General features: G+C 45.0%; 47 protein-coding genes and 1 tRNA gene (1 of these 48 running past the window's edge). 16 read left to right on the forward strand and 32 right to left on the reverse strand.

Annotated elements, in window-relative coordinates:
* Positions 1–185: 185 nt before the first annotated feature.
* Positions 186–1,334, forward strand: coding sequence for an iron-containing alcohol dehydrogenase (locus GVO63_RS17655; RefSeq protein ID WP_159581594.1), 1,149 nt, complete (start codon positions 186–188; stop codon positions 1,332–1,334).
* Here GVO63_RS17655 and GVO63_RS17660 read toward each other — a convergent pair.
* From GVO63_RS17660 to GVO63_RS17690, 7 genes are all read right to left on the reverse strand, one after another.
* Positions 1,331–2,098: a DUF1080 domain-containing protein gene (locus GVO63_RS17660; protein WP_159581596.1), complete on the reverse strand. Its 768-nt coding sequence runs from the start codon at positions 2,096–2,098 to the stop codon at positions 1,331–1,333. The genes GVO63_RS17655 and GVO63_RS17660 overlap by 4 nt on opposite strands.
* Before the next feature lie 65 nt (positions 2,099–2,163).
* Complete coding sequence (locus GVO63_RS17665; RefSeq protein ID WP_159581598.1) at positions 2,164–2,781, reverse strand: gluconate 2-dehydrogenase subunit 3 family protein; 618 nt, start codon at positions 2,779–2,781, stop codon at positions 2,164–2,166.
* Positions 2,781–4,466: a GMC oxidoreductase gene (locus GVO63_RS17670; RefSeq protein ID WP_159581600.1), complete on the reverse strand. Its 1,686-nt coding sequence runs from the start codon at positions 4,464–4,466 to the stop codon at positions 2,781–2,783. The genes GVO63_RS17665 and GVO63_RS17670 overlap by 1 nt, the downstream gene beginning before the upstream one ends.
* Before the next feature lie 44 nt (positions 4,467–4,510).
* The gene (locus tag GVO63_RS17675) at positions 4,511–5,440 is read right to left on the reverse strand and encodes a hydroxypyruvate isomerase family protein (protein WP_159581689.1); all 930 of its coding nucleotides are present in this window, start codon (positions 5,438–5,440) and stop codon (positions 4,511–4,513) included.
* A complete protein-coding gene (locus GVO63_RS17680) occupies positions 5,433–6,650 on the reverse strand; it encodes a nucleoside permease (protein WP_201281929.1) in 1,218 nt (405 codons plus the stop codon). The genes GVO63_RS17675 and GVO63_RS17680 overlap by 8 nt, the downstream gene beginning before the upstream one ends.
* A 26-nt stretch (positions 6,651–6,676) precedes the next feature.
* Complete coding sequence (locus tag GVO63_RS17685) at positions 6,677–7,744, reverse strand: sugar phosphate isomerase/epimerase (protein ID WP_159581602.1); 1,068 nt, start codon at positions 7,742–7,744, stop codon at positions 6,677–6,679.
* A 36-nt stretch (positions 7,745–7,780) separates the two neighbouring features.
* A complete protein-coding gene (locus GVO63_RS17690; protein ID WP_159581604.1) occupies positions 7,781–8,935 on the reverse strand; it encodes a Gfo/Idh/MocA family protein in 1,155 nt (384 codons plus the stop codon).
* A 374-nt stretch (positions 8,936–9,309) separates the two neighbouring features.
* Here GVO63_RS17690 and GVO63_RS17695 point away from each other — a divergent pair, with 374 nt between their 5' ends.
* From GVO63_RS17695 to GVO63_RS17705, 3 genes are all read left to right on the forward strand, one after another.
* Positions 9,310–10,308 carry a LacI family DNA-binding transcriptional regulator gene (locus GVO63_RS17695; protein ID WP_159581606.1) on the forward strand — a complete coding sequence of 333 codons (999 nt, stop codon included), beginning with the start codon at positions 9,310–9,312 and terminating at the stop codon, positions 10,306–10,308.
* A 60-nt stretch (positions 10,309–10,368) separates the two neighbouring features.
* Complete coding sequence (locus tag GVO63_RS17700) at positions 10,369–11,322, forward strand: sugar phosphate isomerase/epimerase (RefSeq protein WP_159581608.1); 954 nt, start codon at positions 10,369–10,371, stop codon at positions 11,320–11,322.
* Positions 11,323–11,386: 64 nt separating this feature from the next.
* Positions 11,387–11,710, forward strand: coding sequence for a DUF3392 family protein (locus tag GVO63_RS17705; RefSeq protein ID WP_014947959.1), 324 nt, complete (start codon positions 11,387–11,389; stop codon positions 11,708–11,710).
* A gap of 25 nt (positions 11,711–11,735) precedes the next feature.
* On the opposite strand, the gene GVO63_RS17710 is transcribed toward GVO63_RS17705, so the two are convergent.
* Positions 11,736–15,620 carry an ATP-binding protein gene (locus tag GVO63_RS17710; RefSeq protein WP_159581610.1) on the reverse strand — a complete coding sequence of 1,295 codons (3,885 nt, stop codon included), beginning with the start codon at positions 15,618–15,620 and terminating at the stop codon, positions 11,736–11,738.
* A 69-nt stretch (positions 15,621–15,689) separates the two neighbouring features.
* Here GVO63_RS17710 and GVO63_RS19545 point away from each other — a divergent pair, with 69 nt between their 5' ends.
* Positions 15,690–15,848 carry a hypothetical protein gene (locus tag GVO63_RS19545; protein ID WP_201281930.1) on the forward strand — a complete coding sequence of 53 codons (159 nt, stop codon included), beginning with the start codon at positions 15,690–15,692 and terminating at the stop codon, positions 15,846–15,848.
* Here GVO63_RS19545 and GVO63_RS17715 read toward each other — a convergent pair.
* Positions 15,845–16,363 carry an HAD family hydrolase gene (locus GVO63_RS17715; RefSeq protein ID WP_159581612.1) on the reverse strand — a complete coding sequence of 173 codons (519 nt, stop codon included), beginning with the start codon at positions 16,361–16,363 and terminating at the stop codon, positions 15,845–15,847. The two genes, GVO63_RS19545 and GVO63_RS17715, sit on opposite strands and share 4 nt — an antisense overlap.
* 224 nt (positions 16,364–16,587) lie before the next feature.
* Here GVO63_RS17715 and GVO63_RS17720 point away from each other — a divergent pair, with 224 nt between their 5' ends.
* The 3 genes from GVO63_RS17720 (at position 16,588) to GVO63_RS17730 (ending at position 20,304) form a co-directional block, all read left to right on the forward strand.
* Positions 16,588–17,481, forward strand: coding sequence for a DMT family transporter (locus GVO63_RS17720; RefSeq protein WP_159581614.1), 894 nt, complete (start codon positions 16,588–16,590; stop codon positions 17,479–17,481).
* A gap of 136 nt (positions 17,482–17,617) precedes the next feature.
* Positions 17,618–19,417: a diguanylate cyclase gene (locus tag GVO63_RS17725; RefSeq protein WP_159581616.1), complete on the forward strand. Its 1,800-nt coding sequence runs from the start codon at positions 17,618–17,620 to the stop codon at positions 19,415–19,417.
* Between the two features lie 215 nt (positions 19,418–19,632).
* A complete protein-coding gene (locus GVO63_RS17730) occupies positions 19,633–20,304 on the forward strand; it encodes a haloacid dehalogenase type II (protein WP_159581618.1) in 672 nt (223 codons plus the stop codon).
* Positions 20,305–20,464: 160 nt separating this feature from the next.
* Here the strand turns inward: GVO63_RS17730 and GVO63_RS17735 are convergent, their stop codons facing one another.
* From GVO63_RS17735 to mutY, 21 genes are all read right to left on the reverse strand, one after another.
* Positions 20,465–20,725, reverse strand: coding sequence for a hypothetical protein (locus GVO63_RS17735; protein ID WP_159495115.1), 261 nt, complete (start codon positions 20,723–20,725; stop codon positions 20,465–20,467).
* A 428-nt stretch (positions 20,726–21,153) separates the two neighbouring features.
* A complete protein-coding gene (locus GVO63_RS17740) occupies positions 21,154–22,200 on the reverse strand; it encodes a chemotaxis response regulator protein-glutamate methylesterase (RefSeq protein WP_159495114.1) in 1,047 nt (348 codons plus the stop codon).
* Positions 22,197–22,820 (reverse strand): chemoreceptor glutamine deamidase CheD, encoded by a 624-nt coding sequence (gene cheD, locus GVO63_RS17745; protein ID WP_159495113.1) that lies wholly within the window; start codon positions 22,818–22,820, stop codon positions 22,197–22,199. Before cheD (GVO63_RS17745) ends, GVO63_RS17740 begins: the two co-directional genes overlap by 4 nt.
* An 8-nt stretch (positions 22,821–22,828) precedes the next feature.
* Positions 22,829–23,659, reverse strand: a complete 831-nt coding sequence (locus GVO63_RS17750; RefSeq protein WP_159495131.1) for a CheR family methyltransferase — start codon at positions 23,657–23,659, stop codon at positions 22,829–22,831.
* A gap of 2 nt (positions 23,660–23,661) precedes the next feature.
* Positions 23,662–26,568 (reverse strand): methyl-accepting chemotaxis protein, encoded by a 2,907-nt coding sequence (locus GVO63_RS17755; protein ID WP_159581620.1) that lies wholly within the window; start codon positions 26,566–26,568, stop codon positions 23,662–23,664.
* A 94-nt stretch (positions 26,569–26,662) separates the two neighbouring features.
* Positions 26,663–28,969, reverse strand: coding sequence for a methyl-accepting chemotaxis protein (locus GVO63_RS17760; RefSeq protein ID WP_159581622.1), 2,307 nt, complete (start codon positions 28,967–28,969; stop codon positions 26,663–26,665).
* Between the two features lie 3 nt (positions 28,970–28,972).
* The gene (locus GVO63_RS17765) at positions 28,973–29,476 is read right to left on the reverse strand and encodes a chemotaxis protein CheW (RefSeq protein WP_159495110.1); all 504 of its coding nucleotides are present in this window, start codon (positions 29,474–29,476) and stop codon (positions 28,973–28,975) included.
* Positions 29,473–31,395: a chemotaxis protein CheA gene (locus GVO63_RS17770; RefSeq protein WP_159581624.1), complete on the reverse strand. Its 1,923-nt coding sequence runs from the start codon at positions 31,393–31,395 to the stop codon at positions 29,473–29,475. Before GVO63_RS17770 ends, GVO63_RS17765 begins: the two co-directional genes overlap by 4 nt.
* Before the next feature lie 38 nt (positions 31,396–31,433).
* Positions 31,434–31,799 carry a response regulator gene (locus GVO63_RS17775; protein WP_039217225.1) on the reverse strand — a complete coding sequence of 122 codons (366 nt, stop codon included), beginning with the start codon at positions 31,797–31,799 and terminating at the stop codon, positions 31,434–31,436.
* 60 nt (positions 31,800–31,859) lie between these two features.
* On the reverse strand, positions 31,860–33,059 hold the full coding sequence (locus GVO63_RS19790) for a methyl-accepting chemotaxis protein (RefSeq protein ID WP_159495130.1): 1,200 nt from the start codon (positions 33,057–33,059) through the stop codon (positions 31,860–31,862).
* Positions 33,060–33,210: 151 nt separating this feature from the next.
* Positions 33,211–34,257, reverse strand: a complete 1,047-nt coding sequence (locus tag GVO63_RS17785) for a chemotaxis response regulator protein-glutamate methylesterase (RefSeq protein WP_159495108.1) — start codon at positions 34,255–34,257, stop codon at positions 33,211–33,213.
* Positions 34,232–34,861 carry a chemoreceptor glutamine deamidase CheD gene (gene cheD / locus GVO63_RS17790; protein ID WP_159581626.1) on the reverse strand — a complete coding sequence of 210 codons (630 nt, stop codon included), beginning with the start codon at positions 34,859–34,861 and terminating at the stop codon, positions 34,232–34,234. The genes GVO63_RS17785 and cheD (GVO63_RS17790) overlap by 26 nt, the downstream gene beginning before the upstream one ends.
* 14 nt (positions 34,862–34,875) lie before the next feature.
* Positions 34,876–35,706, reverse strand: coding sequence for a CheR family methyltransferase (locus GVO63_RS17795; protein ID WP_159581628.1), 831 nt, complete (start codon positions 35,704–35,706; stop codon positions 34,876–34,878).
* A gap of 3 nt (positions 35,707–35,709) precedes the next feature.
* Positions 35,710–38,613, reverse strand: a complete 2,904-nt coding sequence (locus GVO63_RS17800; protein ID WP_159581630.1) for a methyl-accepting chemotaxis protein — start codon at positions 38,611–38,613, stop codon at positions 35,710–35,712.
* Between the two features lie 51 nt (positions 38,614–38,664).
* Positions 38,665–39,168 carry a chemotaxis protein CheW gene (locus GVO63_RS17805; protein WP_159581632.1) on the reverse strand — a complete coding sequence of 168 codons (504 nt, stop codon included), beginning with the start codon at positions 39,166–39,168 and terminating at the stop codon, positions 38,665–38,667.
* Positions 39,165–41,168: a chemotaxis protein CheA gene (locus GVO63_RS17810; protein ID WP_159581634.1), complete on the reverse strand. Its 2,004-nt coding sequence runs from the start codon at positions 41,166–41,168 to the stop codon at positions 39,165–39,167. The genes GVO63_RS17805 and GVO63_RS17810 overlap by 4 nt, the downstream gene beginning before the upstream one ends.
* 37 nt (positions 41,169–41,205) lie before the next feature.
* Entirely contained in the window at positions 41,206–41,571 is a 366-nt protein-coding gene (locus tag GVO63_RS17815; protein WP_159495102.1) for a response regulator, read from the reverse strand.
* A gap of 57 nt (positions 41,572–41,628) precedes the next feature.
* Entirely contained in the window at positions 41,629–42,813 is a 1,185-nt protein-coding gene (locus GVO63_RS17820; protein WP_159581636.1) for a methyl-accepting chemotaxis protein, read from the reverse strand.
* Positions 42,814–43,412: 599 nt separating this feature from the next.
* Positions 43,413–43,488 (reverse strand) — tRNA-Phe (locus GVO63_RS17825).
* A 150-nt stretch (positions 43,489–43,638) separates the two neighbouring features.
* Positions 43,639–43,911 (reverse strand): oxidative damage protection protein, encoded by a 273-nt coding sequence (locus GVO63_RS17830; RefSeq protein WP_025256893.1) that lies wholly within the window; start codon positions 43,909–43,911, stop codon positions 43,639–43,641.
* A 59-nt stretch (positions 43,912–43,970) separates the two neighbouring features.
* The gene (gene mutY, locus GVO63_RS17835) at positions 43,971–45,038 is read right to left on the reverse strand and encodes an A/G-specific adenine glycosylase (protein ID WP_159581638.1); all 1,068 of its coding nucleotides are present in this window, start codon (positions 45,036–45,038) and stop codon (positions 43,971–43,973) included.
* Between the two features lie 134 nt (positions 45,039–45,172).
* Here mutY and GVO63_RS17840 point away from each other — a divergent pair, with 134 nt between their 5' ends.
* From GVO63_RS17840 to arcA, 6 genes are all read left to right on the forward strand, one after another.
* Entirely contained in the window at positions 45,173–45,877 is a 705-nt protein-coding gene (locus GVO63_RS17840; protein ID WP_159581640.1) for an alpha/beta fold hydrolase, read from the forward strand.
* Between the two features lie 91 nt (positions 45,878–45,968).
* Complete coding sequence (gene trmB / locus GVO63_RS17845; RefSeq protein ID WP_159581642.1) at positions 45,969–46,688, forward strand: tRNA (guanosine(46)-N7)-methyltransferase TrmB; 720 nt, start codon at positions 45,969–45,971, stop codon at positions 46,686–46,688.
* Positions 46,688–47,770, forward strand: a complete 1,083-nt coding sequence (locus GVO63_RS17850) for a methyltransferase (protein WP_159581644.1) — start codon at positions 46,688–46,690, stop codon at positions 47,768–47,770. Before trmB ends, GVO63_RS17850 begins: the two co-directional genes overlap by 1 nt.
* A gap of 147 nt (positions 47,771–47,917) precedes the next feature.
* On the forward strand, positions 47,918–49,336 hold the full coding sequence (gene glgA, locus GVO63_RS17855) for a glycogen synthase GlgA (protein ID WP_159581646.1): 1,419 nt from the start codon (positions 47,918–47,920) through the stop codon (positions 49,334–49,336).
* A gap of 111 nt (positions 49,337–49,447) precedes the next feature.
* Positions 49,448–51,094 (forward strand): sensor histidine kinase, encoded by a 1,647-nt coding sequence (locus tag GVO63_RS17860; RefSeq protein ID WP_159581648.1) that lies wholly within the window; start codon positions 49,448–49,450, stop codon positions 51,092–51,094.
* Between the two features lie 154 nt (positions 51,095–51,248).
* Entirely contained in the window at positions 51,249–51,956 is a 708-nt protein-coding gene (arcA, locus tag GVO63_RS17865) for a two-component system response regulator ArcA (protein ID WP_159492297.1), read from the forward strand.
* Positions 51,957–52,094: 138 nt separating this feature from the next.
* Here arcA and GVO63_RS17870 read toward each other — a convergent pair whose 3' ends face one another.
* Positions 52,095–55,199, reverse strand: a complete 3,105-nt coding sequence (locus GVO63_RS17870; protein ID WP_159581650.1) for a beta-galactosidase — start codon at positions 55,197–55,199, stop codon at positions 52,095–52,097.
* A 104-nt stretch (positions 55,200–55,303) separates the two neighbouring features.
* Here GVO63_RS17870 and GVO63_RS17875 point away from each other — a divergent pair, with 104 nt between their 5' ends.
* Positions 55,304–56,158 carry an AraC family transcriptional regulator gene (locus tag GVO63_RS17875; protein ID WP_159581652.1) on the forward strand — a complete coding sequence of 285 codons (855 nt, stop codon included), beginning with the start codon at positions 55,304–55,306 and terminating at the stop codon, positions 56,156–56,158.
* 99 nt (positions 56,159–56,257) lie between these two features.
* On the opposite strand, the gene pmbA is transcribed toward GVO63_RS17875, so the two are convergent.
* Positions 56,258–57,589, reverse strand: coding sequence for a metalloprotease PmbA (pmbA, locus tag GVO63_RS17880; protein WP_159492291.1), 1,332 nt, complete (start codon positions 57,587–57,589; stop codon positions 56,258–56,260).
* Between the two features lie 72 nt (positions 57,590–57,661).
* Here pmbA and yjgA point away from each other — a divergent pair, with 72 nt between their 5' ends.
* A protein-coding gene (yjgA, locus tag GVO63_RS17885; RefSeq protein WP_159492289.1) for a ribosome biogenesis factor YjgA crosses the window boundary here: on the forward strand, positions 57,662–57,671 show its 5' end (the start). 551 nt of this gene lie beyond the right edge of the window; 10 of the gene's 561 nt are visible here — the first part of the coding sequence; its start codon is at positions 57,662–57,664; its stop codon lies beyond the right edge, outside the window.

Consider the following 57,671-nt stretch of genomic DNA (forward strand, 5'->3'; position numbering starts at 1 on the left):
AAGTATTTTAAAAAAAACCTTATTTTTCGATCGTTTGCGCAAACAATGTGCAATACGTTCAGAAAAACCACTAATTCACGGTGCTTTTCATGAACTATAAGGTTAGTTAATTGGTAAGTCCCACATTGTACTATAAATTAATAGGGTAATATTTGAACGTGTACATGGAATAACGAGGGGTTTGCATGAAGGTTTCAGAATTTAAAACCGCGGGAAAACTCATTACGGGCCTTGGCGCTATAAAAGCCCTCCCCGATGAAATGTCGAGATTATCTATAAAGGAATGTGCCATTGTTACTGACAAGGGCGTTTCTTCATCAGGTCTTCTTGATCAAATACTCACACTATTGCCCTCATCACCATTACTCGTTATTGATGACATTCCACCAGAGCCTGAAGTAAATATCATAGAGGAAAAATTAGCGGAGCTTCGCGAGGAGCAGGTAGACGGAATTATTGCCCTTGGTGGAGGTAGTGCTATTGATAGTGCGAAAGTACTTGCAGCTACATACGATCATACTGGCCCCCTCAGTGAACTCTTCGGTGAAAATACGCTTTCGAAACGACGTCTGCCCCTAATTGTTATTCCAACTACCGCAGGTACAGGTTCTGAGGTCACCAATATTGCCATATTATCTGATCCTGTAGCGCAAATGAAAAAAGGCATAGTAAGTCACTGCTTATTACCCGATGTTGCTATTGTTGCACCGGAGATGACAAAAACATGCCCACAGTCTATTACAGCAGCGAGCGGTATAGATGCATTTGTTCACGCGCTTGAAGCATATATAAGTGTTAATGCCAGCCCGATAACCGATGCCCTAGCAGAGAAGGCACTTAAGCTTATCTTTGCTTCATTACTTCACGCTTATAACAATGGTGAGAACTTGTCAGCACGTGAAGATATGGCCACCGGCAGCTTAATGGCAGGTCTTGCGTTTGGAAACGCAGGCGTAGGGGCAGTACATGCACTGGCTTATCCTTTAGGTGGTCGATTTCATTTGTCACATGGCATGAGTAACGCAGTCATGCTACCGCATGTGTTGAAAGTAAATGCGCCGTTTTGCCAAGACAAACTTTATAGTGTGGCTAAACTTCTAAAAGTCTGTGAGCGTCATCACTCAAAAGAAGAGGCAATTAAGCTGTTGTTAAGTGCCATAGAAAAACTCTGTCGAGATGTAGGCATACCCGCTTCACTTACTCACTTTAATATTTCGCCTTCATGTGTGGGTGAATTAGCAGAAGAAGCGAGTAAAGTAACTCGCCTTCTTCGCAATAATCCCAAGCAATTGAGCATTGAAGAGATTGAAGATATCTATCGACTTGCCTTTTAAAGCGGTCTTACCCACATATTTCTAAAGCTTACTAAATTGCCGTGGTCTTGTAATTGAAGTGGCGCGCATCCGTGGGCTTTATACTTAGGTGCTCCAATCCATTCTGTTGTCCCTTGGATTTCAGTGTGGTTCTGAACGACTACGCCGTTATGTATTACGGTGACATAGCCTTTCGTTACTAGCGCTTCACCGTTAAAGGTGGGGGCTTTGTATATAATGTCGTAAGTTTGCCATTCGCCAGGCGCTTTCATAGCATTAACCAAGGGAATGGTTTGCTTATAAACACTTGCCGCTTGACCATTGGGATAGGTCTTATTGTGATATGAGTCCAAGACTTGAATTTCATATCGCTGCTGTAGGAATATACCGCTGTTATTACGCTGTTGTCCTTGCATACCCACTTCTGGCTGCGGCACTTTCCACTCTACGTGCAACTGAACGTCACAAAACTCCGCTTTTGTTTTGATATCGCCCGTTCCCGGCTTCACCGTTAATACACCATTTTCTAGCGTCCACTTAGCATCACCTTCCTTAACTGAAGTCCAGTTAGATAGGTCATCACCAATTAAAGAGATGGCATCAGAGGGAAGGCCTGCCTTATCAAAAGAAACCACTTCAGGAACAGGTTCCCAAACTTCTGTTTTAGCGGCCTGTTGTTCGCGGGTTAACCGCGATTCGCTTTTCTCAGTATCTGCATCTGTCGTTGCGCATGCAGAAAGTGGCATAAGCAAAGCCACTGTTGAAGCGACGCGTGTTTTATTCATTGTGTCAGTACCTTGTGTTATCCGTTATATCACTGCGTTGTGTTTGGCAACTACGATGCGCTAACTTAGGTTGCCCACGCTTTGTCGCCCTTCTTATAAGGGAATGCACCGTCGTAACGCCCCGGAATTGCGACATATCGAAGTACTTTAGTCGCGCCAACTTGAGACGTGAAAAAGCAATAAAGCGTTAGCTGTTTGAGTAACGTAAAGTAGTGAGGAGTTGGCTCATCAGTACCTGGCTCCCACTGACTTGGCTTACCGGTTTCAACGCCTTGATAAACACCGTTAGCCAAGTTCGCCGCCTTAGCTTCTACATCTAGATCGTTAAATAGTGCCTCTCGCTCTTGTTTGTTAAGCTGGACAAACTGCTTATTGAAGCGAGTCTGACTCAAAGAAGATATTTTTTTTATGCCATCAAGAAAGGTCTTTTGAAGCAAAGGTGTGTAACAATCGCTTACTAAAACAGCCATCGTTGCGCCTACGTTGGCCGCTTTTGCTCCAGGTGTGTCGGTTTGCGGAATAATCACCTCACCCATTTCGTTAAGTAATGCCACATCTTTTTCATTGAACAAGGTATTGCTGAGTGGCACCGCAGGAATGTCGTTATAGGCAAACACATTTCCAGCAAACAATGCCGTGCCCGTGGCGGTTGCAATGAGTTTAAGTAGTTCTCTACGCTCCATTATAGATTTCCTCGCTTTAACTCTTCTACGGCAAAGTCTGCAGCTCTAGCCGTTAACGCCATATAAGTCAGTGAAGGGTTAACACAGCTGGCCGATGTCATTGCCGCACCATCGGTCACAAATACATTGGGTGCATCCCAAACTTGGTTGTGCGCATTTAGCACGGAAGTTTTAGGATCTCTCCCCATTCGCGCGGTGCCCATTTCATGAATGCCCATGCCGGGCGCGTAGTCTGCATCCCAGCCTTGAACATTTTTAAGGCCTGCCGCCTCAAACATCTCAATGGCGTCTTGCTGCATGTCCTTACGCATCTTGAGCTCGTTTTCTTTAATCTCTACGTCCATCGCGAGTACCGGCAAGCCCCATTTGTCTGTGACTTTTTTGTTCAAGTACACTTTGTTCTCGTGATACGGAAGAATTTCACCGAACGCTGTCATGCCTATTGTCCAAGGGCCAGGCTCGGTTATCGCGTCTTTAAGTCCGGCACCTATACCAAGCTCAGCTATGTCTTTGCGCCAACCTGAACGGCTTGCGCCGCCTTGATAACCAAATCCACGCAAGTAGTCTCGTTTATCACGTCCCCAGTTTCTAAACCTTGGCACATAGAAGCCACTCGGTCTGCGACCGTAGGTATATTTGTCGTCAAAACCTTCAACTTCAGCTGAAGCACCTACTCTAAAGTGATGATCCATAACGTTGTGACCCAACTCGCCGCTGCTGCTTCCTAAGCCACCGTCCCATACGTCTGTGGCAGAGTTCATCAGTACCCACGCCGAGTTAAGTGCTGACGCATTTACAAAGATGATCTTGCTTTTAAATACATAGGTCTCGTTGGTTTCTGCATCGATAATTTCAACGCCAGTCGCGCGTTTCTTGTCTTTGTCGAACAAGATTTCTTTTACAATCGAGAAAGGTCGAAGGGTTAAGTTACCTGTTTTAACCGCAGCAGGAAGCGTAGACGCTTGCGTACTGAAATAGCCACCGAAAGGACAACCCAGCCAGCACTTGTTACGGTATTGGCAATGAACACGCCCTTCTTCGGGTTTGCTCTGCGTCATGTTAGACGTGCGGCCATTGATAATGTGGCGCGCCCCTTCATAGGCCTTTCTTACCCGCGCCGCAACACTTTCCTCTACAATGTTCATAGGCATTGGCGGCTGGAAGACACCATCTGGCAATACATCCAAGCCATCGCGATTACCACTGATACCCGCGAATTTTTCTACATAGTCGTACCATGGCGCCAAATCTTCATAGCGAATGGGCCAATCGACCGCGATACCTTCTTTAGCATTGGCTTCGAAATCTTCTTTATTAAAACGGTAGCTTTGACGTCCCCACAGGAGTGAGCGTCCACCTACGTGGTAGCCTCTATACCAGTCAAACCGCTTGTCTTCGGTATAAGGATTTTCTTTTTCATTTGCCCACATACCGTACGTTTTTTCATTCAGCGGGTAATCGCGTTTAAGCACTGGATAATCCGCTTTCATTGCCTGAGTAGGCAAATCACGGTGAGGATAATCCCAGTCTTCTTTATGTGCGTTTTTATAGTCTTTGATGTGTTCTATATTTTGGCCACGCTCCAGCATAAGTACTTTTAAGCCCTTCTCTGTCAGCTCTTTAGCCGCCCAACCACCACTGATACCAGATCCAATCACAATTGCATCGTATTCGTTACTCGCCATAACACGTCCTTAAAACTTTATTCGTCGCGGTGCTTGCTTGCACGTTACACATCACAGATTTCAATCGCTTGCTGTAGCGACGCTATTCTGTTTGCTTTGGTTTTCGGTGTGGGTATAAATTCTTGTGCTAAATAGCCCTTAAATCCGGTCTGCACTATGGCCTTAGCAATGGCTTTGTAGTTGAGTTCTTGTGAAGCATCTATTTCATGACGCCCTGGCACGCCAGCCGTATGGTAGTGCCCAAAGTATTGATGGTTATCTTGGATTGTACGAATGATATCTCCCTCGTTAATCTGCATATGGTAGATATCGTAGAGCAATGAGAAGTGTTTAGAGTCAAGGCGTTTGCACAGCTCTATTCCCCACGCAGAATTGTCGGCCATGTAATCAGGGTGGTCGACTTTGCTATTGAACAGCTCCATGAAAATCACTACATTGCGTTTTTCAGCATAGGGTAAAATGCGCTTTAATCCTTTCACCGCATTTTCAAGCCCATCTTCTCGTGACATGCCTCTGGCATTTCCGCTAAAGCAGATTAGATTTGTGTACCCTGCATCAGCGACCAAGTCGATGTGCTTTAAATAGCGCGCTTCTAGTTCATCGTGCAGTTCAGCGTGAATAAAACCATCTTTAAGGCTAATTTCAGCGCCGTTACACATAGAAGAGTCGATGCCGTATTGCTTTAGTACTGGCCAATCTTCTGGGCCTACCAAGTCAATGGCACCAAAACCTAATTGTGTGACGGTTTGGCACAGCTCCTCGATGCTTAAATCGCCATACGTCCATCGGCTTACAGAATGATTCACATTGCCTTTAAGCGATGTTTTCTTCACATGGCTACCTTTTGTACTGTGAGTGCTCGTTAAGGCTGGCGTGGCAGCGACTAAACCAGAACCTGCCAAACCCGAGCCGACTATTCCAGCGCCTGTCATTGCCATGCTCTGAAGTAATTTCCTGCGCGTAATGCTATGCATCGACATCTACCCTCTCCTTTTTGAACAGAACAGCAAATAGCACTAATACAAGGGCGGCGAATGCTGCTGGGAATAACCAAATCTGTTGCCAACTATGTGTACCTGACTCTAACGTGTAGGTGTCAGTAATTGCGCCAGCTACAGCGAAACCCACCAGCATACCCACACCATAAGTAGCCAGCGTAATTAGCCCTTGCGCTGCACTTTTTATGTTTTCTCCTGCTTTTGCATTGGTATAAATTTGTCCTGACACAAAGAAGAAGTCGTAACAAATACCGTGCAGTGCAATACCAATAATAAGCATGAACAAGCCTTCGTCAGCGTTACCGAATGCAAACAGTGCATAACGAACAACCCATGCGCCCATACCAATCACCAACGTGGCTTTGATGCCGAAACGGTTCAAAAATACTGGCAGGGCCAACATAAACAATACTTCGGATACTTGACCCAATGTCATCTTGCCCGTGGCATTTTCAACACCTATTTCGGTTAGGAAAGGGTTTGCATTCTGGTAGTAAAACGCCAGTGGAATACAAATAAGTACTGAGGATATAAAGAACACAAAGAAATTTTTGTCTTTTAACAGTGCCAACGCATCTACACCGAGAATATCCGAAATGGTTACTGCTTTACCGCTAGATTGAGGCGGCGTGTTTGGCAATGTAAAACTGAACATGCCCAACATTAGCGAGGCAACACTGCACAATAAGAATGTGTTTTTGAGCATACCATCGGCAATAGATTGGGCAGAATCCCATGAGAAGACATAGCTAATCATAAGGCCTGCCACAATCCAGCCGATAGTGCCCCACACACGAACTTTTCCGAACTCTTTTGATGGGTCGACCATTTGCCCGAATGACACTGAGTTGACCAAAGCTAGTGTAGGCATGTATGCAATCATGTACGCCAACACATAAGGGTAGAAGCTGGCAAAATCGCTCGCTTGGTACATTAAGTACATAAGCACGGCACCAACAATATGCAAAACACCAAGGATCTTTTCTGCATTAAAGAATCTGTCGGCAATAAGGCCCACGATGAAGGGAGCAATAATGGCCCCCCAACTCTGGGTTGAGAAGGCCATGCCGATTTGCCCGCCATTGGCAGACAGGGTATTCGATAAATACGTGCCTAATGTTACAAACCAGCCTCCCCAAATGAAGAACTGAAGAAACATCATCAAACTAAGGCGTAGGGTTATCATAGTTATTGTTATCCTGTTGATGGCGCTTAACGCTCAAGCCCTAAAATACGATTATTCTTCGCTTCACTCACTTCACCACCAGCAAAATCGTCGAACGCGTATTTGCTTGGCTCTATAATATGTGAAGCAATGAAAGGCGCGCCTTCAGCAGCGCCTTGCCCACTGTCTTTCAAGCAGCATTCCCACTCTAGTACTGCCCAGCCGGTGAAGCCGTACTGGGTAAGCTTGCTGAAAATACCTTTGAAATCGACTTGACCATCGCCAAGGGAACGGAAACGTCCCGCGCGGTCTTGCCAGTTTTGATAGCCGCCGTACACACCGTTTCTGCCGTTCGGATTAAACTCGGCGTCTTTGACGTGAAACATTTTGATCCGGCTGTGGTAGCGGTCGATGAAGTCAAGGTAGTCAAGCTGCTGTAAAACAAAGTGACTTGGATCGAAAAGAATGTTTGCGCGTGGGTGGTTATCTACTGCTTCTAAAAACTGTTCGAACGAAGCGCCATCGTGCAAGTCTTCCCCTGGGTGAATTTCGTAGCATACGTCAACACCCGCATTGTCGAATGCATCGAGAATGGGTTTCCAACGCTTAGCCAATTCAGCAAAGCCTTGCTCAACCAAGCCAGCCGGACGCTGAGGCCACGGGTAAACCAAGTGCCACATTAATGCACCAGAAAAGGTGGCGTGAGCTTTCAATCCCAAACGCTTGCTGGCAATAGCCGCACATTTCAGCTGATTAATTGCCCACTCGGTTCGCTCTTGTGGCTTGCCGTGCAAGTGCGCCGGCGCAAAGTTATCGAATAACTCGTCGTAGGCGGGGTGAACCGCCACTAGCTGACCTTGTAAGTGCGTAGAAAGCTCAGTAATTTCTACGCCAGCGTCTTTACACATTTTAGCGATGTTGTCGCAATACTCTTGGCTCTCAGCCGCTTTTTCTAAGTCAAACAGACTAGGATCGGTTGGTACCTGTATGCCCTTGTAACCAAGCGACGCTGCCCACTTCGCCATATTCTCGAGCGTATCGAATGGCGCATCTTTTCCCATAAACTGGGCAAGGAAGATAGCAGGCCCTTTTATTGGTTGTTGGTTAGTAGCCATAAGCGCTCACCTTTTTCATTGTATGTTGTAATTGCATTACTGCGTTCCTTCCTGACTAACCGACTCCCATTTGGTGTCGCTGTCAGTACTGGCAAGCATGGCATCTATAAATACCATTCCGCGTATGCCTGAATTTATTCCCGGAACACCTTCAGCTTTGCCTTTTTGATTCGCCCGTACCGCCTTAGCAAAATCGGTATACAAGTTTGCCATTGCTTCTAAGTAGCCTTCAGGGTGACCAGCTGGAACACGACAACGTGCAGATGCCTCGTCGCATAAGCCCACTTGCCCCTGGCCTGCTCTGAACACTTGATAAGGCGCATCAATAGGGCGATAGATGACGGAGTTTGGCTCCATTTGACGCCATTCCAAGCCACCTTTGTCACCGTAGACGCGGATCTTCAATGCGTTTTCTTCACCGGCGCATACCTGTGAAGCAATGAGCACGCCCGACGCGCCCTTCTGAGTTTTAATAAGCGCGGCGCCATCATCATCTAAACGACGCCCTTCGACGTGCGTATTCAACTCGCCACATAGCGAAGTAATACTGTCGTTCAGTACAAACTCAACCAACCCAAAGGCATGAGTGCCGATGTCGCCCATCGCCCCTGTTGCCCCGGAAATGGCAGGGTCGGTACGCCACTGTGCTTGCTTATTGTGCGTTTCTTCTTCGCCAGACAACCAGCCCTGCGGATACTCCACATATACTTTTCGAATGTTGCCCAGCTTACCGCTTTCAACAAGATGACGTGCTTGCCATACCATAGGGTATCCAAGGTAGGTATGGGCCAAGCCATATAACGATTCACCAGCGTGAATAGCATCCTGAAGCTCTTTTACTTCTGCAAAGCTAACGCCTGCTGGTTTTTCACAGAACACGTGAAAGCCTGCCTTAATTGCGGCAAGTGAAATAGGGACGTGAAGATGATTAGGCGTTACGATAACGACAACCTGCATGCGCTGCTGCTCAGGCAACTTAGCTTCTTCTTCTACCATTGCCTGCCAACTGTGGTACGTGCGCGATGCGGGTACATTCAACGTCGAAGCAGTACGTGTATTATTGTCTTCATTGCGGCTAAAAGCGCCACACACCAACTGATAGTGCCCATCTAACCCTGCAGCATGACGATGCACCGCACCGATAAACGCGCCTTCTCCGCCCCCGATCATACCCATTCGAATTGGTTGCATTGAAAATCCCCTGTGTGTAAACGCACTCTTGGTGTTACTGATGCAACAAAATGTAACCCGTTACATTTTAATGGTCAACACAAAAAATATCATTTCATTAATCTTAGGTTTACATTTGAGGCGAAAAGAGGAGTTTGAAAGAGGAAAAGCGAATGAATTTCAACCAAATCTTATTTTTATACCTATGAGAATTTACACAAACCCTTCAAATAACCTTTGAAGTTTTAATGAAAATGGGTATTCTCTCATCTTAAATGAAAACGGTTACATGCTTTTTTCGCGCAAAAGTTGAATTTCCTACCTACGTATACAACACGCAGTTGGCGAGTTGGGTTTACAATGCGCGTGCGAACTCACAAACAATAATGACGTAAATGGCAAATATTAGAGATGTAGCAGACAGTGCCGGTGTATCGGTCGCTACCGTGTCAAGAACATTGCAACAACCTGAGCGTGTTTCTCCTAAAACGCGCAACAAGGTGATGGCTGCGGTTCAGGCTGTTGGATACAAACCTAACTTAATGGCGGTTAAGTTTCGCTCGGGCAAAACGCATAATTTGGTGGTGCTGGTTCCCACCGTCGCGAACGTATTCTTTGCTCGTGTTATAAGCGGCATGCAGGAAGCAGCGGCTGAATTAGGCTATTCCATTTTACTCGCCAATACCCTTGGTAACAGTGAAATTGAAAGCCATTACGCCAAGATGGTAAGTACTTCACAAGCTGATGGACTTATTCAGCTGCGTGCGTTTAACCCTTTTGATACCTCGATGATTAACGATAACGGCCTACTTCCCATGGTTAATGCCTGTGAGGTAATTGATGATGGCCAATACCCCGTTGTTTCCCTAGACAACCGCGCTGCGGCCAAAGCCATGACCGAGCATCTTATTTCTTTAGGGCACACGCGCATTGCCATGATCAAAGGGCCTAATTCTAGCCCGCTGACCCAAGAACGCTTGGCGGGATACAAAGATGCCCTAGAACAGGCCAATATTACCTTTGATGAAGGCATGTTATTCCCAGGCGACTTTACTTTACAGGCTGGGTACAACGCTGGTGAAACCATCAGTCGTCTTCAAAAGAGACCCAGCGCCGTGTTCTGTGAGAACGATGAAACCGCTATCGGTGCCATGCAGGCTTTTAAGCAAGCTAACCTACACGTACCGAACGATATTTCGGTGGCAGGCTTCGACGACATTGCATTCTCGGCATTTGTCGACCCGCCGTTAACAACCATTGCCCAACCGGCAGAAGAGTTTGGAAGAACGGCGGTTACGCTACTGGTGGACTTACTTAACGGAAAAGTTCGCAAGGCCCCAAAAGTGATTATGCCGTTTGAACTTATTGTGCGAGAGAGTACGGGCAAAGCTTAGGGATAACTGATAAGAGCAATACGCCATCAACTATGCACTACGACAGACAAGGAGCAAGCAGTGAATTTAAGCAAGAACAACTTAAATAACGACGCGATACGAAATGCGACCAGTAAACTTGATTCGGACGTTTCAAGACGACAGTTCATGAAATATGCGTCTGGTTTATTGGCGGCTATGAGTGCTCCTGCTGTTTTGGCAGATACTAGTTTGGCTCAGGGGCATGGTGGCGATAAAGGAGCTATGATGAAGAGCATGCATAAGAGTGCTGTTGGTCTGCAGCTTTATACCCTTAGAGATATTATGAAGGTAAGTGTGCCGGCTACGCTGAAATTGGTTGCTGATGTTGGTTATTCTGAAATGGAATTTGCTGGCTATTTTGACCACAGTGCGAAAGAGATTAAGCAACTTCTTGATGAAAATGGCCTTACTGCACCTTCGGCACATATTCAGTTAGACGCGTTCGATACTAACCTGTCACAAATTTTAGATGACGCACAAACCGTTGGTCACAAGTACCTGGTGGTGCCCTGGCTAAGCGAGGCCCAGCGTGGCACGGGCATTGCGCCTTACCAAGCCCTTGCCGATAAACTAAACACCATTGGTGAAGCCTGTAAGAAAGCCGGTATTACCCTTGCCTACCACAACCACGATTTCGAGTTTGAGGTACGCGACGGCACCACACCCTTAGATGTGCTTATAACCCAGACCGACCCTGACCTTGTTGCCATGGAACTTGATTTGTATTGGACGGTTAAAGCGGGCAAAAACCCCATTGATTACTTTAAGCAGTACCCTGGCCGTTTTAAGCTTTGGCATGTAAAAGATATGGCCGAAGACGGCAGCTTTGCTGATGTGGGCACAGGCACGATTAACTTTAAAGAGATATTCGCGCACGGCAAGTTAGCCGGTATTGAACACAAATTTGTAGAGCGGGATCAAACCACCGACCGCATTGCCACCATTGAGCAAGGTTTTAAAGCAGTAAGTGCACTTAATAAAGGCGTTAGCTAACGCTTTTGACCTTGCCGTGGTTATAATGGGCACACAGTAACAACATCATAATAGTAGTAATTTTATGAGTGAACTTTTCAGTGCCCTTTCTCGCGCATTAAGCCCCTATTACACCGAAATGAGCATTATGCTTATGGCCACCATTTTAGTGGTGTACGGCGACCTGATTAACGGCCATGTAAAACGCATACTGGCACCTTACCATTTCACCATTCGCGTTAGCTTGTTTGTAGTGCTGTGCGCCTTCGGCTATGGCGCACTAACCTTATACGGCGCCCCCTTTTTGAAACACACCCTAGCCTACCTACCCTGGCAGTACCAAGGCGCAGGCTATGTGGCATCATTTCTATTGATTGGTTTTTTGGCGGAAAGACGTAGGTATATTTGATACTGCTTTTCCCTAGCCTGTAAGATTACGCCGCCGTTTCATTGTATTGCTCAACGTACTTTTTAGGAGGCAAATGCATAACCTTTTTAAAAGAAGTGGAAAAATAAGCGGCTGTACCAAAACCTACATCCAAGCATGTATCTAGGATACTATTCCCTTCTAACAGTAGTGGTATAGACTTTTCGATCCTAAAGCGCGATAGAAATTCACTAAAATTATATTCAAAAAGTTCAGACATTCTTCGATTTAAACTTCGTGCGCTTATGAGCAATTCAGCGGCGGCCTGCTCTCTATTGAAAGACTCATCGTGATAATTCTTTTCAAGTACCGCTATAAAATTGAGGTAAAACGCCATATCTTTTTCATTGTCAAACTCTGGAATGTTCAAGCAACCAAATTTAAATACAGGTTGGTTATGCTCCTCTTCTTCTTTTTCATTGGCTTCCCTAATCGCCAGTAAATGTTCCACCCGCAGCACGATCTCTTCGTTAGAAGCAGGTTTAGCCAAGAAATAATCTACTTTTTCTGCCAGTGCTGACTTTTCAAGACTCGCGTCTGTGTTTGCAGCAAGCATTAAAACGGGGATATTTGCGTAGCTTTTGTTATCGCGAATGGCCTTGGTTAAGCCTAACCCATCCAATTCATGCATCATTTGATCAGTGATCACTAAATCAACCAAGTAGTGCTGCATTACTTCTAAAGCCTGAACTCCATTTCTAGCGACCAAACACCGGTAATCTTTAGAGAAGAGATCGAAAAGATAAGTACGAAAGGCTCTACTATCGTCGACGATCAAAAGCGACTTTTTATTTACTTTAACGTTCGCTGGAGCCAAGTCTTCTGCGTGTGAGTTTACAAACGCTATATCGTCTACAGGCAGCTTTACTATTACTTTGGTACCGATGCCTTTCTGACTCTCAAGAGAAATCTCCCCCTGATTCAACTCTACCAAGGATTTAGTCATAGCCAGTCCCATGCCGCTGCCGTCTTTATCAGTATTTCCTTTTACAAATTTTTCAAACACCTTTTGCTGAAGATGATCTTCGATGCCATCCCCGTCGTCAGTGACGGTAATTCTTAATTCTTTACTATCTTGGATGGCAGAGACTTTGATCGTTCCAAGCTCAGGCGTAAATTTGATGGCATTTTGTATCAAGTTGACGAGAATTTTTTCTAGACTATCACTAATGAGCGATACCTCTTTTTTGCCCTTAACTCGAACCTCTAAATTCTGCCTCTTTTGCTTAGCTAAAGGCTCAAGCGATAGAACGATAAAACGGATATTTTCTAACGAATATAACTTGTAGTAATCCGAGGCGCTTATAGCAGTGGGAACATCTTGGCTCATTTGATTGATTAAATACCCAACCCTTTTCATATTGTCCTGAACACAGATTAATTCTTTACTCGTACCGGTAGCGGTATCAGAAAGTTTCTCTAACGAACCGTTTATAACTTGGAGGGGCGTTCGAAGCTCGTGAGTAATTTCGTTAATAAAACGTTCTTTACTACGCAGCATTTTCTCAAATTTAGAATGACCATCGGTAATTTCATACCGCGTCAGGTGGGTGTATAAAGCGGTAGTTTTGAAATGACTCCAAAGCGCAGCAAAATATTTAAGCTTGTATGCAACTAAAAGACATAAAACAAAAAAGAAATAGCACCAAAACGCATACATTTGGAGGTAATAAGGTGGTTTTACTTCGAAATTTAATGAGGTTATTGGATTTTCATTACCAACTACCCTCGCTTGAAACTCATAATGACCATATTCCAAATCTGTCATGGTAAGAAAGGCTTGTGACAAAGGATGTAAATTCCAGTCTTCCTCCATACCTAAAATTCTAAACTCTAACTTTTCAGTATCATGACCCGAAAAACTGCTGGTCCTGAAATCTAGAGAAAACTCATCAAAATCACTTTCCAAGCTCATGGAGTCTGGGAATGCTTGCGACTGCGGAGACATTCTATGAACTTGCATATCACTATCTTTCCACTCTGCTCTGGTAACCACCACCTTACTCTTAGAGTTCTTCTTTGCATTCATTGCGGAAATCGCTTTTTTTCCATCAATAAGATACGAGTACTTATCGCCCTGAATAATTAATCGCTCACCTACTTGATAAATGCCTTGATACTCGAAATCCGTATCAAATAATCCATCGCTTTCAGTAAAAGAAATCAGGTCATTATTTGAAGTTACAACGAACAGTCCCATATTGGTTAGAAGCCATAAATTACCGTTCTTGCTTTGAAGTGCTCCTCTGAGAAACCTAGCATCAGTTCCAGCTAATAAATCGGAACTATTTATTTCACCAGAACGCTTGTTTATCGTCTTGAGGCCTTGCCCTGAAGTGCAAACTAAAAAAACCTCCTTCAATTCAACCAAACAGGTTAACCCAACCCAGTTCCCATCATCGGGCGAAATAGACTTCCAGTTAAACTTCGACATTTGAATGTGAAAGTTACTATCACTATCAAATCCAGCGATTTCGCCCGAAGTTGTTAAAAATGAATTGAGCATTTTTCGGGGTGCCGGAATTTTATCAACAACTACACCACCATCTAGTACATTGAAGAAAGCTTCACCGCCCTCATCATGATATAAATAAAGGAGTGAATCCGATTGGTGAATGGAGTGGGAAAAACTAGAGCTGCAATAATCGTAGTTTTGACTATTACTTGAAGAATATTGATTATATTTAAATAGAGTTTCATCTATACAACGGTTTCCTTCCCAAAAACCAAACAGCGTCAACTCCCCTGTTTTCAAGTCAATAAGGTAATCTCTGTTTTTTGTACTGACTCCATATCCAAATTCATCGCTATAACCAAACGATTTTATATTTTGCCTGAGTACCTGTTCATTTTCATGGAGAAGATTTATAGCTTCGTGAGATCTAGTAATCGAGAGCAAACCTAGTTGAGAAGAGGCCATCAATAATTCACCTGACGGTAACTCTGCTAGTTTAACAATGCTTCTAATACCATCAGAAGAGACGAGCGGCATCATAAAATCAGGTTTGTTGATTTGCTCACCATTTACTTCAAATAGTCCACCTGCTGCGACAAATACTTTTGAAGAATTTGTGACAAAGATATCTGAAACTGGCCCAACAGGATAATCAGGGCTTCTAAATGGAAAGAAGGACTTTTTGTTGGTCAAGGTATCCCAATGATAAATCCCCTCTTTTCCTCCAAGGTAGAGGGTTTTGCCACGCACTGAAACGGCATCTACGGACGTAAGGTTAGTAAATAAGCTATCAAGTGCTATTACTTTACTAACTTCTCTTTCGGAATCAATTATGACTAGACCATCTTTAGATCCGAGATAGACCAAACCATCAACCGAAACAGCTAAAGAAAGCACATTATTTACGTAGCCTACTCCAACATTTGATGCCCAGTCCTGCAGCGCACCAGACTCTTTGTCGACCACAATAATTCCTGTAATTAGAGAGACGACTACATACCGGTCTAAGACTCCGATTTTCCATGCATATCGAGCCCATTTGTCATCGGGTCGAAATTTTTCTGTAACACCGGTGTCTATCCTATACTTAAATACACCTACCCCAAACTCAACTATCCAAAGGCTCCCGCTTTGATCAAAATATAGGTCCGAAACCGTCCCCCGTTCATCAAACTTGGTATTATATTCCAACTTCTCTGAACGACCGCCTAAGTATCTAAACACACCATTTTCTGAAGCGATAAAGACAGCATCGCCAACAACTTCAATATCTCTAATTATTCCTGCGGGGATACCAGCAAACTTAGTTTCTCCATTTAATGCAATGCCAAAAGCGCTGGCACTTTTTGTAATGGTGAGACAACAAAATATTAATATCGCGCCAACAATGGCAATTTTTTGAACGAGCCCAACTTTTGTCCCAAAATGCAAATCCATATGTCTTTTAGCCTTGTTATTTTTTTAATGCTTTTTAAGCGATATCAACTAATTGAAAGGGAATTAACTATGAATATCGAACAAAATATAAACATTCAAGAGCTAGCAGAGGAAGACTATACTAAAGTATATGCAGGGATTAGAGATCACTGCGTACTAGAAGAAGACTTAATGACAATATTACCAGAACTGCCAACCCTTCCTTCGGGTCATAAAGTCGACATCTAAACCAAAAACCACTTCATCCCTGCATTCTCGGCGGCTTGCTGATCATAAATAAAGTCGCCTACATACAGGCAGTCTTCAGGTTGAAGCTGCCACGTATTTGCCACCATTAATAAAGCGGTTGGGTCGGGTTTGGCTGGGGCATCTTCGCGGGTCAGCACGTAATCAATAGGAATGTTGTTATTGGCTAGCTTAATTGCAGTGGCTTGACGACAGTTTCGGGTAACGATTGCCATAGGTAAATTGTGGGCCTGTACCTTTTCTACCATAGCTTTGCCTATGCTTAGCCATTGGGCGTTTTGCGCATCGTCGAGTTCATGCTGCAAAATAGTACGGTGAGCATTGGCTTTGGTTTCGGCGCAGCTAAGCGCATCAACAAAGGAAAGAATATCTTCGTGCTGCGGGCAGCCTACATCAGCACGTATTTGTGTGAAGTTAAGGCTAGACTCTACCAAGGTGCCGTCTAAATCGAATATTACACCTTTAACGCCGGTTAAGTTCATCTGCTCAATACTCACGCTTTTTTAGTCCTTTTACTTCACTATTATTGCCTTTGTCTAAATATAATGCCACGAATGCCCTTCGCCTTCTGTTACGTTTGCTTAAGGCTTTGATGCATGCGTTAAAAGCCCCCTAATGATTTAAGTTTACCCCGCTCACACCTTGCATTAGCATAGCCGCTCTTTTTGGCAGGCTACATATTTGCCCTTTCTATACTGGGCAAACTTTTAACGGATAATTTATGGGTGTTTTCGCTGCGCTAGGTACAGCGCTTTGTTGGGCAATTGCGGCACGTCTATTCCGAGGAACAGGCAACGCGTTTTCACCGCTTACCATGAACTTTTGGAAGGGGCTTATTTCTATTGCCATTTTGGCAGTGGTTTTAGTAGTGGTTCAGCCAACGGGGCTTAGTACTCATGCTGTTTTGTGGTTATTGCTTAGCGGGCTTATTGGTATTGGCATTGGCGACACCTGTTTCTTTAAAGCCCTACAAAGTATTGGCGATAGCCAAGCGGTTCTGGTCGCCGAAACCCTTGCGCCTTTATTCACAGCTCTTTTTGCTATGGCGTTTATTGGCGAATGGATTACCTGGCAGCAGTGGGTTGGCGTTGCAGTGGTATTATTCTCAGTGGATATGGTGATAAAGGTACGTAAACGCAATACCACGCATGTGTTTGCTACTAGTGGTTACTTGTATGGTGTAGGCGCCGCGTTATGTCAGGCAGTTGGCGCCGTAGTCAGCCGCGACATTTTAAGTGCCGGTGAAATTGACGCTGCCAGCGCTGCGTTCTTGCGCTTAGTTGGTGGTATGATCTTTGTTGTGCCCTTCATAGCCTTAACCAAAACACGCTATATGCCTGTTATCGACTATCAAAGCGACAGCGGAAAACGGGTGTGGCCCGCGTTTGTGTTAGCCACGCTACTTGGCACTACTGCTGCTATTTACTTACAAATGTTTGCATTCGCCTATGCGAAAGCGGCCGTGGTTCAAACCCTTATTGCGACGAGCGCGTTAATGTCGCTAGGGGTTGCTTGGGTACTTGGAGAACGCGCGACAAAAGCAACCATTGCGTGGTCTGTGGTTGCCTTGGTAGGCGTAGCGATACTGGTTAGCTTTGGCTCTTCGGCCCATTAACAGGCTGAAAAATTTACGCTGGGGCTACCGTCTATTTTTACTTAAACCAGATATAGGTTAGGATAGAAAACATCGTGACCTCACGCTGCTACAGCGCTAAATAAAGATTGTAAATAAGAAGAAAAAACTCATTCTCATGGTTCAAAAAACACGTTTAGCCTTATTTTCGTTTGCATCCGTTTTGTTTGCCTCCTTTGCTTCAATAGCAAATGAAAGTATTGACGCTGTTATAGAAAAAGTACGCTCTCCTTCTTACGATTGCCCCAGCCAGTCTTTGCTTCCTGAGCTTGAAAATGCGCTAAATTTTGAGTCTATTACGAAGCAACAACGCTTTGCGCTAACCGTTGCAAAAGGGCAATTTTTGATTTGTCGCGGTAAATATGAAGAAGCGGAAAACCTGTTGCTCAAAGCCATAACGCAGAACGATATTGACCAAAGCTCTTACGCTTTTGCGTCTGCGATTTATCAAATTGGCTTTTCTTATGATGCCAGAGAAAACCCTGCTCGGTGCGAGTACTACCAACAGGCGCAAGCGTTGTCGTCACCAGAACGTCACAGCGACATTTTCACTAGCGCTTCATTGGGGCTTATAAACTACTGCTCTGATTCAACCGAGCCAGGCATTAGGCTAGGAAAAATGTTTGGCGTTCTCAAACGCTATTCTGACGACGGAAGCCCCGGCGAACTTGCGCACATTCACAATGCTATCGGCTTACTCTACGGCAGCTTAGAGCAACATGCTTTGGCTGCAGAGCAATATTTAAAAGCCCATGAAATGGGACTTCAAGTATATAAAGGCAGCAATAAAGTAAGCATAATTATTAGCGCTATTGTTTCACTGATCAGCAGTGGTCAAACAGAACGGGCCTATCAAAGCATTTTGGAGCTAGGGAAACTTAACAGCGAAATAGACACCCCCCTGAGTAATTTTCTGTATCAATATGCATTGTCGATTTATCACAGGAAGACAGAAAACTACAGTAGCTTGGCATACACGCTTCCTGATTTAGAAGAGGCGACTGCGAATATATCAAGCTCGCTTGGAGAAATGCTAGTTAGCTGGCATAAAGCTGAGCTTTGCTTACATGAAAACGATCTGAATTGCCTCGAAGAATATTTAGCTGAGGTTGAGTCGACTGATACTACAGCCATCCCTCGTGTGTTCCAGTCTAACCTGGATTACCTTAGCTTTAATGTTGCGATGTATATGGCCTTAGACAACATGGAGCGCGCTAAAGCCGCCCTTGAACTTTACTCGAAAGAGGTCACCAAACGGCGTGAACTTACGCAAGACTCTGCGCTCATTATTGGGGCTGCCAATCTGTATACCCGTATTTATGACCTAGAATCCGCGATTGAACAAGCAGAGCAACGTCGCAAAAATACCTTATATATTGCCGTTATTATTTTTCTATTGCTCGGCGGCATTACCGGTTATGTGTTACGTAGAAAAAACTTGGCCCGCAAAGCCATCGACCCTGTCACTCAACTACTCAATGCAAATTCAGCCATCGCCCGAATTAATAAACTCGATGCGCCGAAAAAAGGCAGGGCCATCGCCATTGCCATATTCGACATCAGTAACTTGCGCAATATTACCCGAAAAATGGGTTCGACCAAGAGCGATGATGTATTAAGACAAATTGCTAAAAATCTTCAAAACGCTACTCGCGGTAACGATATTTTAGGGCGATTTGGTACTGAGCAATTTATTTTATGCTTGCACAACATTGAAGAACGAAGTGCGCGACAGTTCTTTGATAGAGTGCAAAACGCGCTAGACACTACGTTTGAAAGTGATGTCGCCATGGATTCTATTGTGGTGGAGTCTAAGATGAGCGTATTCATTGCCAACGAGAAGATCACGGGGCTAAACGACATACTTGATGATATCGCTAGGTCAATTGATATGAGCAACCACACCGGCAGCAACTAGTGCTTTAGCATTCAAGAACGCGTAGACAGTTTATCCCCGCTGCGCGTTTTAAACTTTCCGCAAACCCTTACCAACGTTAATTCCTCGACATTCGTCGTATTTAAGGGAAAGGGTCACGCTTTAGCCAAACCAATTCTTTTTTACCGTGGTATAAGCAACGTGCGTGTTAAAACAACACCTAACGTTTTCTGCCATCAATCATAGGAAAGTGAATTGTGACGCCAAAGGTTATTTTCTTCGATATCAACGAAACGCTTTTAGACATGCAGGCCATTAAAACAGGCTTAGCGGCGGTATTAAATGGCGATGAGACACTGGTAGACTTATGGTTTGCTAACTTGTTACACCACAGTTTGGTGGACGTAGCCTCTGGGCAGTTTCACGATTTCATTGATATTGGGGCCGCAGTTCTGACAATGGTAGCTCACAGCAAGGGAATTACCGTTAATGAAGCCACTGCAAAAGATACAATCAAACAACACATTACCCGATTGCCCGCGCACGACGATGTCATTCCTACATTAAAAGTGCTTCAGAGTGCGGGGTTAACTTTGGTCGCGCTTTCAAACTCGTCTAAAGCTGGATTAGATGCGCAGCTTGAATATGCTAATATTCGACCATACTTTTCCCATGTGCTAAGCGTGGAAAGCGTACGCACCTACAAACCTCATGCAGCGGTGTATCACTGGGCCTGCCAACAGGCTAACGTAAAGAACAAAGACGCCATGATGGTCGCAGCTCATGGTTGGGATGTAAGCGGTGCTAAAGCGACTGGTATGCAGACTACCTTTGTTGCGCGTCCTGGAAAAATGACTTACCCGCTTGGGTTAGTGCCCAACCACACCATTGAATCGCTGAATGAACTAACGAATATTATTACTGCGTAAAGGGGAAAACGGCGAAGCATTACGCTGTCTGCTGTGTGAACGATGCCTTTATATCAATAAAGCCACAGTGAATTTTGCGAACTCGTTGCTAATTTTGTTGGCGTATAAACAAAAAAAGCCTTACCACGGTAAGACTCTTTCGTTACTAAAAACTTTTCTATTAAAGCTTTGCTAACTCTGAATGATTAGCTTTAAAACCTTTTGTGCTGCACGATGTTCGTTTAGTTTCTAGCGCACTCAGTTGTCGTTTAAGCCATGATTTTTGAATACCTGACTTTGCAACGTCCATCTCTGTACTTACTCGCGTGATTTCCTTGCCGACGTTAACGCATTCTTTCTTGTTCGGTTCAAAGCCGCCGTTGGCTAATACCGAAGAAGAAAACATGAGTGCCGATATTGCTAAAAGTGTTTGCTGTTTCATAAGAGTCCCCAACTACTCGTTATAATCTCGGGTTAGTGTCATACCGTAAGAATGAGCATATTTTTGCTCTCGAATCTGTAAGAAATATAGCAGGCGTTTTAATCTTGTTAGGTACTTCAAAACATACGCTGTAATAAAAAAGCGCTCACTTTGCCACCAATACCACCCTTCACACTTTGTCTTTTATAATTTTATTATGACAAAAGATAACTTAGTCATCTCTCTTACGTATCGATTCATATAATTCTACGTACTCAACGATAAGCCTATCCATAGTATCGGCTACAGCAACAGCATTCTGTAGCAGCATCACTTATCGTTTAGCGGCGATATTAAATCACCTAGGCTTTTCACAAACAAGGAAAGTTATAACATTTTCTTCACAGACTGACGTTTGTTGTACTTTCATGCGTCGAGGCCCACTAGCATCATAGACGGCTGCCAGCATCTAACTTCTCTACCATACTCATAATTTCACTCCCCATCTTGTCTAAGCTAACCACACTTTTTGCCGCGCCTTTTTCAATCGCGACTTTTGGCATACCAAATACAATGCAACTCGCTTCATCTTGGCAAAAGGTTTCACTGCCGGCATTGCGCAACTCAAGTAACCCGGTTGCTCCGTCACTTCCCATGCCAGTCAATAGTACGCCTATTGCATTGCTTCCCGCGCTTTTGCAAAGCGAGTTAAATAGCACGTCAACAGAGGGTTTATGCCCGGAAACGCGCGGTCCATCGGATAACCTTATTCTATAGTCTGCTCCGCTCCGCTCTATTTCCATATGTTTATCACCCGGCGCTAAATAAGCCTGCCCTGGCAATAATCGCTCACCGCCTTTTGCTTCTTTTACCTGCATTTGGCAGACCGAATCTAACCGTTTGGCAAACGTTGAAGTGTATCCGGCAGGCATGTGCTGAGTAATTACGGTTGCCGGTGCATTCGCAGGAAACGTACTTAGGACCTCTTTAATGGCTTCAGTGCCCCCAGTAGACGCGCCGATGGCTATAACCTTCTCAGTGCCTGAGTAACTCACTTTCCTGACGGCGGTCGCTTTGGTTGGGTTTAGTTTTTTAACTTTAGAGCGGGCTGCTGTACGAATTTTTTCTACTATCATTTCATGATAATCGGCCATCCCCTGAGCAACACCAATCTTAGGTTTTGCCACAAAGTCGATTGCACCAAGTTCCAAGGAACGAAGGGTGGCATCAGCCCCTTTTTCGGTAAGTGTTGAAATCATCACTACCGGCGTGGGTTTGGCGTTCATAAGTACTTCTAAAAATCGAAGCCCATCAACCTTTGGCATTTCAATATCAAGGGTTATCACATCAGGCGCTTTTTCAAGCACTAGCTTTTTAGCTACGAAGGCGTCAGGCGCAGCACCAACCAATGTCATATCGGCCTCGCTTTTGATGATCTCGCTAAGGATCTGCCTTATCAGCGCAGAGTCATCTACAACCAATACTTTAATTGTCATTTTAAATCCTCGAATAAATCAACGTCACCACTCGCATCTCGATGATTAAGCTCCCATCGATGCTTGCTCTCTCGCTCAATAATCGTTGCGTTATTAAGCTCGTGGATGCGTTTCATGAACACATTGCCGTTGGTAGGAAAAAAATATACTTTACGCGCATAGACATCGCACAAATCGCTCGCGATGATAGGAATCTTTTCAGTGTTCAAAAATTGTGTGACAAACTCTGCATTGAACCTGCCCACATCGCTTTGAACAAAAGACGGTACAACCCTACCTCCGCCAAACACCTTTGCTTTCAATCGCTTCTTAGAAGCCCCCAATTTTATCAATTCATTGATGAGGACTTCCATTGCGTGCACGCCGTATTTGGCTGCCATGCCTTGTATTTTTTCAAACTCTCCAGCTGTTTTATTCACGCTAGGGAGCATAAAGTGGTTCATCCCGCCAACCTCTGCAACTGGGTCAAACATGCAAGCTGCTACACAAGAGCCCAGAACCGTCACCAGCATTTTATCCTGGGAGGTGACAAAGTACTGACCAGGTAAAAGCTTAATGGCGTCAACTGAAAAGCGCTTATCATAGTAGCTGATAGGTAATTCAAAATTACATGGCTCCACGGAAGCTCCTAACCAGCCGGTCGATAAATAGTCTTCCCTACCGGCCTAACAAGATTAGTGTGCATATTGAAGTTTTCAGAATGGCCAGCCATGTAAAGCCCCGTAGGCTTTAACATACCTACCATCTTTTTCAGCACATTGAGCTGTGTCGGTTTATCAAAGTAAATCATCACATTTCGGCAGAATATGACGTCAAACGGTGCTGTAACGTCCCAATTTTGGTCGGTGAGGTTAAGCTTTTTGAACTGCACCATTTGGCGCAGTTCATCGACGACTTTGACTTTCCCTTCGTTCGCACCTTTCCCTTTGTGAAAGAATTGCTTTTGCCGTTCGTTAGGAATTTTTGAAATTGAGGCTAATGGGTAAATGCCTGCTTTAGCCTTTGCCAATACCTTGCTGTCTATATCTGAGGCGATTATCTTAACCGGTGTTTTAAAGCTGCCAAACGCTTCTGCTACCACCATCGCAATAGAATAAGGCTCTTCTCCTGTTGAACTGGCAGCACACCAAATGTTGGTGACATTGGGGTGCTGTGCCAGATAATCAGCTAACGCGGTAAAATGATGTGGTTCGCGAAAGAACGAGGTCAAATTAGTCGTCAGCGCATTGATAAACTGCTCTAGCTCTGACTCAGACCTGCCGACAACAACGAGGTAATCGTTAAAGCTCTTTAAGTTAAGGGCCCTTATGCGCCTTGCCAAACGGCTGTATACCATTGCTTCTTTCGCGTCGGACAAATTTATCCCCGCTTTCTTAAACAGCATTTGCTGAACTTTTTTGAAGTCCGCTTTTTCAAAAGCGAACTCCCTTACTCCGCTACGCTCTTGAACTTCCGCCATCATTAAAATGACTCCCACTCGGCTTCAACAGGCACCGAGGGTTTTAAAGCCTGCACTCTGGGTGCGTGGTTCGCTGCGGACGTCATTCTTTGCTGGCGAGAAAAGCTTTGAGGTAAGGCGGCGATCTGTTGCTGTTCAACCGTTAGCCCTCTCCCTACATTAAACACAGACACACGTTCATTAAGCTGTGCTGACTGCTGCCTTAAACTATCAGCCGCTGCTGCCGCTTCTTCCACTAGCGCGGCATTTTGCTGTGTCATCTCATCCATTTGAACAACGGCTCGACTCACTTCTTCAATACCGCATGCCTGCTCTGCTGAGGCTGCAGCAATTTCAGACATGATGTCGTTTACACGCTTAATGGAAGTTACGACTTCTGCCATCGTTTCGCCAGATTTAACAACCAGCTGATTACCGCTGGCTATCTTACTCACAGAGTCAGAAATGAGCTCTTTGATGTCTTTCGCCGCTTCAGCAGAACGTTGTGCCAAGTTACGTACTTCTGATGCAACAACGGCAAATCCTCTACCTTGTTCACCAGCGCGGGCAGCTTCCACCGCAGCGTTAAGCGCAAGAATATTGGTTTGGAAAGCAATGCCGTCTATCACACCAATAATGTCCGATATCTCCTGTGCAGAGTCATTAATTTGAGTCATGGTTTTTACCACCTCTCCAATAACTTCTCCGCCCTCAGACGCAATCTTGCTTGCCTGAGCTGCAAGGCTGTTTGCTTGATCTGCGTTTTCAGCATTGAGCTTCACCGTACCGGTAAGTTCTTCCATACTCGATGCGGTCTCCTCAAGGCTAGACGCCTGTTGCTCGGTCCGGCTTGAAAGATCTGCATTACCGGTCGCGATTTCTCCTGACGCTACATTAATTGTTTCAACCGCTTCGTTAATATTGGTAATCGTACCGCGCAATTCATTGATGAATTGATTAATGGCTTCACCAAGGATGGCGAAATCACCGTCAAGCGCGTGCTCGATATTGACGGTCAGGTCACCTTCGGTCAGTTTGGTCATTACGTGTTTAATTTCATCTACCGCCTGAGTTCTACCCGTAATATCAGAGGCAAATTTTACGACCCTAAAAGGCTTCCCATTGTGATCGAGTATCGGGTTATAAGAAGCTTGAATGAAGACTTCTTTTCCATTTTTCCCGAGTCTGCGATATTCCCCTGATGAAAATGAGCCATTGCGCAGACTATCCCAAAACGCGGCATATTCTGGGCTTGCTCGGTAAGATGGCTCTACAAACATGCTGTGGTGTTTGCCTTTAACTTCATCTAACGTGTAGCCCATGGTGTTTAAGAAGTTTTCATTGGCATGCTGAATAACGCCGTCCATATTAAACTCAATCACGGCTTGAGACTTACCAATTGCCGCGAGTTGGCCTTCGAAGTACGCATTCTTCACTTTTTGTTCAGTAATATTACTTGCGTATTTGACGACCTTTATTACATTGCCACTCAAGTCAAAAATAGGGTTGTACGTTGCCTGTATCCAAACATCAGACCCATCTTTTGAAACGCGATGAAACTCGCCAGAATAGAACTGCCCTTCAGCAAGTTGTTTCCAAAATTGTCTGTATTGGTCAGATTCTCGCTCTTGCCTGGTGACAAAAATACGGTGATGTTTTCCCTGAATTTCGTCTAGCCCGTAACCAACCGTGGCGAGAAAATTGTCGTTGGCCGTGAGAATGTTGCCATGTACATCAAATTCAATCACCGCTTGAGACTTACTAATAGCGTCTATTTGCCCCGTATTGAACGCATTCCTGAGCTTCTGCTCGGTAACGTCCGACGCGTACTTTACAACTTTAAGGGGCTGACCGAATTCATCAAAAATTGGATTATAAGATGCTTGAATCCAGAGTTCGCTGCCGTCTTTTTTTACTCGTTTGAATTCACCGGATTTGAATTCCCCTTTTTTCAAGTCGCGCCAAAAAGCGGCATATTCGGGGCTCATTTTATAATTAGGCGATACAAACATGCTGTGGTGCTGACCTTTTATTTCACTAAGCTCATACCCGGTCGCAGCACAAAAGTTTTCGTTAGCGTTTAGTATAGTGCCGTCTAAATTAAACTCTATTACCGCAAGTGATTTTCCGATGGCATTTATTTGGCCTTCATAATCTGCATTCTTTCTTTTTTGTTCAGTGATATCAGTAGCAAATTTCACTACACGGACTATATTTCCAAGCTTATCGTAGATAGGATTGTAAGACGCTTGAATCCAAATTTTATCGCCGTTTTTAGCAACACGACAAAACTCTCCGCTGCTGCGCTTCCCATTTTTCAGGCCTTCCCAGAACTTACTGTACTCTTGTGAAACGCCATAGTCTGGTAACACGAATAATCGGTGGTGTTGACCAACAATTTCATTTTTAGAATAGCCCGTTACTTTGAGGAAATTTTCATTCGCATCTTCGACTATTCCATCAGGCGTAAATGAAATAACCGCTTGGCACCGATCGAGCCCATCTAATACACCTGTTTTGTGTTGAAGCTCTTGGTCATTTGACCACTCAACCATGGTGCCGATTTTCGCACCGTCTTCACTTTTGATTGGTGTCAGTTTAAGCGTAAATAGTAAATCACTAATGGGGATCAGGAAGGAATCACTCTGGCTGCAGGTAGCATATCGATTGGCATGTTCACTATTATTAAAAAACCCCGCGACAGGCGTACCATTGAGGTTTTCAATATCAACATTTGGTAACACTGATTTAAATTTATGCTCGTGCTCTCTCATCAATGTCAGTAATGCTTTATTTGCAAACGTAATTAATCCCCCTGCATCGACTAACATCAAACAGGCAGAACTCTCACTGAGCGCTTGCTCTTGAAAACGTGAAAGGCTTTGTGCTGCAGCCAACTCTTCATTATGAAATATATTAAACACACCCATAATCTTACCTACCTCGTAAACAGCGACTCGACTACGACTCGCCTAAAACTTATAAAAAAGGCGAACTTTTTCACAAGTTCGCCTCTCCACTTCTCTAGAACGATTCCCACTCATCGCTGCAGGGCACTCTCGGTGCAAGCTTTTTGCCGCTGCTGAGCATGGTTACTGGCGCTTTTCTGCTCTCTTTATTCACTGTAAGCGCCTTTGTTGGCTGCATTTCAACCGATTCGGATCTTTCATTAATATTGAACATAGAAACCCGTTCAGATAAGTTTCCTGCCTGTTGCTGTAAGCTTTCAGCTGCTGCCGCTGCCTCTTCCACTAACGCGGCATTTTGCTGGGTCATTTCATCCATCTGAACTACCGCTTTGCTCACTTCTTCTATGCCACAGGCCTGTTCAGCACTTGCTGCAGCAATTTCAGACATAATGTCGTTCACCCGCTTGATGGATATCACAACCTCTTCCATCGTATCGCCAGACTGATTGACGAGCTTATTACCGCCGTCAATTTTATTTACCGAATCTGAAATAAGCTGTTTTATTTCTTTCGCGGCTTCAGCAGAACGTTGCGCCAAACTGCGTACCTCAGAGGCCACTACAGCAAATCCGCGCCCTTGCTCTCCTGCTCTGGCGGCCTCTACGGCGGCATTTAATGCAAGAATATTAGTTTGGAACGCAATGCCGTCTATAACCCCGATAATGTCTGAAATCTCTTGCGCAGATTCATTGATTGAAGACATGGTATCGACAACTTGGCGAATTAACTCACCCCCTCGACTCGCAACTTCACAGCTTTGTGATGCTAAGCTATTCGCTTGTTCAGCATTTTCTGCATTGAGTTTCACTGTTCCTGTCAACTCTTCCATGCTGGATGCGGTTTCTTCTAAACTGGATGCTTGCTGTTCGGTACGACTCGATAAATCAGCGTTGCCGGTAGCGATTTCAGACGCCGCCGTGTTGATGGTTTCTACAGCCTGATAAATTGAACCGATAGTGCCTGACATTTCGTTAACGAATTGATTAATCGCATCGCCTAACACCTGGAACTCACCTTCAAATTGCTCATCAAGTACTGCGGTTAAATCGCCCTGCGATAAACGCGTCATCACGTCGCTTATTGACCCGATAATACGGCGCATATCGTCAATGAAACGATTGATAGATGAGCCCAGCTCCTTAAACTCTCCATCAAATTCATGATCTATTCGGCAATCGAGATTTCCCTGAACTAACTCGTTCATGGCGTGTTTAATATCCTTAATCGCCTGCTTAGTACCCGTAATATCAATGGCATACTTCACTACACGATAGGGCCTACCATTTTGATCTAGGATGGGATTATAAGATGCTTGGATCCAAACCTCTTTACCGCCCTTACCAACACGCTTGAACTCATCAGAAAACTGCGATCCTTTACGAAGCTGTTCCCAGAACTGCGAGTATTCAACGCTCCGTTTATACTCTTCTTCTACAAAAATACTGTGATGCTTACCCACTATTTCATCGAGGCTATAACCTACGGTATTCGTAAAGTTTTCATTAGCGTTTAAGATTTTTCCATCCAGATCAAATTCGATAACCGCCTGCGCTTTATTTATCGCGTCAATTTGTCCCTCGAAGTAGGCATTTTTCAGTTTTGTTGCCGTAATATCGGTTGCAAATTTAACAACGCGAATGACTTTGCCTTCACCGTCAAATACAGGGTTATACGTTGCTTGAATCCACACTTCTTTACCCATCTTATCGAAGCGGCAAAACTCTCCGCTTTGACCTTTACCCGCTTTAAGGTCACGCCAGAACTGGCCATAGTCCTCTGAGCGCACGTAGTTAGGGTCGCAAAACATTTTATGATGGTTACCAACTATTTCATTGAGGCTGTACCCAAGGGCGTTAAGAAAATTCTCGTTAGCGTGCTGAATCACGCCTTCCGGATTGAATTCGATGACCGCTTGCGCATTATTCAGCGCCTCTAACATCGTGCTCTTTATGAGAAGTTCAGACTGATCCACCCACTCAACCATAGTGCCAATATTTTCGCGGTTTTGGTTGAAAAATGGGGTCAGTGTTAGTTTAAAGTTCAGGTCGCCGATGCTAATCGTTGAAGTCATGGTCGACTTAAGTTCGGCGAGAATATTACGCTGATGGGATGGGCTTCGATGGAACTGGTCGATATTTTGCCCTTCTAGGTTATCTGCCGAGAAACTTGGCAACACCGCTTGAAGTTTCTTTTCGTTTTCTTTTAATAATGTTTTAACAGATTGGTTTGCGTAAATAATGTTTCTATCGGCATCCGCCATCATGATACAGCAGGTTGTAGCATCTAACGCCTGCTTGTTGCGTAACGCTTGCTCGACATCCGTTGCCTTCGTAAACTCTTCTAGCCACGTCATAATGCCCATTTTTTAGACCTCTACCGTTTGTGTTTTCGTGTCAACTAAACCCAATTCATTGCTCGTAATCAGGCTTTCAATATTTACTAAAATAACCATGTGTTCATCGACGTCAGCCAGACCGTGTAAGTATTTACTGTCAAATGCAACACCAAACTCGGGGGGTGGCAGCATGTCTTCTTCTGAAAGACGAATAACGTCAGAAACACCGTCAACCACAATGCCAACAATGCGGTCATGCACGTTGAGCATGATGACTATGGTGAAGTCGTTATATGTTGCCTCTCCCACTTTGAATTTAATGCGCAAATCCACTATAGGAACGATATCTCCACGAAGGTTTATAACCCCTTTAATAAAGCTCGGCGCGTTGGCAATTTTGGTCACTTGCTCATAACCACGAATCTCTTTTACCGTCGTAATATCAAGTGCATAGTGCTCCTCACCCAAGACAAAGCTTAAAAACTCATTCTCTCTTGATGCACTAACAGCTTGTTGTAAGGCTGCTTCGCTCATAGTGAAACCTCTTCATTAGGAATATTGATACAGTTTGCCGCCACTGAATCTGCGTCTAAAATCATTGCGACCTTGCCATCACCCATAATGGTGGCGCCTGCTATCCCTGCTACTTTCTTGTAATGCTGCTCCAAACTCTTTATGACTACCTGCTGCTGACCAACTAACGAGTCAACTAAAACGCCATACCGCTTTTTGCTGCTTTCGAGTAACACCACAATACCTTTTGTTGGTTCGGTAACCCCATCGTCAACTTGCATAAGCTGGGTAAGGGAAACGAGTGGCCAATACTGGTCTCTTATCCATAGCACCTTGTCGTTACCCAGTGTTTTGACTTGAGACTTGGTGGGCTGAAAAGATTCGATAACATTGAGAAGGGGAATAACGAAGATTTGTTCACCGACTGAAACACACATGCCGTCAACGATAGCAAGGGTAAGGGGGAGGTGAATATAAAAGGCTGAACCTTCGCCTTGTGATGATTCGATCTCAATTCGACCACCAATAGATTCAATATTACGGCGGACCACATCCATGCCTACTCCGCGACCAGACACATCAGTCACTTCTGCGGCTGTTGAAAAACCGGCCTGGAAAATGAGTTGCCATATCTCGCTGTCTGGCATATCCGGAGAAACCGGAAGGCCGTTTTGCATTGCTTTTTCTAAAATACGTTCTTTGTTTAAGCCTGCACCATCATCAATAATACCGATAATGATGCTGCTGCCTTTTTGCTCTGCACTTAAGATAACCGTACCGTTTTCAGACTTACCGCTTTCGAGGCGCTTCTGGGGACTTTCTACTCCGTGATCGATACTATTTCTCACTAGATGCGTTAGAGGGTCGACAAGCTTTTCAATTAAGCTTTTATCGATCTCGGTATTTCCCCCCTGGATCACAAGATCCACCTTTTTGCCTAGCTTAGAAGACAGGTCTCTTACAACCCGTGGGAACCGATTGAATGTCATATTCACTGGCAACATGCGCATTGACATAACTGATTCTTGTATCTCACGGGTATTGCGTTGTAATTCATCAATCGCTAGCTGTAAACGCTCCCCAATTTGACCTTCCACTTCTTGACCCACATTCGATAACATGGACTGGGTTATCACTAATTCGCCGACTAAGTTAACCATGGCGTCAATTTTATTTGTGTCTACCCGAATAGAAGAGGCTTCTTTCGATGTTGCTTTTGGTTGCGGTTTTACGGGCTTTACAATGGGCTGTTTGGGTACCGACGGGGCAGCCTGTGAAGCCTCTGGTTTAACGGGTAACGTCTCGGGTGCGTAAAACCCAAATCCTTCATCGTCTGAAGCACTTGCTGCCTGAGGGGTACTTTCGGTGGGGCCATCTTCATCATCGAACAAGCCAAAACCTTCGATGTCTTGTGGTTTTGCTTCACTAGCCGACGTTTGCGTTTCTTCGTCTTCGTCATCGAAGAAACCAAAGCCTTCAATGTCATCGCTCGCAGCAGAGGCGCTCTGTTGAAGTGAGGACTCGTTCACGTCATCATCACTCTGCCCTGAGGCTTTAGCCAATGTCTCCTCGAGCACTGCTATACTTGCATCGATTTGCTCTTGAGGCACCTCAGTTTGTTCTTTGTAAGCGGTCAGTGTGTCTTTTAATACGTCCAATGTTTGAAGGAATACGTCTACAATCGCTGACGTAACTTGAATCTCTTGATTACGTGCTTTATCAAGCAAATTCTCCATGACATGCGTGAGATTCATCAGCGCATCAAACCCAAAAATGCCACTGCCACCTTTGATGGAATGCGCTGCTCTGAATATGCTGTTTAGCTCTTCAGGGTCGGGCGCGTCTACATCCAGAGTCATGAGCAATTGCTCCATGTTCTGAAGATGCTCATCGCTCTCGTCAAAAAATACGCCGTGGAACTGGTTTACATCGATGGTCATAACTGACTCCTCTTCACCCTAAACACGCCGAAGCTGGATTACCCTAAAACGCGCTTCATCACATCAAGAAGCTTGTTTGGATCAAAAGGTTTAACCATCCAGCCTGTTGCGCCGGCCGCTTTCCCTTTCGCTTTCATGTCATCACCCGCTTCGGTGGTGAGCATCACGATGGGGGTGGACCTAAAATTTGCTAAGCCTCGAAGCGACTTGATAAGGGTAAGGCCGTCCATTCGTGGCATATTTTGATCCGTAAGCACAAAGTCAAAGCGAGCCCCTTGGCATTTATCAAGAGCGTCTTGACCATCTTGTGCCGTTGTCACGTTATAGTTTGCCGACTTAAGCGTCATTTCCACCATTTGACGAATTGACACAGAGTCGTCCACAATCAAAATGCTTTTGCTCATAATTCAATCACCTTTATGAATATTTAAATAAATCCCACTTGCATAGTAGATATCAGTAATTTAAAAAAGCTCTACTTCGCCAGCATCCATCGATGTCGCAGAAACAGGGTTATGGTCTGCCTGACCTTTATCTTTGAGCGATAGCTGATAGTTAGCCAAATTCTCTTTCACTTGCTGCGCGGTTACCTTGTTAAGGTCTTTCAATTGGGCCACAACGAAATCAATAATTTCCCGTGTATAAGTCAGGTTTTGCCCATTGATATCGCCAAATTGCATCCCTCTAATTGCAGAGTTGGTCGAATCAGATAACTGTTGACGAATGCCTTCTAGCTCACTTGCTCCCCGAATGTCCGCTTCAGCTTTTCGAATGATGCCTTTGAGTTGCTGGCTAATGGCTTCTTTAGCATTGACCACATGTGATATATCCTGCGAAGCCACTACCTCGGCAGTTTCAGTAAGTTTGTTGATAAGCGATCTGATGTTTTCAATTTGCGTTTTGATTACGTCACTGAATTGTGTTGAACGCGTTGACAGTGCGCGAACCTCGTCAGCAACAACAGCAAAACCACGACCAGCCTCTCCGGCTCGGGCAGCTTCTATAGCGGCATTAAGGGCAAGTAGATTCGTTTGTGATGAAATATCGTCAATGCCACTTAACGCCTCGATAACGGTCGGCATTGCTTGTTGAATGGTTTGTACTTGAGACTCAAGCGCGCGTGTCGATTCAGTCATTTCTGTCGTTGACGCAATAAATTGCGTCAACGTGGTGTCAGTTTCCGAGGCAAAAGTGCGCATCTTGTCAGCGTAAGCGCTGTCACCGTTATCTTCGTCTTTAAGCAAGTTGTTAATGCTTACTTCCTGCTGCCCTAGCAGTGACTGAAGAGAAATAAAGGCGTTACTCAGCGTTTCCACCGCATCGGTTTGCGTAGAAAAAATGTCAGCGATATTGGACGAAGTAACCGACAGAATGTCATTCGCATCTGAGATGGTCTCAACGATTAACGTGATTTCATCACTCGTTTGGACTTGCGCGTCTGGCGCTGCTAAACGAACGCTATTGTCAGCGTTAAGTGCTTCTGACATTTTCGATAAAAAGAAAAGAAGTATAAGAACGCAGGCAGAACTAATAGCAAGCGCAAGATGCTCAAAAGCAGTGAAAAATAGCGCCCAGCTTATCGCCATCATGAGAAAAGCAACCACGAAAGAATTGCTTTTGCTGGAAAAGAAATTATCTAAATAATTTGCAGCTATAGCGACCACAAGCACACCTCTGTTGTTTTTACCGCGCAGGCGGATGAACAAAATACGATCAAAGTATGGTTCACTTTCCAGTTCCAACCATTATACTTTTGATTACTTTTGTTCAATTAACACTTTGGTGACATTTGCGACACTAAAACATGTTCTGATATTACAGACGGGAGCCTGCGCCTAATGCTTCAAGCGTATCCAAAATTGCATCTGAAATATCTTCTAATGGCTTGATAAAACTTGCGGCTTTCATTTCTACAGCCACCTTCGGCATGCCGTATACAACACAGGTTTTTTCGTCTTGGCAGAACGTGACAGAGCCTTTGGTGTGCATATTTTTTAAACCTTTTGCCCCATCGCGCCCCATTCCTGTTAGGAGTACGCCAACCGCATTGGCGCCAGCATGTTCCGCCAGTGAGTCAAACATGACATCAACAGACGGCTTATGGCCTGATACCTTGGGGCCGTCATCAAGGGTTAAGCGATAGTCTGCGCCGCTTCGCTCGACTTTTAAGTGTTTATTACCTGGGGCTAAATAGGCAAACCCGGGCAATAGACGCTCACCACCTTGCGCCTCTCTTACCGTTATTTCACATAGGCTATCAAGCCGTTTGGCGTAGGTGGTGGTAAAGCCCGGTGGCATGTGTTGGGAAATAACGGTAGCTGGCGCATTGCGTGGAAAATGCATTATCACGTCTTTTATCGCTTCAGTTCCCCCGGTAGACGCTCCAATACCAATTAATTTTTCGGTGCCGGTATAACGCATGGAAGCATGCTTAGTGCAACGGGCTTGAGTTGGGTGAGCTAGCTTTGAGTGAGCGGCAGCTTTTATCTTTTCAACAATAACCGAAGCGTATTCAGCCATACTTTGCGCTACGCCCAACTTTGGCTTTGCCATAAAATCGACAGCACCCAATTCGAGTGCGCGCAATGTTGCATCGGCACCTCGTTCAGTCAGCGTAGAAATCATCACCACTGGGGTGGGCATGGCTTTCATCATTACTTCCAGAAAACGAAGCCCATCTACCTTTGGCATTTCGATGTCCAGTGTAATAACGTCTGGCCTAAACTCTTGAACCATACGTTTCGCGGCATAAGCATCAGGTGCAGCACCCACGAGTGTTAAATCAGGATCACGCGTTACTATTTCTGAAAGAAGCTGTCGGATTAACGCAGAGTCATCAACGACGAGGACTTTTAAAGGCATCTGAAGGTTCCGAAAATGAAATAACACCCGATTTAGCTTGTTCAGAGAGAAGAACCCGATGTGTAGATTCACGCTCGTAAAGCGTAGCATTGTTTAACTCGTGAATTCGCTTCATATACACATTGCCGTCGGCTGGAAAGTAATAAATTTTACGTGCATAGGTAGACATTAAATCGCTACTAATAAGCGGTATATTCGCGTTATCCAAATATTCCAAAACGAATTCAGCGTTTACTCGCCCAATGTCTTGCTGCACAAATCCGGGCAGCACCTTTCCCCCTCCGAACGCTTTTGCTACCAGTTTGTTGCGGCGTGCGCCCAGATGAACAAGCTGATCGATTAACATGTTCATAGCATGTACACCGTACTTTGTGGCCAAGCAATCGTCGAGATTGGTGGTGAAGTTGAGGTCAGGCAACATGAAGTGGTTCATACCGCCAATTTTCTTTTCTTGATCGAAAATACATGCTGCCACGCAAGAGCCAAGGATAGTCACTAAAGCCTTGTCTGAGGCCGTCGCATAATACTGCCCGGGGAGAAGTTTTACGGCTTCTTTTTGAAGGCGATTGTCGAAATATCGAATGGGATTCTCGTCCTGACTCATACAGCAAATTCCTATTATACGACCGGTCGATAGATGGTTTTTCCCATAGGCACGACCAGCTCAGGATACATCGTGAAGTTTTCAGAATGCCCGGCAACATAAATACCGTCACAGCTCATCAATTTCACCATGCGCGCTAAAATCTTGCGCTGCGTGGGCCGGTCAAAGTAAATCATGACATTGCGGCAAAAAATCACATCTACTGGTGCTTTTACACACCAGTCTGGCGACATCAAATTAAGTGGCTCGAACTGCACCATTTTTTTTAGTTCATCCACCACCCTTACCCTGCCGGCTTGTGCACCTTTTCCCCTGTAGAAAAATTGTGCTTTGTCGTCATAAGGCAAATGATTGATACTGTTTTGAGCGTATACGCCCTCACGAGCCTTTTGTAATACTTTACTGTCGATATCGGTGGCAAGTATATGAATGTTAGGGGTAAAGGTGCCAAACACCGACGCTACGGTCATTGCAATACTGTAAGGCTCTTCACCCGTGCTGCTAGCAGCGCACCAAATACGCTTTGTTTGGGGCCGTTTTCTCAGGTAGTTAGCCAGCGCATCAAAATGATGAGGCTCTCTGAAGAACGCCGTGAGATTCGTAGTGAGCGCATTAATGAAGTGTTCCATTTCATCTTTACAGCTATCTACGTAGGCCAGGTACTCTTTAAAGCTGTTTATCTCGAGTGTGCGAAGCCGCCTTGCAAGACGGCTGTATACCAATGCATCTTTAGAGTCCGCCAAGTTAATTCCGGCTTGTTTAAATAGCAGGCTTTTAACCCGTTCAAAGTCTCTTCGGCTATATGGAAACTCCCGTTGAGCGTCAGTACTTTGTATCGCGGTCATACACTAAAAAGCCTCCCAATCGGTCTCGCCAGGCGCGGCTGGATTCAGCGCTTTCATTCGCTGCTTGGGTACTTCACGTTCTTTAGGTATTGCTTTGCTGCTATTTAGCGGCTGCACATTAGCCGGCGGGTTAGGTTTACGGCTACTTCCTACTTTGAACACCGACACCCGCTGCGCTAATTCGCCCGATTGCTGCCTCATGCTATCCGCTGCAGCCGCAGCCTGCTCAACTAACGCTGCATTTTGCTGGGTCATTTCATCCATTTGCACTACCGCATTGCTCACTTCCTGTATGCCTGTAGCTTGCTCAGATGATGCCGCGGCAATTTCTGACATAATGTCGTTTACGCGCTTTATTGCTGTGACAATGTTAGCCATGGTTTCCCCTGACTTGTTGACCAGCACATTGCCATTGCCAATCTTATCTACCGACGCTGAAATTAGGGCTTTAATGTCTTTTGCCGCTTCGGCAGATCGCTGTGCCAGGGTCCTCACTTCAGAGGCGACAACAGCAAACCCACGGCCTTGCTCGCCCGCTCGGGCGGCTTCAACTGCCGCGTTAAGCGCAAGTATATTGGTTTGAAAGGCAATGCCGTCAATAACGCCAATGATGTCTGAAATGCGCTGAGCAGAGTCGTTAATTTCGCCCATGGTGTGCACTACTTGCTCTATAACCTTTCCGCCCTCCGACGCTACTTCCGATGCTTGGCTTGCCAAGCCTTTGGCTTGGTCGGCATTTTCTGCATTTAACTTCACCGTACCGGTTAGCTCTTCCATGGCTGACGCCGTCTCTTCTAAGCTGGAAGCTTGTTGTTCAGTGCGACTAGAAAGATCGGCGTTACCCGTCGCGATTTCGTTTGAAGCCGTATCAATGGTTTCAACGGCGGTGTGAATTTTTACTATGGTGTCGCGCAGCTCACCGATAAAGTGATTAATTGATTCACCAAGTACCTTAAAGTCACCTTCTAGCGGCTCTTCTATTGTTTTCAGCAGATCGCCCTCTGTCAGACTCGCCATGACAGACTTAATACTCTCTACTGCTAAAGTTCTCCCCGTTACATCTGTGGCATATTTTACTACTCTAAATGGCTTGCCGTTTTGGTCTAAAATGGGGTTGTAAGAAGCTTGAATATAAATCGGATTTCCTGATTTATTGAAACGCTTATATTCTCCGCTCGCATAAACACCTTGGCGTAGTTGCTGCCAGAATGCCGTGTATTCAGGGCTGTTTTTAAAGGCAGGGTCAACAAAAATGCTGTGGTGTTTACCTTTTACCTCTTCAAGGGTATACCCCATCGCCGCTAGGAAATTGCTGTTGGCGTCTAAAATTATCCCCTCAAGGTCAAATTCAATGACGGCCTGAGACTTACTTATGGCGTTCAACTGGCCTTCAAAGTAAGCATTTTTCAATTTGTCATCGGTGATGTTGGTTGCGTATTTCACCACCTTAAACGGTTTGCCGTTCATATCTTCTATCGGGTTGTAAGAAGCTTGGATCCAAACGCTTTTACCGGATTTACTTACGCGTTTAAATTCTCCAGAAAAGAAGTTGCCCGCTTTTAACTCAGACCAAAAGCGTTGGTATGACTCAGACTGCCTGGTTTCTTCATCTACAAATATTTGGTGATGTTTATTTTTGATTTCGTCTAACCGATAACCCATTGTGTGGAGGAAGTTATCGTTTGCAGTAATGATGTTGCCGTCCACGTCAAATTCAATCACCGCCTGTGACTTACTGATCGCGTTAATTTGCCCCTCAAAATACGCATTTCTTAGCTTATCTTGAGTTACTTCTGTGGCAAACTTCACAACTTTAAATGGCTTACCTGAGCTGTCTAAAATAGGGTTGTACGATGCGCGGATCCATATTTCTCTGCCGCCTTTAGCAATGCGTTTATATTCACCCTCGCTGTGCTCTCCGGCTTTTAAGCTTTGCCAGAAAGCGGCGTATTCCGCGCTTAGTTTATAGCTAGGGTCGACAAACATACTGTGATGTTGTCCTTTAATTTCCGATAAACTGTAACCTAGTGCGGCGAGAAAGTTTTCGTTGGCGTGAAGAATATGACCGTCTAAGTCGAACTCTATGACGGCCTGGGATTTGTTAATAGCGGTGATCTGCCCTTCGTAATCTGAAGTTTTCTGCTTTTGCGCTGTAATATCAGACGCAAATTTAATGATGTAATCAACCTCTCCGCTATCATCAAACACTGGGTTATAGGTCGCTTGGATCCAGACCTCGTCGCCTTGCTTATTTATTCTGCAAAACTCACCGCTATGTACATCGCCACTCTTCAGCTTTTGCCAAAACTGTTTATAGTCGTCGCTTTGTGCGTAGTGACTGTCGACGAAAATACGATGATGCTTTCCCACCACCTCACTTTCGCTGTAACCCATTGCAGATAAAAAATTATCATTAGCTGACAAAATTTCACCGTCCGTGGTAAAAGCAATGACCGCTTGGCTTCGCGTAATGGCATCTACCATCGCTTCATTGCGTTTATTTTCAGTGTTGTCCTGCCACTCTGTGACATAGAGCTGAGTGCCGTTTTCGTCTACCGCTATTGCAGATGCACTCACGCAAAAATGATGTTGAGCTAACAAAACGAGTTGCTTGTTATCACCAGAATTATGAGTGAGCGAATAGGATAGGTTTTCTGACGCATTAGCCCGATTTGCAATGTCGTCTATGTGCTTTCCGAATAAAGAAGACTCGCTCTCATTGACGGAAAAGTCCTTTGAATAAGACTTAGCCATACGCAGAAATGCGGGGGTATGGAAGTGAATAATCCCCGTCTTGTCGATAACCAACAAATTTGAGGTACTGGCCTTTAAAATATTCGACTTCAGTAGAGCGTCGTGTTTCGCTTTTTTTAACTCTTCGCCGTTTAGAAAATTAAATACGCCCATAACTAATATTTCCCAATGTCAGGTGTTTTCGTTTAGTGAAGGACCTAGTAACTACGCGTCGTCTTTTACGCTCTCAGGTGCGACCAAACCCAGCTCTTCGCTGGTTATTAAGCTTTCTATGTTCACCAGAATGATCATATTTTCATCCACATCGGCTAGGCCGTGCAGATACCTGCTGTCAAAAGCTACGCCAAACTCTGGTGGCGGCAGTACTTGTTCTTCAGACAAGCGAATAACATCAGATACACCATCAACCACGATACCAACGATGCGCTCTTGAATATTCAGCATTATTACTATTGTGAAGGCGTTATACGTGGCCTCGCCCACATTAAACTTAATGCGCAAATCCACGATAGGGACAATGTCACCGCGCAAATTAATCACGCCTTTGATAAAGGCTGGTGCGTTCGCAATTTTGGTAACTTGTTCGTACCCTCTAATTTCTTTTACCGTGGTTATGTCCAGCGCGTAGTGCTCATCGCCAAGGACAAAACTCAAATATTCTTTGTCTTGTCCGCCGGTAACCGCTTGATGCAAGGCAGTTTCACTCATGAAACTAACTCCTCTATTTGATTGGAGGTATACGTTGTAGCTATGGAGTCTGCATCGATGATGAGTGCAACTTTACCGTCCCCCATAATGGTTGCTCCTGCTATGCCAGCCACTTTGCGGTAATGTTCTTCTAAACTCTTGATCACTACCTGCTGCTGACCTACAAGTGCGTCAACCAAAACACCAAAGCGTTTTTTACTGCTTTCAAGTAACACCACAATGCCTTCGGTGGGAGAAAGCGCTGCATCTTCTACTTCCATAAAGTCGTAAAGAGGAACCAAAGGCCAGTATTGATCGCGGATATAAAGTACGGTGTCGTTACCCAGCGTTTTAATTTGTTGCTTAGTGGGTTGGAAGGATTCAATAATATTTAAAAGTGGTATAACAAAGATTTGCTTACCTACTGACACACACATGCCGTCGACGATGGCCAGCGTGAGCGGCAGGTGGATAAAGAAAGCCGACCCCTCTCCCGCACTCGATTCAATATCAATACGCCCGCCAATTGACTCGATATTACGACGCACAACGTCCATGCCAACCCCTCTTCCCGACACATCAGTGATGGCTTCAGCAGTTGAAAACCCTGCTTGGAATATAAGCTGCCAGACCTCTGAGTCAGGCATATCGTCTGAGACGGCAAGCCCATTACTTCGCGCTTTATCAAGAATTTTATCTCGGTGTAAACCGCCGCCGTCATCAATGATGCTTATAATAATGCTGCCACCTTTCTGCTCTGCACTCAGGATAACCGTGCCTTTCTCTGGCTTGCCGGCAGCGACGCGTTTTTCAGGCGATTCTATTCCGTGATCAATGCTGTTTCTTACCAAATGAGTAAGGGGGTCGACAATTTTTTCAATTAAGCTTTTATCAATCTCCGTGCTGCCACCCTGAAGCACCAGTTCTACCTGCTTACCCAACTTGCCTGCTAAGTCTCTAACTAAACGCGGGAAACGATTAAAGGTTGCGGTCAGTGGAAGCATGCGCATAGACATGACCGACTCTTGAATTTCCCGCGTGTTTCGCTGCAACTCATCAATGGCCAGCTGAAGCCGCTCACCAACTTGCCCTTCAACGTCTTGCCCTATCATGGACAGCATTGACTGTGTAATCACTAGTTCACCGACTAAATTGACCATGGCATCAATTTTAGTGGTGTCGACGCGAATAGAGGCCGATTCACGGGCAGTACCTTTCTTCGCTGAAGGTTTTGGTGGCGTACTAGTTTGCGTTGAGGTGGAGGCTGCGCCACTTTTCAGTGCCTTAACATCGTTGGAGGTGGAAGTTGTATCAGATTGCGCACTCGCGCTTTGCGCTTCGTTACTGCTTTGTGTTTCTAAGGCAGTATTGATTTGATTAGCTGAAAGGGTCTCGTCAAAGAAGCCAAAGCCGTCATCTCCTTCAGCATTTTTTTGCGTTGTTTCATCTTGGATGACTTCTTCATTAACAGGCTCGTCGTCGAAAAAACCAAAACCATCGTCAGAAACCGAAACAGACCCATTGAGGTCATCATCGAAAAAGCCGAAACCATCATCCTGTGCGCCTTCGTTTGGCATGTCCTCAATTGCGTTAGATGACTCGACACTCGCATCAATGGCGATGTCACTGGTTTGCGCGTTAATGACACCATTGAGTATTGTGATACGCTCAGCAATGCTGTCTTCTGGAACTGGGGTTTCATCGCGATAGGCGTTAAGTGTATCTTTCAGAACATCAAGGGTCTCTAAAAGCACGTTCACAATGGCAGCGGTTATGCTAAGTTCATTGTTACGGGCTTTGTCTAACAAGTTCTCCATCACATGCGTTAAATTCATCAACGCATCAAAACCAAAAATACCGCTGCCACCCTTAATCGAATGTGCCGCACGGAAAATACTATTTAGCTCCTCAGGGTCGGGCGATTCAACATCTAAGCTCATCAATAGCTGTTCCATATCGTCGAGATGCTCATCGCTCTCGTCGAAAAATACGCTATGGAACTGTTCAATATTGATGCTCATTGCGATTCCTTCCAGTTTTTAGGAGTGGGAGGGCAAGTTAGCCCAGCACGCGCTTAGTGACATCAAGAAGCTTGTTTGGGTCGAAAGGCTTAACCATCCATCCCGTAGCGCCAGCGGCCTTTCCTTTTGCTTTCATATCGTCGCCGGCCTCTGTAGTAAGCATAACGACGGGTGTTCTGCTGTAAGCCCCCATACCACGCAAGTTTTTAATTAGGGTTAAGCCATCCATTCGCGGCATATTTTGATCGGTTAATACAAAGTTGAACTGCTGACTTTTGCATTTATCTAACGCATCCTGCCCGTCTTGGGCTGTCGTTACCGTATAGCCCGCTCCTTTAAGCGTCATTTCTACCATTTGACGAATCGATATCGAATCGTCAACAACTAGAATGTGTTTGCTCATATGCTCACTTCTCCAAAGTAGGTCATTGCTGACGGTGCTTCCTGTTCCTTTTTTAGCTTAGAACAATTCCACCTCACCTGCGTCCATCGACGTTGCAGACACGGGGTTGTGGTCATTTTTCCCTTTAGCAGCGAGTCCTTTTTGGTACTCGTTCAACGCGTTTATGAAACTTTCAATATTGCTGGCATCTAGTGCCGCCAACTGCTCTAAAATGAACGTAATCATATCTTGGGTATACTGAATGTGCTGCCCATTGATATCGCCGAATTGCATGCCTCGGATGGCCGTATTTATCGACCCATCAAGCTGTGACCCTATATCTTCAATTTGTTTAGTAGTCACAAGATCAGCTTCTGCTTTTCTAATGATTTCAGCCAGTTGCTCACTTATATGTGCTTTGGCATTTACGACCTGAGAAATATCCTGTGACGCCACAAATTCAGCAGTACCTGTGAGCTTATCTACCAGATTCCTTATATTCTCCACCTGCGTTTTTATGACATCACTAAACTGAGTAGAGCGAGTTGATAACGCACGTACTTCATCAGCAACTACCGCAAAACCTCGACCGGCTTCACCCGCTCTAGCCGCTTCAATAGCTGCGTTTAGCGCCAACAAGTTTGTTTGGGCGGCAATATCGTCAATTCCACTAAGTGCATCAATAACCGTAGGCATGGCGAGTTGAATAGTCTGCACCTGCTCCATTAACTGCTTTGTTGAAGAGGACATCTGTTCTGTCGAGCCGATAAATTGCGTCAACGTTCCATCAGTTTCGCGTGCGAATTTACGCATGCGCTCAGGATAAGATTGTGTGTGTGCTTCATCGGCACTAAGTAAATCTTCGATACACGCTATTTGTTGAGACACTAACGCTTTTAAGCTGCTAAAGGCATGAGATAATGTTTCTACTGCATCATCTTGCGTCGACTTAATCGCAGACAAATTGGTACCGCATGTACTCAAAGACAGAGAGAGCTCTTTACTCGCTTTTTTGATGTCTGCGCTATTACCTTGCTCGTCCTGTACTACTGCGTAGATATCAGGATAAATTTCCTCATCTTCACCTATACTTTTTGCATAAACGACAACGCTAAATACAACGCCCCCTGTCAACACTGCAAGCGCAGTGAGTGCAGATACAAAAAAGAATAAAGCCCAAGAAACTGCAATCCCCACTGCTAAGAGTATGAATAGGGTTTTCAAGGCCCCTTGTTGTTTTGAAGGTAAGTGATCAAATGACAAAAAACTCTCCTTGAAAAATGCAGTGAACTGAAGCCACCAACGCTCTTTCTTATCTAAGCACGTTACTTATTTACGAATAACAAAGCGTGGCTCAGGTAAGAGCAATGCCCCAATAGGCTGAATAGCCCTGCGCAAAGGCAACATAACCTTCATTGACAAGGTAGGTAGCAAAGTTACGTTTAACTGTCTTTTCACATATAAAGTAAGCGTAGTACCCATTTAGAAAAGTAGGCAAGAACATGCATAAGTTTTTTGTAAAAAAGCGTATTTGTTGTTAACTGTGTCTAACTTGCAGAGAAGTATTATTTAAAAGGCACCATTCTTAGAAGCCCTCGCATTTCTGCAAGGGCTTCTAAGTATGGTGCCTCGACCCGGGATTGTTACGCGCGGTGCAGCCGCAGGGGCACGTTAGCGTGTGCCTGTTTTTCAACCACCGGAATCAAAAAAGCCCTCGCATTTCTGCAAGGGCCTTAATGATGGTGCCTCGACCCGGGATTGCAACGCGCGGTGCAGCCGCAGGGGCACGTTAGCGTGTGCCTGTTTTTCTACCACCGGAATCAAAAAACCCCGACCATTTCTGGTCAGGGTTCTTATAGTAATGGTGCCTCGACCCGGGATCGAACCAGGGACACGCGGATTTTCAATCCGCTGCTCTACCAACTGAGCTATCGAGGCTAAAACTTGTTAGCGTTCTAGACGTTGCCGCCTGTCCTGCTGTGGGTGCGTATTAAACGGTTTTCGCTTTCACAAGTCAACCGTTTTTCTCGCTTTTTTTGCGCTTTTATTACTGTTTGCGCATTGTTTGCTCAAAAAACGCTTTTTTGCTTATTTTTCAGGCGGGACATAGCCCTCAATCGTAGGCTCTACGTCGTCAAACAAGTACGCCGACATTTTTTCTTCTAAAAATGAACGGGCATTCGGTTCCATCATATTTAACTTATGTTCATTAATTAGCATGGTTTGTTTCTTTTGCCATTCGGCCCATGCTTCTTTAGATATGTTGTCGAAAATACGCTTACCCAGTTCACCCGGATAAAGTTGGAAATCTAAGCCGTCAGCTTCTTTTTGAAGCTTGCGACAAAATACCGTTCTTGCCATGTTATTTCCTTTCGTTCGCTATCTGCTTAGCAATTAACACTACGTCACGCTTAGTATGCCTAACGCATTAACTGCTGAATAATTTTGGTTGTAGGTGCCGCTAAACCAACTTCAATAGGCTCGTTCAACGAGAACCAACGAAATGCCCTTTCGGCAACGCGTTTTGTTGGGGGAGAGTTTACCACGGCCACTACCGGTGTGATATCTAAATGAAAGTGGCTAAAAGTATGTCGAAACCCTTCAAGCGCTCGGGTTTCAGCTACACTGATACCTCGTTCGTTCAGCTTATCAATCCCCTCGTCTATTGACGACACTTCAATAAAACCATACAGGCCACCCCACAGCCCTGTTGAAGGGCGCTGCTCTAAATACACTTGGCTATTAAACTGTGCCACCATCATAAAGGTGGATTTTTCGGGCAGTGTCTTTTTCGGTTTTTTACCCGGGTAGTCGGTTTGCGCACCTTGGGCATAGGCAATACAGTCGGCTTGAAGCGGGCACTCATCACACTTTGGCTTGCTTCGCGTACAGATCATAGCGCCCAAGTCCATCATCACCTGCGTATAGTTAGCACAACGTCCGCCTTCTGTTCTGGTAGGTGTATTTTTCTCGGCCACCTCCCACAGTGCATTTTCTACCGTTTTCTGACCCGGCCACCCACCTATTGCATAGTATCGCGCTAGCACACGCTTCACGTTGCCGTCTAAAATAGGAAAACGCATATTGCGAGATAGCGACAAAATTGCTCCCGCTGTTGAGCGTCCTATACCCGGTAAATCCATAACTTCTTCAAGGCTATAAGGAAACTCACCGTTGTATTTTTCCACCAGCGTATTGGCAGCTTTATGCAGGTTTCTTGCTCTTGCGTAATAGCCTAGCCCTGTCCAATGGTGAAGCACATCGTCTTGAGATGCCTTAGCTAAGTCATGTACAGTGGGGAAAGACGCCATAAAGCGTTTGAAGTAAGGAATTACCGTGGCAACTTGCGTTTGCTGCAGCATAATTTCCGACACCCACACTTTATAAGGCGTGACGTCTTGCTGCCAAGGCAAATGCTTTCGCCCATACTTATCAAACCATGCGAGCACTCGCTCTGCAAAGCTACTTGTGTATTGTTGTTCTATCATAATTGTTTGTATGCGTCGTAACGTCTACTTATTCATTAATAAATAAAGTTTGGGCGTTTTCTCATTAGCAACCATTCATTAAAAAGCGCGCTATGGTAGCATGTAAACAGCCAGTTTATTGTTAAGGAGCACACGTGTCTGTGCAGCACCCTGTTTTATTTTTTCCCGGTACGCTTTGCGACGAGCGCATCTATCTTCCTCTTTGGCGCAAACTCAATATTGCGCAACGCCGCTACGTGCCACTTCAGTGGGCAGCATCGCTGGAAGAAATGCTAGCATTAAGCGAAGACCGCATTCTGGAAGACGAAAAAGTACACCTGGTGGGTTACTCCATGGGCGGATTTATCGCTGCGTTGGTGGCGCAGCGCAATCCCGCTAACATTGCTTCGGTTACATTAATCGGCTACAACCCAGAAGGGTTGTCAAAAGAAGAAATTGCCAAGCGAAAGCAGCTCACCGCGATGCTTCAGCAAGGGAACTTCAAGCCCGATAACGATGCTTACCTTTCGCGATTCGTTCACCCTTCACGCTTAGAAGACGACAATGTGATTGGCGTTATCAAATCCATGGCACAGGATTTAGGTAAAACAACATTACTAAACCACACACTCGCTACCACACCACGAAAAAGTACCGTTAAAGCGCTAGCAGAGATCAATGCACCAGTGACGTTTATTACCGCCGAGCAAGACGCTATTGCCCCCGCACAGGCAATACAACACTTGAAGCGCTCGCTACCTAAGGCGGCATTTCACGTCATTAGCGAGGCGGGTCATACCTTGGTGCTAGAGCAAACTGAAGCGGTAGCATCTATTATTGCCAAACAAATTGGCGTATAAAATTACAGCATTTTTACCACTCTAGCGTTGCATAAGCCGTGGGTAAGTGGATAATGCGCCACCAGAAAATTGGGTAAGAAAGGCATTGCAAATGAGGCAATTCAAAAGTCAGGCGGAAGCAGAAGCCGCTGGAGTATACGTAAGCAAAGTAAAAAGCTTTGTGAAGCGTGAAGGCAGACTCACAAAAGCACAAGAAAAGGCATTGACAGATCATTGGCCAACCAAAGGCATCGACTATGCTGATACCGCCTTGTCGCTGTCAGAGATATTTGGCCGCAGCGCGCCTGTCGTTGTGGAAATTGGCTTTGGAATGGGTAAATCTTTGGTTGAAATGGCCGCCAATGCTCCTGAGAAAGACTTCATAGGCATAGAAGTCCACCGACCTGGCGTTGGCGCGTGCTTGTCTGACGCCAATGAACAAGGCGTTGAGAACTTGCGTGTAATGGAGCATGACGCGGTTGAAGTACTGAAAAACATGATACCTGACGGTTCTTTATCTCGCCTGCAGCTATTTTTTCCAGACCCATGGCATAAAAAACGTCATCATAAACGTCGTATTGTACAACCTGAATTTGTAGAGTTAGTTCGCACGAAGCTGGCCATTGGCGGCTGCTTTCATATGGCGACTGACTGGGAGCAATACGCTGAGCACATGTTAGATGTCATGAACAATGCCGACGGTTACACCAACACTGCGACGGATGGCGATTATGTGCCTCGTCCAGACTACCGCCCAATCACTAAATTTGAAACCCGAGGTCAAAAGCTAGGCCACGGCGTATGGGACATCATTTTCGAGCGCACTAATTAATGATTCTATCTCCTCAAAGCCAGCTTTTAGAACGCAACATTTCACTGTTTGAAAAGGGTCAGTGGGCGTTTATCAACCCTTCAGATGCCTACTTTTTAGATAGTTTGAAATCTCAGGAAGTTACCGTAGTTCATCAGTATTTTGATGTATTTTCGGAATCGGTCCGGGTTATTCCTTCAGCGTCATTTGATAGCAGAGATATTAGCCATAAAGGCTTTGAGGTGACACAGAAGGTCGGCAATCATACGCACATCTTTACGCCTTTTGTCACATTAGAAAAGTCACACACCGACGTGATGATTTTCTTACCAAAAGCAAAGACGCATTTTCAGATGTTGCTAAGAATGGCCGCTGGTATGGTGGGTCAACATGGTCGCATCCATGTCGTTGGAGAGAATAAAGGCGGTATCAAGAGCGCGGCCAAATTGATGCAACAATATGGTGCGGCACAAAAAGTAGATTCGGCGCGTCACTGCAGCCTGATTACTGTCGTCGTTGACGAGCCACATATTGCATTTGAAGTCGACGCGTGGGTCGATGTGAACACCTACACCGTCGAAGACACTTCGTGGAATGTGGCCACAATACCTGGTGTCTTTAGCTATAAAGAGCTAGATGCAGGTACAGAATTACTATTGGAAAAACTGTCGTCATCGCTTAGCGGAGAAATACTTGATTTCGCATGTGGTGCAGGCGTTATAGCCAGTTACATAATGCTTAAGTATCCACATTTGAAATTGCACTTAACTGACGTCAGTGCTCTTGCTGTTTATTGCAGTGCATTAACCTTAGCGGAAAACCAACTGACTGCGACCCTTTATGCAGCGGACGGACTGCACGGGTTCGCCCACAAGGTCCAGCATATTGTTACCAACCCACCGTTTCATACCGGCGTAAAAACTGACTATACGATCACTAAACGCTTTATTGCAGAGGCAAAAGCCTGCTTAACTCGCGGTGGTACCATGCAAATGGTCGCCAATCGCTTTTTGCCTTATCCAGGGTTGCTGTCAGAGCACTTTCAAACGGTATACACAACCGCACAAACCTCACAATTTTCTGTCTATCAGGCCGCGTTGTAATTAAAAAAGCGTTTAGCTTGTGCTAATTTAGCATGTCTAGCTGATGTTAAAGCCATTGAGTTCTTTTCTCGATGGCTTTTTATGCTGTTCTAACCTTATGACATAACATAATGAGTGCACTGTGCATCAAGCTCTGGGAGAGCGTCTGTGAATATTGTATTTGCTATTTCGGAAGTTGAAGAACTGGTGAAAACCGGCGGCCTGGCAGATGTAGGAAAAGCCCTTCCTCTTGCACTTCATGCATTAGGCGAGGACATTACCATTGTCATGCCGTACTACCGTGTTCTTGCTGAGCAACTTAATCTCACCACGGTAACAGAACAACAAACGTTGTTTACTGAAGGCAAGGTTTATCATTTTAATATTCGCTATATGCAGTGGCACAACATTCCTGTTTACTTCATTGACTCACCTGAGCATTTTATGCGGGAAGGGCTCTATGCTAATGCGTTTGATGCTTATGACGACAACGGCGAGCGATTTAGTTTCTTTAGCGGTGCAGTGCTACAAGCTTTGAAAGCTATTGGTAAGCAACCAGATATTATTCACTGTCATGACTGGCACACGGCAATGCTGCCATTTTTACTTACCCATGAACAGTCGGGCTATTTTAAAGATACCGCGACGGTTTTCACGATTCACAACGCCGCCTTCCAAGGGGTGCACAAGCTTGAGAGCATTCCCTACCTTCGCCATCACCCTGACATTTCAAATCAAGTGCATGGCGGGTATATCAATATGCTCCAGAGCGGCATCGAGTTTGCGACGAAAATCACAACGGTCAGCCCTAATTATGCCAAAGAACTATTAACCGACTTAGGTAGCCATGGACTGCACGAACGATTAGTTAAACGCCAATCTGATTTAAGCGGCATTCTGAATGGCTGCGACTATACTCAGTGGAACCCAGAGACCGACGAATTTTTGCCGGAAAATTTTAGCGCCGATAACCTACATGCCAAAATATCGTGTAAGCGAGTATTACAGCAAAAATCGGGGTTGCCTGAGAATGAAAGCGTACCGTTAATTGGCATGGTTTGCCGCCTTACCGAACAGAAAGGGTTTGGTTATATACTTCCAATTCTGGATGACCTTATTAAACACAATATCCAAATGGTGATTGTAGGCACAGGCGACCCTAAAGTGTGCATGGACTTAGGTGAGTTTGCGCAACAGCACCCCAGTCAATTTGCCTTTATCAACGGCTTTAGTTCTGAACACGCCCATTTAGTCGAAGCAGGAGCAGACTTCTTCCTTATGCCATCTCAGTTTGAGCCTTGCGGGTTGAATCAGATGTACAGTTTAGCGTACGGTACGGTCCCAATCGTGCGCTCAGTAGGTGGCTTAAAAGATACCGTTATCGATTACAGTCACGAACTCGAAGGAACTGGGTTCGTTTTTGACGACCCTACTCCGTATGCACTTTTGACGTGTATTCGTCGAGCGCTGCTCGCCTATTATGAAGACAGGGCTAAGTTTAGGAACATGCAACTGCGCGGAATGAACACACGGTTCACATGGGAAGCTGCAGCGAGAGACTATCAAGAGCTTTACGCGTCACTTTGAGGATTGGCCTTTTGTCATATTAATTATTGTTTATGCGCGTCTTTCCTTTTTTAGAATAATGCGCCACTATTGTTTTATGGAAGACGCGGATGGACTATAAGCAACACGGATATGACAGATAACGCTGTTAAGCTTTCTATAAGAAATCTTTTTCTATGGGTAGTAATGTCAATTACTACGTTCTCACTTGCCGTATTGTCAACGCTCGCCGTCTACACACAGATTGATACATACCGCCATGAGTTAGAATCTAACGCAATCATGCTGGCAAAACTGGTTGCAAGAAGCTCTGCAACCTACCTCTATGATGAAACACCTGAGCGCATTGAAGTTGCCTTAAGTAACCTTAGTGCAGCGGAGTTTGTTTTAAACGCGCATGTTTATAAGCAACTAAACACAGCAGCAGAACCTCAGATATTTGCCTCATATAACAGAGAAGGGCAGCTATTGCTTGGAGGCAAAGAGAACCAGCTACCCTCTTTGCTTATGACGCCTCAGCTAGCAGATAATGGCCATTATTTAGAACTAAGTGCAAAGGTTTTCGATACCGAAACCAATATTCAACTCGGTTGGGTATATTTGCGCGTGTCGTCGGACAACTTCAACGAACTCGTAGGAAAGTCAATTTGGCTTAATATAGCAGTAGCACTGGTATTGCTTGCTATTAGTTTTTACTCAGCAGTACGATTTCAGCGCGTTGTCACCGGCCCTGTAGAAGACATCGCACGCTTTTTACAGCGGACATCTCGACAAAGGGACTATTCTGCACGGGCTGAGCGCTCAAGTATTCGAGAGCTTGATATTCTGGCTGACGCTTTAAATGTTATGCTGTTTCGTATGCAAGAATATATGCAAAAGCAGCGACAAGCCGAAGAGCAGCACAGAAAACTGAACGCTAGCCTTGAAGATATGGTTAACCATCGCACTACAGCATTGAAAGATGCAAACCAAGAGCTCATTCAAACGCTAGAGAAGCTACACCAATTTCAGCGGCAGATTGTGCAGAATGAAAAGATGGCATCCCTTGGTGATATGGTCGCTGGTGTTGCCCATGAGGTAAACACGCCGATAGGCTTGGGGGTGACAGCATCTACCATGATGTTAGATAGGCTTGAGGTTATCCAGAAAGACTTCGAGAATAAAACGCTCAAAGCCAGCGCCATGAAGCGCTTTTTAGACGAAAGTAAAGAAAATCTGAACATCATCTACCGAAATTTGAACCGAGCAGCGGAGCTTATTAGCAGCTTTAAGCAGGTTGCGGTGGATCAAACGTCAGAATCTAGCCGAAGTTTTTGCGTTGTACAGCTAGTTAATGAGATACTGTTGTCATTGCAGCCTCGACTCAAAAAATTAAAACACAACATCAACGTAAATTGCGACCCTACCCTTAACGTTGAAACGAAGGCTGGCCCAATAAATCAAATCTTGATTAACTTAATAATGAATTCGGTTATTCATGGGTTTGAATCTATGGAAGAAGGCACAATTGATATTAGTGCCGAGTTAGTTAGTGATAATAAACTCAAGCTTGTTTATACCGATAACGGTAAAGGCATTCCCCCTGAGATTCGCAAGCGAATATTCGACCCCTTCGTGACGACAAAGCGCGGCCAGGGTGGTTCAGGATTAGGAATGCACCTAGTGTACAACTTAGTGACGCAAGCCCTTAATGGTTCGATATCGATAACCAGTGAGGAAGGCCAAGGGGTGGAATTTGTAATTATATTCCCCGTTATTAATGCGAAAGCCCCAGAATAGTTGTATAAAGTATGAACTTTTCTTGATTTTTATTGGCTAACCCCAATATTTCGCTGTTAAGAATATTCACAAGTTACTTGCAATCAAGTATATGAATATTAAAATTTAACCAGTTAGTTGCTTAAATCGTATTTTAGAAAGAGTATAGAACGCCATGCAGACGCCAAATGTGTTAATTGTTGAAGACGAAGTGGTAACCCGTACCACGCTTAAGAGTTTATTTGAAGCGGAAGGGTATAATGTATTTGAAGCCGAGAATGGTGACCAAATGCATGATTTCTTCGAGAATCACGCTATTAACTTGGTGATTATGGATATCAATCTTCCAGGGAAGAATGGCCTTATTTTGGCGCGCGAAGTGCGTGATCGTAAAAATGTAGGTTTAATTTTTCTTACTGGCCGTGACAACGATGTAGATCGTATTTTAGGTCTGGAAATTGGTGCCGACGATTATCTAACTAAACCATTTAATCCTCGCGAACTTACTATTCGTGCACGCAACTTACTCTCTCGCACTACTAACTCTGCTGAAGACGACGATTTGCCAAGCCGCGTTAGCTTTAACGGCTGGACACTTGACGGTGATAGCCGCTCATTGATTTCTCCTACGGGTAAAGAATTCCGTTTACCGCGCAGTGAGTTTCGTGCCCTTCACCTTTTCCTTAGCAATCCAGGTAAAATCCTTACCCGCGAGCAGCTTATTATGGAAATGACAGGTCGTGAACTACGTCCAAATGACCGCACAGTAGACGTGACTATCCGCCGAATTCGTAAGCACTTCGAGTCAGATCCAACAGATGAAGAGTTGATTGTAACTATTCACGGAGAGGGCTATCGCTTCTGTGGACAAGTCGACGGCTAAGCATTTGCTTGAACAACGTCAAAATCACGAAAAAGCCGCTATTTAGCGGCTTTTTTATGGAGGTGATTAATACCAGTGGCTTTAGACGGCTGGCGCTATTAAGCAGTGAATATCACCGCTTAATAGACATCAATAGTGCTACCGTGCATCAAACACGATGGAGTAGTGATAACGCTTTTCCTCTAATAAAAAGGCTTTGTGCGTACTCGGACTCCATGAGTCGTCTCCGCCAACCCCCATATGCGCATGGTCAATATAAACAAAGATGCAATCCTGCGGCGATAAATCACAGGTATGCTTTGCACTATCAAGCTGCGCCTGTCCGAATTCACTGACATTAAAGTTGAATTGTCCCTGCACATTTACGCCGCCAATGTCTAATTGCTTGCAGCCACAGCGCAAACCGTTGTCCGTTGGGAAAATATATTGGGTTTGAAACTCATTAACAGGAAGCGTGTAGCGACCGTAACGCGCTGCTGATTTCCTGTCGGGGTAATTTTCAAACGGCCCCAATCCCAGCCAAGAAACGTTTACCTGCTCTTGCGCTGGCACCGCCATTTGCATACCAATTCTTGGCATGGGCGGCAAACTATCATCAAATAACACGTCCACATCCACTTTCAGTGATGCAAGTGTATTAATAGTGTACGTCCACTTGGTGGCAGCCACGAGGGCGCCGTCATAGTGATATTCAAATAACGATGTTATACGTACATCGCTGGTGCTCTGTTCTACTTCAACATCTGTGCATGTACGATTCCACTGCCCTACACCTGCGCGACGCCAACGAGACTCCCATGCATTTGGATCTGGGTTATCCACTTCGCTAACACCAATATCATTATCAAGTGGGGCCCTGAAAAAATTATCCTCTAAGGGTGCGCTAAGTGTTTCATTCTCATTTTTTAGCCAAGACGTTAAAAGCCCGCTTCTCTTGCTAAACCTAAACACTTGGTTTTTCGCATTAACAATGAAATTCTCATCCTGAGCTTCTATCGCTATATCAGTGTTATTACTTTTTGCGTCTTTTTTAGTAGAAGAAAACGACACAATACCGCTTTTATTGGTAAGTACTAACTGCGCAGTGTCCATCACGTGCCCGGCTTTCGCCCATGAACAATCTTCGGCTAATACAACATCGATATTGAGGTGGTAATCAGCGCCCGCCTTAAACGTAATTTCCGGCACTAAATTGAGCGTCTGGGTGTGTTGTGGTGCAATATCAATGTCGCATTCACCGGCGACAATGACTTCTCCGTTTTCTAACACCTGCCAGCGCAAAAGCTCGTTATCCGTGCGCCTAAACAAGTAGTCACTAGTGATAGAAAGGGAGAGCGTATTCTGCTTTTCGACCAGCGAAAAACTTAAGTGTTGCTGACAGTACTTTGCTTCAAACAAATGTGGATGTGGCGTTCTATCAGGAAACAGTAAGCCATTTATACAGAACTGTCTGTCGTTGTCCGTATCGCCAAAGTCGCCGCCGTAGGCCCAATACGCCTCTTTGCTATCGGTATACTTAGTTAGTCCTTGGTCAACCCAGTCCCAAATAAAGCCACCTTGAAGGCGGGGATAAGCTTTAAATGCCTTCCAGTACTCATCAAAGCTTCCCAAACTATTTCCCATCGCATGCGCATACTCACACAGTATGACGGGGCGATTTTCGCCAGGCATTGACAACCATTTTTTAATTGCCCATTTAGGTACCGCGTCGTCTTTGATGTCGGTATCTACTCTTGCATACATAGGTGCAATGATGTCGGTTGCAGTAGTATCAGCACCGCCGCCCTCGTATTGCACTGGGCGAGATGGATCAAAGGATTTAGCCCACCCATACATCGCATCATGGGTAGGTCCATGCCCACATTCATTGCCTAATGACCAAATAATAATGCTAGGGTGATTTTTGTCTCGCTCTACCATTTGAGTGAAGCGCGCCATGTAAGCGCCTGCCCATACTGGATCGCGAGAAAGCCTCCCCATTGGAAACATACCGTGGGTTTCTATATTGGCTTCATCTACTAGATAAAGCCCGTATTCATCACAAAGTTCATACCATCGAGGATGATTAGGATAATGCGCGGTCCGCACAGCGTTAAAGTTGTTTTGCTTTAACAGTTTTATGTCTTCAAGCATGTCATCATCATTTATGGCATGCCCTTTTAGTTGATGATGTTCATGACGGTTGACACCGCGAATCAGCACGGCCTTGCCATTAACGAGAAGCTGCCCGTTTTTCATTTCCACGTTTCTAAAGCCTACGCTATAGGCCTCTCTGTCTACCACATTGTCGTTATTATCAATCAGTGATACCACGATGCGGTAAAGGTAGGGTGTTTCTGCAGTCCAATGCTTAGGCTCTTTAACACTTAACGTTTGGAAAACCACGTCATCCCAACCGCCCTTCTCGTCAATACGCTTGTTATTAGTACCAGTAATCTCGTGTTCAGTGACGGCATGGGTACCGTCGAAAAGCTGAATGCCCACCTTGTAACTAGAAGGCGCTTTAATTGACGTGCGAACTGAGAGCTCTCCGTCTCGATAGCACGCATCGAGGCGAGGTGTGACAAAGACATCTTGAATGTGGTGGTGAGGCTTAGTGATTATGCTCACGTCACGGAAAATACCGCTTAGCCACCACATGTCTTGATCTTCTAAATAACTACCGTCTGACCATCTAATGACCATGGCCGCCAAACGATTCTCGCCCTCAACAAGCAGCTTAGTGAGATCAAATTCAGCAGGTAAACGGCTGTCTTGTGAATAACCAACGTATTCTCCGTTACACCATAGATGAAAGGCACTATTTACCCCTTCAAATACTACGTGATTACGCTGTAAAAGCTGCTCTTTCGTTATGTTGAATACTTTTCGGTAGCAGCCTGTCGGATTTTCACTAGGCACAACAGGAGGGTTTACCGCAAACGGGTATTTAACATTGCAATAAATGGGCTTGTCGTAACCTTGCAGCTGCCAGTTTGAGGGAACAAGTATGGGATGCCACAAGCCCCCTTCTTCAGGGCTTAGAGTAGCAGAGAGTAAACTTTCAGGTACGCTTCCTGGTGCATCAAATAAACGGAAATCCCATTGACCATTTAAACTGCGTTTCTGCGCATTGGTATTGTGCAATGCGTCTTTCAGCGTTTTATATCCGTGATGTGGACTGTGGGCATTAATGCGGTTCCTCTGAAATACAACTGGGTTTTGCCAGTCGTTTTGAGCCACTACTTGCGCAACATTAAGCATATTCTATCCCTTACGTTTTAGTAGCGCCCAATATAGCTAACTTTCAGTAAATCCATTATGCTCTAATCTTTCATCTATTTATCCAAAACTATCATTTTACATTTATGCAACCTAGCTTCAAAGATATTGTAGACATAGGGCCAAGCTGCTTTGAGCGCTTTATCGATAGCAGTAACGCACCAGAAATCAGTGAATTAGATATAGAACTTGCCGGATGCTCTAATTTATCAGGAAGTTACACTGTAGGTCGTGTTTCACCTCCTAACCACACCTTATTTTACAGTCTTAATGGGCAAGGCATATTTCGCACACCGTCAAAAAATACGCTGTTAAAGGAAGGACAACTGATTATTTTGCCTGCTCATCAGAGTTTCGAGGTCTCTATCGCAAGTGAGCAGTGGGACATCATTTGGCTAAACTTGGCAGACACCGAGCGCTGGACGTCCCTTGGCAATAATGGCGCACTTGTTTTGGACAATGCGGCGTTAGAAGGATTACATCACGCAATGGAGCTATTGTATTTAGAGCGCGACGTCGAAGCTCGGCAGGCCGCAATGCAAATAGCATCGAAATATCTTTGCGCAATTATTGATAAAAAGCTTGGTGAATTTCAAGCGGGTGAAAAGAAAGAGCGACGTCAGATAAATAGACTAAACAACTTATTTTCTGCTGTAGACAAACAACTACAGTTTAACTGGGATATTAAAAGTTTATGTGAGAAAGCCCACTATTCATCCCCCCACCTTCATAGACTTTGTATGCAAACTTATGGAAGAAGCCCGAAACAGCATCTCATTTATCTGCGTATGGCTAGGGCTAAAAGCCTTCTTCTAAGTACACAATGGCCCATATCCTATATCGCGAGCTACGTGGGCTATGCCAATGTGTTTACCTTTTCAAAGCGCTTTAAGAAGTCTACCGGCATGTCGCCCACCGACTTTCGCAATATCACTGAATAATCAACGGTGAGTAATCATCGGTGAGCAAACAGGTTTTATCTCTCTTGTATTACCGATTTGAATAACGCACTGGAACAACAGAGATTTAGGGCCGTGGCCCTAACTTCCCGCTATTTTCATTTGGTCGATAAGCACTGAGCCAGTTTGCACGCTACCGCGTACGTCTTTTTCAGCACCAATTGCCACAATGCCTTTAAACATGTCTTTAAGGTTTCCGGCAATGGTTACCTCGTGCACAGGGTATTGGATGATGCCATTTTCAACCCAATATCCCGCAGCACCGCGAGAATAATCTCCCGTCACGCCATTAACGCCCTGCCCCATTAGTTCGGTGACGAAGAGCCCTGTGCCCATTTCTTTCAACAACGCTGCGTCACTGTGACCTGTGTCGCCAACGAGCCAGTTATGAATGCCACCAGCATGTCCATTCGAACGGGTGTTAAGTTTACGAGAAGAATAGGTGGTATAAAGATACGTCGCCAATGTTCCTGCTTCAACGATGGTCATGTCCGAACACGCAACGCCTTCGTTATCGAAACTGGAACTCGCTAATCCCCCTTTGATAAAAGGACGTTCTTCGATATTAAGCCACTCTGGAAAAACCTGTTTACCTAAACTGTCTAGCAAGAAGCTTGAACGGCGATAGAGGCTACCACCGCTGATTGCGCCCACATAGTGCCCAAATAAACTGGATGCGATATCGCGATGCAAAAGCACCGGCACAGTTGCAGTGTTAATTTTCCGTGCCCCTAATCGGTCAACGGTAGATTTCGCCGCCTCTTCACCCACAGAGGCTGCTGATTGCAGCAATGCCGCTTTTCGGCTAACCGTATAGGCGTAGTCACGCTGCATATCGTCATTTTGCGCACCAATAACCATACAGCTTAGTGAATAACGACTGCTCGGATAACCTGCGTTAATACCGTGCGTATTGCCATATACACGCATGCCCAAATTGGCGTTGTACGATGCGCCATCTGAATTAGTAATGCGCGGATCGTAATTCATTGCTGCCGTTTCGGCTTCAATGGCAATTTGAATCGCCTTTTCCGTATCTAACTCTTCTGGGTGATAAAGGTCTAAATCGGGAAATTCGGTCGCGATAAGGTCGGCATCGGCCAATCCTGTGCATGGATCTTCACTGGTATAGCGTGCAATATCTACGGCTTTTTCAACCGCTAAGGTCAACGCTGCTTTACTTAAATCTGCGGTGGATGCGCTGCCCTTACGCTTACCAACATATACGCTGATCCCTAAGCCGCCGTCGTTAGTAAACTCAACGTTTTCAACCTCTTGCATTCGTGAAGATACGGCAATGCCTTGCACTTTAGACATGCTAGCTTCTGCTTGGGTTGCGCCTTTTGAAAGGGCTAATTTTAGTACATCATCTACGACATTTTGAATGTCGCCTAACTGCTGCTCAATTTGCATAGTAAGTTTCGCTGTCTTAATTCGACTGTGATAGTTACAATTTAGCTAAAGTGTAACACTAATGAGTTTGAAATGAGTGATC

It is taken from the genome of Alteromonas sp. KUL106, from assembly GCF_009811415.1.
In the GTDB taxonomy this organism is placed as follows: domain Bacteria; phylum Pseudomonadota; class Gammaproteobacteria; order Enterobacterales; family Alteromonadaceae; genus Alteromonas.

Coding starts and splice junctions, on each gene's coding strand:
- GVO63_RS17655 (WP_159581594.1), top strand. CDS start 186: ATGAAGGTTTCAGAATTTAAAACCGCGGGAAAACTCATTACGGGCCTT.
- GVO63_RS17660 (WP_159581596.1), bottom strand. CDS start 2,098: ATGAATAAAACACGCGTCGCTTCAACAGTGGCTTTGCTTATGCCACTT.
- GVO63_RS17665 (WP_159581598.1), bottom strand. CDS start 2,781: ATGGAGCGTAGAGAACTACTTAAACTCATTGCAACCGCCACGGGCACG.
- GVO63_RS17670 (WP_159581600.1), bottom strand. CDS start 4,466: ATGGCGAGTAACGAATACGATGCAATTGTGATTGGATCTGGTATCAGT.
- GVO63_RS17675 (WP_159581689.1), bottom strand. CDS start 5,440: ATGCATAGCATTACGCGCAGGAAATTACTTCAGAGCATGGCAATGACA.
- GVO63_RS17680 (WP_201281929.1), bottom strand. CDS start 6,650: ATGATAACCCTACGCCTTAGTTTGATGATGTTTCTTCAGTTCTTCATT.
- GVO63_RS17685 (WP_159581602.1), bottom strand. CDS start 7,744: ATGGCTACTAACCAACAACCAATAAAAGGGCCTGCTATCTTCCTTGCC.
- GVO63_RS17690 (WP_159581604.1), bottom strand. CDS start 8,935: ATGCAACCAATTCGAATGGGTATGATCGGGGGCGGAGAAGGCGCGTTT.
- GVO63_RS17695 (WP_159581606.1), top strand. CDS start 9,310: ATGGCAAATATTAGAGATGTAGCAGACAGTGCCGGTGTATCGGTCGCT.
- GVO63_RS17705 (WP_014947959.1), top strand. CDS start 11,387: ATGAGTGAACTTTTCAGTGCCCTTTCTCGCGCATTAAGCCCCTATTAC.
- GVO63_RS17710 (WP_159581610.1), bottom strand. CDS start 15,620: ATGGATTTGCATTTTGGGACAAAAGTTGGGCTCGTTCAAAAAATTGCC.
- GVO63_RS19545 (WP_201281930.1), top strand. CDS start 15,690: ATGAATATCGAACAAAATATAAACATTCAAGAGCTAGCAGAGGAAGAC.
- GVO63_RS17720 (WP_159581614.1), top strand. CDS start 16,588: ATGGGTGTTTTCGCTGCGCTAGGTACAGCGCTTTGTTGGGCAATTGCG.
- GVO63_RS17725 (WP_159581616.1), top strand. CDS start 17,618: ATGGTTCAAAAAACACGTTTAGCCTTATTTTCGTTTGCATCCGTTTTG.
- GVO63_RS17735 (WP_159495115.1), bottom strand. CDS start 20,725: ATGAAACAGCAAACACTTTTAGCAATATCGGCACTCATGTTTTCTTCT.
- GVO63_RS17740 (WP_159495114.1), bottom strand. CDS start 22,200: ATGACAATTAAAGTATTGGTTGTAGATGACTCTGCGCTGATAAGGCAG.
- GVO63_RS17750 (WP_159495131.1), bottom strand. CDS start 23,659: ATGGCGGAAGTTCAAGAGCGTAGCGGAGTAAGGGAGTTCGCTTTTGAA.
- GVO63_RS17755 (WP_159581620.1), bottom strand. CDS start 26,568: ATGGGTGTGTTTAATATATTTCATAATGAAGAGTTGGCTGCAGCACAA.
- GVO63_RS17760 (WP_159581622.1), bottom strand. CDS start 28,969: ATGGGCATTATGACGTGGCTAGAAGAGTTTACGAAGGCAACGGATGTC.
- GVO63_RS17765 (WP_159495110.1), bottom strand. CDS start 29,476: ATGAGCGAAGCAGCCTTACAACAAGCTGTTAGTGCATCAAGAGAGAAT.
- GVO63_RS17770 (WP_159581624.1), bottom strand. CDS start 31,395: ATGACCATCGATGTAAACCAGTTCCACGGCGTATTTTTTGACGAGAGC.
- GVO63_RS17775 (WP_039217225.1), bottom strand. CDS start 31,799: ATGAGCAAAAGCATTTTGATTGTGGACGACTCTGTGTCAATTCGTCAA.
- GVO63_RS17785 (WP_159495108.1), bottom strand. CDS start 34,257: ATGCCTTTAAAAGTCCTCGTCGTTGATGACTCTGCGTTAATCCGACAG.
- cheD (WP_159581626.1), bottom strand. CDS start 34,861: ATGAGTCAGGACGAGAATCCCATTCGATATTTCGACAATCGCCTTCAA.
- GVO63_RS17795 (WP_159581628.1), bottom strand. CDS start 35,706: ATGACCGCGATACAAAGTACTGACGCTCAACGGGAGTTTCCATATAGC.
- GVO63_RS17800 (WP_159581630.1), bottom strand. CDS start 38,613: ATGGGCGTATTTAATTTTCTAAACGGCGAAGAGTTAAAAAAAGCGAAA.
- GVO63_RS17805 (WP_159581632.1), bottom strand. CDS start 39,168: ATGAGTGAAACTGCCTTGCATCAAGCGGTTACCGGCGGACAAGACAAA.
- GVO63_RS17810 (WP_159581634.1), bottom strand. CDS start 41,168: ATGAGCATCAATATTGAACAGTTCCATAGCGTATTTTTCGACGAGAGC.
- GVO63_RS17815 (WP_159495102.1), bottom strand. CDS start 41,571: ATGAGCAAACACATTCTAGTTGTTGACGATTCGATATCGATTCGTCAA.
- GVO63_RS17830 (WP_025256893.1), bottom strand. CDS start 43,911: ATGGCAAGAACGGTATTTTGTCGCAAGCTTCAAAAAGAAGCTGACGGC.
- mutY (WP_159581638.1), bottom strand. CDS start 45,038: ATGATAGAACAACAATACACAAGTAGCTTTGCAGAGCGAGTGCTCGCA.
- trmB (WP_159581642.1), top strand. CDS start 45,969: ATGAGGCAATTCAAAAGTCAGGCGGAAGCAGAAGCCGCTGGAGTATAC.
- GVO63_RS17850 (WP_159581644.1), top strand. CDS start 46,688: ATGATTCTATCTCCTCAAAGCCAGCTTTTAGAACGCAACATTTCACTG.
- GVO63_RS17860 (WP_159581648.1), top strand. CDS start 49,448: ATGACAGATAACGCTGTTAAGCTTTCTATAAGAAATCTTTTTCTATGG.
- arcA (WP_159492297.1), top strand. CDS start 51,249: ATGCAGACGCCAAATGTGTTAATTGTTGAAGACGAAGTGGTAACCCGT.
- GVO63_RS17870 (WP_159581650.1), bottom strand. CDS start 55,199: ATGCTTAATGTTGCGCAAGTAGTGGCTCAAAACGACTGGCAAAACCCA.
- GVO63_RS17875 (WP_159581652.1), top strand. CDS start 55,304: ATGCAACCTAGCTTCAAAGATATTGTAGACATAGGGCCAAGCTGCTTT.
- pmbA (WP_159492291.1), bottom strand. CDS start 57,589: ATGCAAATTGAGCAGCAGTTAGGCGACATTCAAAATGTCGTAGATGAT.